This is a genomic window from Rhodobacteraceae bacterium M382, assembly GCA_025141015.1.
GTDB lineage: Bacteria > Pseudomonadota > Alphaproteobacteria > Rhodobacterales > Rhodobacteraceae > Aliisedimentitalea > Aliisedimentitalea scapharcae.
Map to the genome: position 1 here is coordinate 1,440,811 of CP081098.1, position 57,200 is coordinate 1,498,010.

Here is a 57,200-nt window from a genome sequence, read left to right on the forward strand (position 1 = left end):
GTTTGCCCTTGTCGTTGGGACTGCGGGTAATCGCAGCCAGCCCGGGTTCGGCCCCCGCCAAAATGCGATGCACCACTGGATGATCGTCTGGAATCTCAAGCGATGCCGGAGGCGGCGGTGCCCCAAAGAGCCCGTCCTCTTCGACCGGTGGTGTGGCCAGCAGGAATTTGGCTATTCGCCAGGCCAGGGTCGCCTTGCCCACGCCCTGTGGCCCGGTCAGCATCCACCCGTGGTGCAGGCGCCCTGCGTTATAGGCATCCAGAAAAGCAGTTTCGGCGGGCTCCTGGCCAAACAGGCGCGCGGTTTCGCGCGGATGCGGTGCGCCGGGTGCCTGATCCGGGGCGGGGTGATCGTCGTTCATGCGCCATGACCATTGTGGATCAAAGCGTCCGCGACCGCTGCGGTGACGTCGGCCGAAACGTCCTGGATACCGCGATCCCCGTCAATCACCCGAAAACGGTCGGCAAATTCCTGGGCCAATGACAGAAAGCCCGCGCGCATCTTGTGCTGTAGTTCGACGCCAAAATCTTCGAACCGTTCTTCGGTGCCCTGACGCCCTTTGGCGCGGTTCAGCCCGGTCGAGGGCTCCATGTCGATCAAAAGGGTCAGATCAGGTTCCCGTCCGATCATCAGAACATGCAACTGATCCACCACGCGACGCAGGTTGCCGCGCGACAGGCCCTGGTACATGCGGGTGCTATCTGCAAACCGATCGCAGATTACCACCTTGCCGGCCGCCAACGCAGGTTCGATTGTGCGTTCCAGATGGTCGCGCCGCGCCGCTGTGAACAGCAGAATCTCGGTTTCAGCCGACCAACGGTCAGGATCGCCTTCGAGCACCAGACGACGGATCTCTTCGGCACCCGGAGATCCGCCGGGTTCACGCGTGAGAATGACATCCTGTCCTTGCGCACGCAAAGCGTCGGCCAGCAGGCGCGCCTGAGTGGATTTTCCTGACCCGTCAATGCCCTCAAAGGTCAGGAACAGCCCGGGACGCGGGCTCACAATGTTCCCTCTGGACCTTGGAGAAAGCGCGACACCAAAAGCTCGGCGGCGGTTTTGACCCGGACAAAGAAACCACCCGCAGGAACATCCTGTGCTGCAACCAATGGCAATCGGATTTCGGGCAGGGCCGCAGGCTTTACGACCAGTTCAGCAAGCTGCTGGCCCGCTGTAATGGGCGCGTTCACCGGGCCGGTATAGACTACTTCGGCTTCAACCTGTTTGCCCGACAACGCCGGCATCAGCACCGTCAGGTCTTTGGCAGGTACCAGCGCTACCGTTGAATCTCGACCCATCCAGACTTCGGCTTGCGCGACGGCCTGGCCTTCTTTGGCGACGGTCTTGGGGGCAAATTGGCGAAACGACCAATTAACGATGGCTTCCGCCTCCTCTGCCCGGGCGGAATTGCTGCCCAGACCCGAGATCACGAAAATCACCCGGCGGTCGCCCTGTTTGGCAGATCCGACCAAACCATAGCCTGCCTCTTCGGTGTGGCCGGTCTTGAGCCCGTCCGCGCCGATGCCCAGCCGCAAAAGCGGATTGCGATTGCGGATGTTGGAGGGCGCGCGCCCGTCAAACTTGAACTCGGTTTCCGCAAACAGCGTGTAATACTCAGGGAAATCCTCGATCAGCCGCTCGGCCAGAATGGCCAAATCTTCGACTGACATGCGGTGCCCGACTGCGGGCCAGCCGTTGGAATTGGCAAAGGTCGAATTCATCATGCCCAGCTGTTGCGCACGCTGTGTCATGTAACGGGCAAACCCGGCCTCGGTGCCATCCGGGCTCAGCGCCTCGGCGATGACCGCGCAGGCATCGTTGCCTGACAGCACGATGATCCCTCGTAACAGATCCTCTACCCGGACCCGATCCTGGGTGTTGAGGAACATGGTCGAACCCTTATAGCTCATTGCGTGGCTCGATACGGGCAGGCGTTCATCCAGGGTCAGGCGTCCGTCCCGGATTGCCTCAAAGGCGACATACAGCGTCATCAGTTTGGACATCGACGCGGGGGGCAGAGGCTCCTGCGCGTTCTTGTTCAGTAGAACGGTATCCGTGCTCTGATCCAGAACAAAAGCGGCGCGGGCCTTGGTGTCAAAGGCGTCAGCAGGCAGGGGGCCGAAACCAGCCAGAAACCCTGCCAGGGCCAGTGAGCAAAGAGTGGTGCGAAACGTATAGGTCACTTGGGGTCAGGTCCCGTCAGTTGGTCACGGCATAGGCATCAGAGAAACCGGTCTTTTGAATTCTTTTCAACAGGCTGGAGCGTTCAGATTTGGTTTGGGCGGGGCCCACCAGAACACGCCAGAATTTCTTGCCGTTGGAGGATTGTTCATAAACCGTGGGGGTCATGCCCGCATCGCGCATGATTTTTGCGGTGCGGTTGGCGTTTGTTTCAACGCTGAAGATCCCGATCTGGATATAAGGTTTGTCGAGCTTGGACGGCGTCGCAGCAGGTTTCGGCGCGGCTGTGGCAGCTGGCGCAGATTGTGGCGCGGGCGAGATCAACGAGGAAGCTTCGATAGCGGCGGCGGCACCTGCAATCGGGTCCAATGCCTGTTCGGTGATCTGGTTTTCGGTATCGGACTGGATCGTACCGGCAGAGACGGCGGGTGTGTCGCTGTCTTCGTCGAGGTCGCTGAGCAAGGGCGCGGCTTCGCTGACAGGTGGCTCTTCATCCACTGTTTCACGGCGCAAGGCCGTCACGTTCAACTCGACAGGTGCGCCGGCCAGCATTCCCAAAGCGGCCGCAGCATCTGATGACGCCTGGACCCGAGGGCCGGGAATTTCGCGTTCGCGCCGGAATAGGGCACCAATCACGAACTTGCCGTTTGCATTGTTGCGGATGATCACCCGTTCCGGGTCCTTGGCGTCAGGGTGTGCCACCCATACCCCACCCAATGAAGGACGTCCGTCCCATAGACCGGCTTCGGTAACCTGAAAGACTTCGGGGGCTTCGACATCGCGTTCAACCAGCTTGGTGCTGGTTTGCGGCTCCGTGCTGGCGGCTGTTTCGCCGTCCGCAGGTTTCAAAAAAGACAGGTCCGGACCGCTTTCGCAGGCGGTCAAAACACCCAAAGCCAATCCTATCGCCACCACGCGTATGCCGCGTCGTGTTCCGTTTGAAATGTGAACCATCGCCTGTCCCCTGCCTGTCGGGATGTCCCGGTTGCCTGCCCGCGCCGGTTGACCGGCCTCTCTGCGTGACGCTGGTGCACAAACACGCGTCGATTGCACCATAGCGCGAGGGGGGGCACATGGAAAGACTGTCCCGCAGCACTCGGCAAGAATTCCCCTTGGCGCGAATGGGGGGCATTCCGCACGCAGGGCCCGGTTGTCCTGTGGCGCAGTCGCAGCACGTATGCCGAGGCCCGATTGCAGCCTAATCCAACGATGGGATTGCCCGGGGCCTGATCAGACTGGGCTAGGTACCCCGCGCGCTGCTATCCACCTAGCCAACCGGGCGCAGGTTCGCCAAAGGGAACCAAAGATGCGGCGCACATCGGAGCACCCGACTTGTGCCTCGCTGTTCAAAACTATTTCCAATGGCCTGTCATTTTTTTACTTGCCTGTACCGGCGTCCCGTCCTAAACCCGCAGCGCACCGGGGAGGTGGCAGAGTGGTCGAATGCGGCGGTCTTGAAAACCGTTGAACGTGAGAGCGTTCCCAGGGTTCGAATCCCTGTCTCCCCGCCACAAAATCAATGACTTATACGGGTTTTTGATTGCCCCTCCCGAAGTGCCAAAAGACAGTTCCCCAAAAAGTTTCTCACGATCACATTCTGTTCTTGATCTGGTCCCGTAGAGATTGGGCCGCCTGGGTTCGTCGATTTTGACAGGCACCTTTCGAATAGTGTTGATCCATCGACAGGCTGTTGTGCCCGGCAATTGCTGATCAAATCAGATGAATTTCAGGCCATTGGGTTTGGGATTTGGCAGGGCTTTGCGCAGCTTGTCTATGGAAGCGGATCCAAGGGTGGGTATTTATCTTGCCTTGTGTGACCCGGATTCCGTCGTCTTCGATATGGCCCCATTCCATTTTTGCAAGGTCTGATGCCCTTTGGCCGATGGCCAGGGCGCGGTCTGTTGATAATGCACGGCGTCGGTTCCTTCCTGGGCAGCAGAAGGTCGACAAGGATTGGGCTGGTGCTGTCAGGAATACACCTGGCTGCGAAAAAGTTGGACAGGCAGCGCCTTGAATGTCTAAGCGAAACGGCGGGGTGCAATTCGGGGTCCGATGGCTGGCGGTTCGCTCGTCTTCCAAGAGTCTATGGATACTCGCCGTAGGAGGGTTGGACTATGATCGGCTCTGAACCTTTTGGGGGCATTGGACGCGGGACCGGAACCAGGGGCGTGGAGCCCCGAACCGTCCGGGACCACAAGCCCACCTGGGGGAAATCTCGGGAGAAAGAGTTTGGAAACGTGTTCAGAACCACCCACTGCTGCAGGCCGTGGCATCTGGCCGCTTGACTGTGACGGGTTGGGCGGCCATGAAGCTGGCCGAAGGACAAAACCCTGTGCAGGCTAGTCCAAATAAGGATTGAAGGACCAGACATGGCGCGATCGCAACCGGCTCCGAACGCGACGGAAGAACGCGAAACATCCCGACAGGTCGGCGTACTGGCGGCCTTGTGGCCGTTTATGCGCCCCTATCGGTTCCTGATGTTTGCTGCGGTCTGTGCCTTGACCCTGACGGCGACCTTGTCGTTGACCCTGCCATTGGCCGTGCGTCGCGTGGTTGATAATTTCCGTGTCGCGGAAACCGAAATTCTGGATCAGTATTTTCTGGCGGCGCTTGCCATTGCGGGGCTTCTGGCTGTGGGCACGGGTTTGCGCTATGCCTTGGTCACACGCCTGGGAGAACGGGTTGTGGCCGACATCCGCATGGCCGTCTTTGACCGCGTCATCGGGATGAGCCCCGAATTCTTCGAAAAGATCATGACCGGAGAGGTTCTGAGCCGGATCACCACGGACACGACGCTGATCCAGTCGGTTCTGGGGTCGTCTGTTTCGATTGCGCTGCGCAATCTGCTGTTGTTTGCGGGCGGCATGGTGTTGATGCTGTTGACCTCGGCCAAGCTGACCGGGTTGGTCTTGTTGATCGTGCCGGCCGTGATTGTGCCGATCCTGTTTCTGGGGCGGCGTCTGCGCAAGATCAGCCGCGAGAACCAGGATTGGATCGCTGCGTCGTCGGGCAATGCGGGCGAGTCGCTGGGAGCGGTTCAGACGGTTCAGGCCTTTACCCAGGAACGGTCCATGCGGTCCAAGTTTGCCGAACTGACCGAAACATCGTTCGATGTGTCGCAAAAGCGGATCCTGACCCGGGCCTATCTGACCGTCATCGTGATCTTTCTGGTGTTCACCGGAATTGTAGGTGTGCTGTGGATGGGGGCCATTGATGTGCGCGCGGGGATCATGACCGAAGGTACATTGATCCAGTTCGTGATCTATTCGGTGCTGGTGGCCGGGTCTGTTGCTGCACTGAGCGAAATCTGGAGTGAGTTGCAGCGCGCGGCCGGGGCGACAGAGCGGTTGATCGAATTGTTGAATGCGCGTGACAATGTGCGGGACCCTGAAACGCCGGGGCAGCTGTCTACTCCGGTTCGGGGTGAAATCCTATTTGACGATGTGTCCTTTCGGTATCCGGCACGCCCTGACACTTCGGCTTTGGAGAACGTTACGCTGAAAATCGAACCCGGTGAAACGGTTGCCTTTGTTGGTCCTTCGGGGGCGGGCAAGACCACTGTGATCCAGATGATCCAGCGGTTTTATGATCCCAATGCCGGTCAGATTCTGCTGGACGGTCAGGTCCTGAGCGATCTGCAGCGCGACGAATTTCGCAAGTTCCTTGCCATGGTGCCTCAGGATCCGGTGATTTTTGCCGCCTCGGCCCGCGAAAACATCCGCTTTGGCCGCCCGGACGCGACCGACACCGAAATCGAAGCCGCCGCCCATGCCGCCGCCGCGCATGAATTCATCACCGCACTGCCCGAAGGCTATGACAGTTTCCTGGGCGAACGTGGCGTGATGTTGTCGGGGGGGCAAAAACAGCGCATCGCCATTGCCCGCGCTATTCTGCGGGATGCTCCGGTGTTGTTGCTGGACGAAGCAACATCGGCGCTGGACGCTGAAAGCGAACGTCTGGTGCAGGCCGCTGTGGATGAGCTGAGCCAGGGACGGACCACGGTGATCGTGGCGCACCGGCTGGCAACCGTGAAAAAGGCGGATCGGATCGTTGTGATGGATCAGGGCCGGATCGTCGCCACAGGAAGCCATGACCAACTGGTGGCAGATGGGGGCCTATACGCACGGTTGGCCCGGTTGCAATTCACCGATGGTGTCGCTGCGGAGTGAGCTTTGTGCTCTTCTCGACGGGGACCTCCCGCCTCGACGGGGGGCTCCCGCCCGTTTTCAGGGCAATAAATTGCCCATCAAACCGTTGGGCGTGGCAGGGCGCGGATCGCGCGCCCTGCCACGTCAGACCCGCAGGCCCAGTGAAATTCCCAAATGGCGCAACGTCAGAACCCGTGCGGACTGGGGCTTACGTTTGGACGCCGCTTGCACCGGCGCGCATTTCCTCCCATTTTGGTGTCTGAAAAGACTGGTCCGAACGGGACCGCAGGGGAGGGAACACCATGAGTTTTGCCGGGATGGAAGATCGCACGGCCATCGAAACGGAAATGAGCTGGGAAGATCGACCGCTACCGGCGACCTTGTACCAGATGCTCAGCGATACGGCGGGCAAGTTCCCCAATCACGATGCAGTCAGCTATCAGATCTTCTCCGGTCCGAAGGACAAGGCAGAGACCCTCAGCTGGTCCGAGCTGTTGGCCCAGACGTGCCAGGCGGCCAATCTGTTTCGATCTCTGGGCGTGGGTGAAAAAGACGTGGTGGCCTATGTGCTGCCCAATTGCAACGAAACCACATTGGCGCTGTTGGGAGGGGCCATTGCAGGGATCGTCAATCCGATCAATCCATTGTTGGAGCCCGAACAGATCGCGTCGATCCTGCGCGAGACAAAGGCCAAGGTGGTGGTCACGCTGAGGCCGTTTCCAAAAACTGACGTGGCCCAAAAGGTGGCCGAAGCCGTGCGCCACGCACCCGGTGTCAACACCGTGCTGGAAGTCGATCTGAACCGTTACCTGACGCCGCCCAAGTCCTGGATAGTGCCGCTGATCCGGCCCAAGCTGGAGAACAAGGCCCAGATCGCCCACGCCGATTACAAGAGCTTTGTCAAAGAGATGCGCACCCAACCGCGCACATTGAATTTTGCCGATAGCGATGGCGACCGGGTTGCCTGCTATTTTCATACCGGCGGCACAACCGGCATGCCCAAGGTTGCACAGCACAAGTATTCCGGCCTGATCTATAATGGCTGGTTGGGGCATCGTCTGCTGTTCACCGAAGACGACAACATCATGTGCCCGCTGCCGCTGTTTCATGTCTTTGCTTGCCATGTGATCCTGATGGCGGCGATCGCATCGGGGGCGCATGTGGTGTTTCCAACTCCACAGGGATACCGAGGCGATGGTGTTTTTGACAACTTCTGGAAGCTGATAGAACGCTGGAAAATCTCGTTTATCATTACGGTTCCAACAGCCATATCGGCCAAAATGCAGCGCCCGATTGATGCGGATGTTTCGACGGTCAAAACCGCGTTTTCGGGGTCGGCTCCTTTGCCTTTGGAATTGTTTCGCCGGTTCGAAGAAGCCACTGGCGTCACAATTGTCGAAGGTTATGGGCTGACCGAAGCGACCTGTCTGGTGTCGTGCAATCCCACGGATGGCGAAAAGAAAGTCGGGTCAATCGGTATTCCGTTTCCCTATACCGATGTCCGGATCACCAAAGGGACCCCCGACGGGTTGATCGAATGTGGTGTCGACGAGATCGGTGAAATCTGTATCTCGAACCCCGGTGTGTTCGCCGGCAATACCTATACCGAAGTCGAAAAGAACGTTGACCTGTATTATCAGGGAACCCATCTGCGGACCGGCGATCTGGGGCGGATAGACGGAGATGGCTACCTGTGGATCACTGGGCGGGCCAAGGATCTCATCATTCGGGGCGGTCACAACATCGACCCCGCCGAAATTGAAGAAGCCCTGTTGGGGCATGAGGCCGTGGCCTTTGCCGGGGCAATCGGACAACCGGATGCGCATGCTGGCGAATTGCCCTGTGCCTTTGTCGAACTGGTTGACGGGGCGTCTGTCACCGAAGAGGAGTTGATGGAATACTGTCGCGTTCATGTTCACGAACGTGCCGCCATTCCCAAGCATATGACCATTCTGGATGAATTGCCCAAGACGGCGGTGGGCAAGGTGTTCAAACCCGACCTGCGCAAACACGCAATCACCAGGGTCTATAACGCGGCGCTGGACAAGGCAGACGTCGCTGCCCGCGTTGTGTCGGTGACGGACGACAAGAAACGCGGCCTGGTAGCGCAGTTGGAAGCCAATGGTGCCGATGAGACCGCGATTGGCAAGGTGCTGGGCGGCTTTGTCCGTCCATGGGAATTTGCCAAGGGCTGACAGGTGTTCGACTGGGCCCGCCGATCCAGTCCAAAAACAGATCAGGCTCGGCCCTTGGGGGGGCGGGTCTGTGCCGTTTTTGGGGGCATCACCATTGGGACGAAACCGGATCGCAGTGCTGCCCGTTTGCCCGATAAAAGGCCCTAATTCGGGCTGCGTCAGTTTGCTGACGGATACGTGCGCCCGATGGGAAACACCGGGACATGCGACATTATCAGTGCATTCGTCCAATATGGCATCAGAGTGCGCCCATTCTTTTGCTATCTGGGTACGATCGGGATTTCACAATATCGGACCCTTGATTGCGGCAACCAGAAATTTGGGGACTTGCTTTGATTGGGGCCTTGCTCGTCTGAGCCGCTGACAAATTACCACCCATCGAATAACGCCCCTTTGTTCGGCTTCTGGGGGCAGCTGCCTGAGGGATCTTTCCCGGGCGAAGCTCTAGCCACCAAAGAGCCGCCCCCTCAGGCGCGACCCTGGGGTTGCATTGGTCTTCTTGCGCATCTTGCGATGACGATTGTTAGGGCCTAGCGGCACCAAAATGATGCAAGGGAGCCGGTATGACCCCGCCAATCCGTCATGCTGTGACGGGTCAGTCCAGAGCGCCGTCACTGTTCTGATCGGCACCTTGGAAATCTTTAAGTACCTGGATGTCGAATTCCCCCTTGGACAGGCTGCCATTGTTGTTCGTGTCGGCCGTGTCAAAAATGTCCTGACTCACAAAGCTATCGATTTCGCTGTATTCGAGCCGACCATTTTGCGTGGTGTCCATTCCGGTAAACAGCGTATCCATGCGATTTGAATACTCTTCAAGGGTCACCAGGCCATCACCGTCGCCATCAAGTAGTTGCAGGGCCTCTCCGGGCATTGTTTGGGCTGATGTCAGCGATGAAAGAGATGTAACGATGACTGTTGACTGCAGGATCAAAGAGATGATTTTCATCTTCAGCACCCCATGCTTCGTGCGGTTGTTGCTCCGCCGGTAAATACCCCTGCGGCCGTGGCAATTGTCTGCCCTGTGCCGCCACCGAACCTGTTACCAATGGCACCACCGATTGCGGCCCCTGCCAGGGTTCCACCGACGCAGGCCACTTCATGTTGCGCCGGAGTGCTGACGGTGCAAGCGGCCGAAGTGGCCATCAATCCGACTAAAGTTATGGTTTTGAGGTAAAAATCCAATTTGCTCTCCCTTGTCCAAAAATTTCTTGGAGTGGCATGTCCTGTGTGACAGCCATGAAACCAAGGTAGCAACCCAAAGCCATGCCGCAACCAAAACGTGACGGAGGGGGGGATTCCCACGCACGCAGCGTTCAGAATTGCATCGTGCATTCCGGAGCCGTTTCAGGCTGAAAACTGTTTCACAGAAGATCATTTGCACATTAGTCTGTGGCGAAGGAACAGGGGGCACCGACCGGTTCGGAACACAAAAGGGCTGTGGCATGGACTACAACGAATTGATCGACGAAGAGACCTGGGCCTATATCCGGCGCACCAATGCGGCCTATCCCGAAGACGCAGTTGAAACCAGCGTTGCGGATCAGCGCGCAGTCTACACTGCGCTGTGCCAGACCTTTCGCCAACCGCATCCGGATGGCGTCGAGACCGAAGATCGCAATGCCGACGGAGTTCCCGTGCGGGTTTACTGGGCTGGGAATCCGACACGCACGATCCTGTTCCTGCATGGGGGCGGGTTCGTCGTTGGCAATCTGGATACGCATGATGATGTCTGCGCGGAACTATGTGCACAAACCGGATATCGTGTCGTCGCAGTTGACTATCGGCTCTCCCCCGAATGGGCCCACCCCGCGGCCTTTGACGACTGTTGGTGCGCGACGCAATGGGCGGGGCGCATCTGGGGTGATCCGATGGTCTTGGTGGGGGACAGCGCCGGAGGGACGCTGGCGGCCAGTGTCGCCCATCACGCACGCGGGCGGCTGGGGCAGATTTTGGGGCAGGTGTTGATCTATCCGGCCCTGGGTGGGGACATGGCCCAGGGGTCCTATCTGAAACATGCCAATGCACCGCTGCTGTCGCGTGATGACATGGTCTATTACATGCAAGTGCGCCACAAAGGACCGGTTCCCGTCGATGATCCGACGTCCGAACCACTGCAAGACAGCGATTTCTCTGGCCTGCCACCTACGGTGATCTTTACGGCTGACTGCGACCCGTTGCGCGATGATGGGCGGGCGTATCGTGACCGTATTTCCGCAGCAGACGGACAGGTGGCCTGGATCAACGAGGTTGGTCTGGTACACGGGTATCTGCGCGCGCGGCACAGCGTGGCCCGTGCCCGTGACAGTTTCGAACGGATTTCAATCGCGATCGAGGCGTTGGGTCAGGAGATCTGGCCCTATGATGACTGATCCGTTTTGATCGGCCTTTTCCCTTGGAAAAGACCGAGGCCTCCGGCGGAGGTATTTCTACCAGAAAGAAGCAGGGGCGCGCCGCAGTTTGCCAACGGCGCGCGGTAGGTTATGTCAGAAAAGGCGTGCCTTTCATTGTCTCGGCAATAGGGGCCCCCATGCGATCAAGGATGGTTGGAGCAAGCTGGCGCTGGTCGATTACGTAATCTTCTGCCGGGCCCTGGGCATCGCCGAAGTAATAGAGTGCCGTGTCCTGTTGCAACGCACCGCGTCCGCCGTGGTGGCCGCGTTCGTCCTGGCCGTGGTCGGCGGTCACGATGACCTCATACCCCAGTTGGCGCCAGCGCGTGATGAAAGGGGCCAACATTTCATCCATAACAAAACAGGCGTGATCCATCTCCTGGCAGTCATGGAAATAGCGGTGTCCCATGCTGTCCAATGTGCAGGTGTGCAGGATGCCATAATCGAGCCCGAAACGCAGACACAGGTTGGTCAGAGTGCCAAACAGATCCACGTCCGACGGGGTCATCTGGTTGTCCTTGCCATAGCCGGTCATGGTGTGGAACCGGCCATGGTTGATGGTGAGGTTATCGGGTTCGTCAAATTCGATATCCCGGACATAGTCAAAGGGATGCCGGTTGAAGAATTGGGACCAGAAGCTGTGAGTCACGGCACCGGTGGTGCCGCCCGCTTCGCGGACCTGGGAGAATACGTCCTTGTGGCTCAGCTTGAACACATTTCCATTTCCGGTGCAGCCATGTTCGGCAGGGGCGACGCCGGTGTGGATCGAGGCATAGCAGCTGGCTGAAATGGACGGCAGTACCGCACGCAGTTTCCATACCCGTGCATCGCCGCTGTCCACCCAGCCTTCGAGATTGCCAAACAGGCGGCGGAAATTGCGATAGGGCACGCCGTCCAGGATAATCAGGAGAAGTTTCTTGTCCATTGTGCGCTCCTTTTGTGCTGCGCCGTTGGAAATTTGGTCGAGCCTAGAATGCCGAGAGGACCAGGCCCGTCTGTTCGCGTCCATGATGGTAAAATCCCGACGTCTTCCAAGAGAGAAAACGTCGGGATTTCAATTCTTCATACCGCTGTTACACTTGGCGTCAGTTGCCTGCGCTTTCCATTTTGCGGTGGGCGATGACCTCTTCGAGCCAACCCAGTTTCATCTCGGGAACCGAGCTGAGCAGAAGGTCGGTGTAATCGTCAAATGGTGGTGTCAGCACCTCGGTTTTACCGCCATAGCGCTGGACCTTGCCCTGGTACATCACCGCGATGTTATCCGAAATGGCCCGCACTGTGGCCAGATCGTGGGTGATGAACAAATAGGCGACGTCTTCGATCTTTTGCAGGTCCAACAGCAATTTCAGAATGCCGTCCGCCACCAGTGGGTCAAGCGCCGATGTCACCTCGTCACAGATGATCATCTTGGGCTTTGCCGCCAGCGAACGGGCGATACAGACGCGCTGTTTCTGGCCTCCGGACAGTTCCGCCGGGAAGCGGTCCATAAAGCCTTCGCCCAATTCGATCTCGTCCAGCAGTTCAACGATCCGTTTCTTTTTCTCGGCACCGCGCATGCCGAAATAGAATTCCAGCGGCCGTCCGATGATGGTGCCCACGGTCTGTCGCGGGTTCATCGCCACATCGGCCATCTGATAGATCATTTGCAGTTCACGCAGGTCCTCGCGGCTGCGCCCCGACAGAGCAGGAGACAGAGTGCGCCCGGCGAATTCGATGTCCCCGTCACGTGGGGGCAAAAGTCCGGTGATAACCCGCGCGAGCGTTGATTTTCCCGAACCGGATTCGCCCACGACGGCGAGGGTTTGACCCGGATAGAGATCAACATTCACATTGTGCAGAACGTCGAAATTGGTGCCTTTGTAGCGCGCTGTGATGTTGCGCACGCTCAGCACCGGATCCGGTGTTGGTGCCTTTTCTTCATGGTCGATCGAACGTACCGACACCAAAGCCTGCGTGTACTCTTCCTGCGGGGCATTGATGATCTGATTCACATCGCCATATTCCACGGTGTCGCCCAACCGCAGCACCATGATATCGTCGCTCACCTGTGCCACAACCGCCAGATCATGGGTGATATAGAGCGCAGCAACCCCGGTGTCCGCGATGGCTTCCTTGATCGCCTTGAGAACGTCGATCTGTGTGGTGACATCCAGCGCCGTGGTGGGTTCATCAAACACCACCAGATCCGGTTCCGGACACAGCGCCAATGCAGTCATGCACCGCTGCAGCTGACCACCTGACACCTGGTGCGGATAGCGTTCGCCAATATTGTCCGGGTCTGGCAGACCCAGTTTGGCAAACAGCGACCGGGCGCGGTCTTCAGCTTCGGACCTGGTGAATTTTTTGTGGTGAATTGCGGCCTCGGTCACCTGCTCCATGATCTTTTTTGCAGGATTGAACGATGCGGCCGCAGACTGGGACACATAGGTCACCTCGGATCCACGCAATTGGCGCAGACCCTTGATGCCACCGCGCAGGATGTCGCGGCCATTGACCCAGACTTCACCCCCAGTGAGCTCAACCCCACCGCGACCATAGCCCATTGCGGCCAGGCCGATGGTGGATTTGCCGGCCCCGGATTCCCCGATCAACCCCAGCACCTTGCCCTTTTCCAGATCAAAAGACACGCCATGAACGATCTCGATCTTTTTCGGGTTTTCACCCGGAGGATAGACGGTGGCACCGATCTTGAGGTTACGGACCTTGAGAAGTTTATCATCGCTCATCAGCCGCGTCCCCCTTTGAGGCTTGTGGTGCGGTTCAACACCCAGTCAGCCACCAGGTTGACCGAAATGGCCAGCGTGGCAATGGCAACGGCGGGCCACAGGGCGGCGCCAATACCATAGACGATGCCGTCCTTGTTTTCCTTCACGATGCCGCCCCAGTCAGCCAGCGGCGGTTGCACGCCCAGGCCCAGGAACGACAGTGTCGAGATGAACAGAACCATAAAGATGAACCGCAGTCCGAATTCGGCCACCAGTGGTGACAACGCATTGGGCAGGATTTCGCGGAACACGATCCAGCGATAACCTTCTCCGCGCAGCTTGGCGGCTTCGACATAGTCCATCACATTGATATCCACGGCGACCGATCGCGACAGGCGGAAGGGACGGGTGGAGTCCAGCAGACCCATGACGATGATCAGGACGGGGACTGTCACCGGCACAATGGCCAGAACAACCAGCGCCAGGATCAGCGAGGGGATCGACATGAACAGGTCAACAGTCCGGCTGAGAAGCTGGTCGGCCCATCCGCCCAGAACCGCTGCCAGCAGGCCCAACGAAGCCCCTGTAGCAAAGCTGAGGATCGTCGCGCAGGCGGCAATAAAGATGGTGGTTCGGCCACCATAGATCATGCGGGTCAGCAGATCACGACCGATGTTGTCCGTGCCCAGCAGGTGCTCGGCACTGGCGGGTTCCCAGACATCGCCGACAACTTCGGCCATGCCATAGGGGGCGATGAGGGGCGCAAAGATGGCCACAAAGAAATACAAGCCGGTAAAGAACAGCCCGATCATCGCCGAGAGAGGGAGATTTTTCATCATTTGGGATGCCTCAGTCTTGGGTTGGCAAGGATCGAAATGATGTCAGCCATCATGTTCAGTCCGATAAAGACCGCAGCAAATATGACGCCACAGGCCAGAACCACCGGTACATCGCGTTTGGTCACGGCATCCACCAGGAACTGTCCCATGCCGGGATAGACGAACACAACTTCGACCACCACAACACCCACAACCAGATAGGCCAGGTTCAGCATGACCACATTGACGATCGGAGAGATCGCGTTGGGGAATGCATGGCGGTAAATGACCATAAAGTTGGACAGCCCCTTGAGTTCGGCCGTTTCGATGTATGCAGATTGCATGAGGTTCAGGATCGCGGCCCGAGTCATCCGCATCATCTGCGCCAGGACGACCAGAGTCAGAACCAGAGCAGGCAAGGCAATGGCATACAGTTTTTCACCCAGCGACATGGTGTCATTCACCATGGCCAGTGATGAAAACCAGCCGAGTTTCACAGACACAAAGTAGACAAGCACATATCCGATCAGGAATTCGGGAACGGACACCGTCAGCAGGGTCACGGCCGAAATCAGCTTGTCGGGCCAACGGTTGCGGTAGCGCACCGCCAGCAGGCCCAGAAAGATTGCCAACGGAACAGAAAAGACAGCAGACCAGAAGGCAAGGAATAGCGTGTTACCCAGACGTTTCCCGACGCTTTCGGCAATGTCGAGTTTGTTCGTCATGGAGATACCCAGGTCGCCCTGGACGATGCCGGCCAGCCAATCGACATAGCGGGTCAGGGCCGGGCGGTTGAGGCCCATTTCTTCACGTAGGTTTGCAAGAGATTCAGCAGTTGCGGATTGGCCCAGGACGGCTTGCGCGGCGTCTCCGGGCAGGGCTTCGGTCAGGCCGAAAATCAAGGCCGAAGCGCCAACAAGAAGCAGGAGTCCCAGCGCTATGCGCTGGGAAACCAGTTTAATGACAGGATGCATTATGCGGGGTCCCTATCAGGCGAACCACATTTTGCGTGTGACCTGACCGTTCATCAGTTCACCGTTCGGATCGACTTCCCAGCCGGACAGCTTGGCGCTGACACCGTCAACAAAGTCATTGAACATGGGACAGATCAGGCCGCCGTTGTCGCGCAGCATCATACCCATCTTGGAATAGGTTTCCTTGCGCTTGGCATTGTCCAATTCGGCACGTGCCGAGAACAGCAGGTCGTCGAAGTCCTTGACCTTGAACCGGGTGTCGTTCCAGTCGGCAGTCGACAGATACGCGGTCGCGTACATCTGATCCTGAACCGGACGGCCACCCCAATACGAGGCGCAGAACGGCTGAGCATTCCAGACTTCGGACCAGTAGCCATCGTTGGGCTCACGCTTGATCTCCAGCGGGATCCCAGCCTGGTTGGCGGTCTGCTGGAACAACTGGGCCGCATCCACGGCACCGGGGAAGGCACCATCGGCTGTGCGCAGGATGATCGGAGACCCATCATGACCGGACGCTTTGTAATGCTCAGCTGCTTTGGCCAGATCGAACTGACGCTGCGGGATGTTTTCATCAAACAGCGGATAGGCCGCGTTGATTGGCATGTCGTTCCCGACAGAGCCATAGCCACGCAGGATCTTTTCCACCATTTCGTCGCGGTTGATTGCGTGCTTCAGTGCCAGTCGCAGTTCATTGTGGTCAAACGGCGCGGTGTCGACGTGCATGATGAACACATAGTGACCGCGGCCCGGAGTCGATTCAACCGACAGACCCGGCGCACGTGCCATCAGGCCGGCCACTTTGGGTTCGATCCGGTTGATCAGGTGAACCTGACCGGATTGCAGAGCTGCGGTTCGTGCAGTTGCGTCATTGATTGCCAGGATCTCGACAGAGTCGAAATGTGCGTCATCACCCCAGTAGTTGGCGAACTTCTTGTACATGTGACGTACGCCGGGTTCGTTGACTTCCGTGGCGTAGGGGCCGGTGCCGATGCCCGCACCGGGGTTGTCCATGCCACCATCGGGCTGAACGATCAGGTGATAATCCGCCATCAGATAAGGAAGGTCGGCATTGGGTGTTTTCAGCGTGACCGAGAAGGTGTCGCCATCGGCTTTCATCGATTCGATCCCTTTCATGATGCCCAGGGCACCTGATTTGGAATCTTCGTTCGAATGACGTTCCATGGTCTTCAGGACATCTTCGGATGTCATGGTCTTGCCGTTGTGGAATTCCACGCCCTGACGCAGCTTGAAGTGCCAGGTTTTGGCGTCCGCTGAGGCTTCGACGCTGGTGGCCAGGCGCGGTTCGATTGTGCCGTCGGGGGCCACTTCGACCAGAGTGTCACCAAACTGGCGCCCGTTGTGATAGGGAACCTGGCTGGCATAGGTTGCCGGGTCCAGCGAGTTTGTGGATTCACCACCGACCGACCCGATTTTCAGATCACCGCCTTGTTTGGGGCTCGATGCGCGTGCCGCATCGGCAAACAGGGTGCTGGCCATCGCGGCGCTGACGCCCAGTGCGGCGGCTTTGCCCATGAATTCGCGGCGGGTCATTTTGCCTGCCGTCACACGACCGGCCATGAATTCCATTTGATTGTTCATTGATGTCTCCCAGTTGATTATCTGCGCTCGGCGCATTTTTCTTGATTGGCGAGTCAAGATTTGCGCATTTCTTGCGACCGGGCAAGTGTTAAAAGCGACCTTCCCGAGTCGCGCCAATCACATTTGGTCGCGTGGGACGCTCTCGGTAAAGTCGCGTTCCCGCACAAGTGCGTCGTTTTCATAAGCTTCAAGGCGGGCTCGGAGGTGAAAATGTGTCAAATCCGACAACATTTCACAGCTCATTTCGGTGCGAAATTTTGTTTCGCCGCGCTCTAATTCATCTGTCCAATGGCATTTGCCACGGGCTGATAGTGGATCGTCGGGGTGAATCGTCCAGGCTTCTCGGGCGATGGACCCATTGATCAGCCCATGATCGCTGTCTTCGACCTTGCCAAAGTCATCTTCGATGATCAGAGAGATTTCTCCAGTGGCCAAATCGGTCTCGATCCGGCGTGTATTGGCGGCTTCGCGCAGGGTTTTGACTTGCCATTCCGGTGCGGCCACGGGATCTGCGAATTTCCATTCGTCGGCGGCACCAGTGGCACGGGTCGGCAGCGTCAGTTGGCCCTGAAACAGGGTGAGTTCTGCTGTTTCCGGCGACGGCCAGATCAGAGGCCAATAGGCCGAAGACACCGCCAGGCGCAGCTGGTGCCCGGCGGGAACCTGATAGGCGATATGATCCAGATCCAGCGTCACCTCATATCGGGTTTCCGGCTCCATCGGTTCAGGATTGGCATGGCTGTCTCGATGGCTGAGGTTGAGCACGCCATAGGTGATCCGGGTCGAAGCCCCATCCGGGTGCACATGGTTCAACCGAACTGCGATTTGCGCCTGAGGTCGGTCTGCGCTCAGCGTCAGTTTGATGCGCGGAGCCCCCACGATATCCAGCGGCGCCTTCAATGGTGCACCGTCGAAACAGGCCGAAAATGCGTCATCCGGGCGCTGGTCGCCCGGCAGTTCCGGGCCCAGCCAGATGGCGCAGTATTCACCGGATTGCAGGCCGCAGTGATGCGGAGACTTGACCTTGGTGGTGATCGGGCCTGCCTGCTGGGCCAATCCGTCCTTGCTCAGATGCAGGACCTGCGCCGGTAGATGCGAAGTCGCGCCATCGGTCTCGGTGATCCAGCGGCCTGGTCGATCCAGATACCAGGTTGCCGGGCGCACGCCGTCCATCACATAGGCGCGGTAATCCGGGTCTTGGTCGACACCGGTGTCCACGCCCTTCAGCCAGTGGTCCCACCAACGCAACGCCTCCTGCAAGAAACCGATGCGGGGTTCCGGCACTGCAAAATGCGGGTATTTGTGAACCCAGGGACCAATGATCCCCTTGACCGGGGCAGTCAGGTTTTCGACCAACGCAGGAACTGTGTTCTTGTAGGCGTCGCCCCACCCCCCGATGGCCAGGGTGGCGGCCTTGATCGCGCTATAGTCTTCGCAAACTGACCCATGTTGCCAATAGGCGTCGCGGCGTTGATGTTTCAGCCAGGTTGCGGGCAGAAACGGTTCATTGTCGAGCCGGTCCAGCCAGAGTTCACGCCAATCGTCGGTGCGCAGGGACGGGTCGGGCGCGCGGGACGAATAGGACCACATGGTCGCCCCCCAACCCAGGTTTTCGTTCAGCAGACAGCCGCCTTTGTAGTGAATGTCATCGGCATAGCGATCCGTGGTGGAGCAGAGAGTGATAATGGCCTTGAGCGGATCGGGTTGCAGGGCGGCGACCTGCAACGCGTTGAACCCGCCCCAACTGATCCCCATCATGCCCACCGTGCCACTGCACCAGGGTTGTTCGGCCAGCCAGTTGATGACTTCGACGGCATCGTCCAGTTCCTGCTGGGTATACTCATCTTCCATCACGCCGTGGCTGTCGCCATTGCCACGCATATCGACGCGGATGCAGGCATACCCATGTTCCGCCAGATAAGGATGGGTCAACGCATCACGCGCCGTGGTTCCGTCGCGTTTGCGATAGGGCAGGTATTCCAGAATTGCCGGGACCGGATCGGTTGCGGCATCCACCGGTCGCCAGACCCGGGCCGACAGCCGGCAACCGTCGCTGAGGGTGATCGCCATATCGGGCAGTTCTTCGATGTCGCGGAGGGGGGGAGTGTTTGGTATCATGGCGCGACTGTCGGTCTGGCACCCCACATATGTCAAGCCGCCGTGAGGTCGTTTTCAGACCATCTGACGCGGAATGCGCTGTCACCGGTCATCGGTGTCCATCCAAATCGTCACCGGCCCGTCATTGAGGAGGCGCACCTGCATGTCGCCACCAAATTTGCCTCGTGCGACAGCTACGCCCTGAGCCGCCAGTTGATCAGCAAAATACGTATACAACTTCTCGCCCTCGGCTGGCGGAGCAGCCGTCGAAAATCCCGGACGGTTTCCGCGTCTGGTATCCGCCGCGAGCGTGAACTGGCTGACCACCAGAGCGCTTGCGCCGATATCGCGGACAGACAGATTCATCTTGTCCGCGTCATCCTTGAATATCCGCAGCTTGGCGATTTTGGCGGCCAGGTGATCGGCCTGTTCGGTGCTGTCGCCCTGCACGGCGCAGATCAACACCAACAGGCCGGGGCCGATTTCACCAATGCGATTGCCCTCGACGGTCACAGAGGCTTCGCTGACTCTTTGGATCAAAGCGCGCATGGGTTGGGTCCTGTTGAAATGGATAAGAGAGAGTTCAGGAGCGCCAGTCGACAAATTCGTCCAGCGCCGCCCGGTCGGTGCGAAACCCGTTCGCGGGATGGTCTGTATCCGCGTAACCAAATGAGATCGCGCACAGAATCGTGCGGTCTGTGGGGATATCCAGAATGTCGTGCAACACCGGTGCATGTGACGCAACAGCCGCCTGAGGGATCGAAGCCAGCCCCGCCGCTGTGGCTGCGAGCGTAAACGCCGCCACATACCCCCCACAATCCATCGCTCCATACGAGCCCAGTTCGACCGGGCTGGACAGGATCGCGACATGGGGCGCGCCAAAAAAGTTGAAATTCTCCATCATTTGTTGGGCCGATGCCGCGCGGTCGCCTTTGGGAACGCCGACGGCCTCATACAGTGCCCAACCACAAGCCCGCCGCCGGTCCTGGTATTCGTTCTGGTAGCGCGTAGGAAAAGCCAGATCCGGTTTATGATGGCCGGCCTGTGCCCGGTCTACGAGCACGCTGCGCAATTGGTCGGTCTGGGAGCCGCTGACAATCGTGACCTTCCAAGGCTGGGCATTGCACCACGAGGGTACTTTCTGTGCCGCCTGCAACAGCTGTTCAATGGTGGCGCGGGGCACCGGTGCAGGGCGAAAAGCACGACAGGAATGGCGGGTGGACAAAAGGCTGTCCAGATCGGTCAGGTTACAGGTCATGCAGGCTCGTCTTTGGTTAATGCGTTCGGACAGACAGTGCCGGGGCACCGCCAAGGTTGCAAGGGGCGGATTTTGCGCCTGATCAAGGCGTGAAGGACGCGAAAATGCTATCCTTCCAAAGTAACGAAAGGAGGATATGAAATGGTAGAAAAAACCGAACCCGGTGGCTTTTGGCCATCGCTATATGATCCGCTTCGCGCCTTTGGGACACGGGTGTCCGAATGGTTGAACCCGGCGACAGAAGCGTCTGGCAATGCACAGGCCTATGACATTTCGATCGAATTGCCAGGAGTGTCCGAGCAGGACATTGAACTGACGTTTGACAAAGGGGCGTTGACCATTCGGGGCGAAAAGAAAACTCAGACAGAGAAAACCGGGGATACTTGGTATTTCAGCGAGCGCCAGTATGGTGCTTTTCGTCGCACCTTCCGCTTGCCCGAAGACGCAGATGGCCCCAGCGCCCATGCACGGATGCAAGAGGGGGTCCTACACGTGAAGATCCCTAGAAAAGCGCCGGAACAGGAAGACAAGGCCCAACGGATCGAGATTACCCGCGGCTGATCAGGACGGGTGGCCGTTGCGAGCGTGCGCAAGCGCACGCTCGCAACGGCGGCGGCAAAATTCTTAAATAAGAACTTTGACCGGAAAGCCCTGCTTTCCGGCACGCGCCCTAACGGGCCTATTGGTTCTGGGCCATGATGTAGCCGATAGCTCCCGCTATCACAGCCCCCACCACAACGGCCATTGCGATTTTCCAACCGGACCAGGGGCGTTCGCCCTGGACCTGCCCGGATTGGCCATTGACCACGAACCGATATGTCTTGCCACGGTATTTGTACGCCGCCAGCCAGACCGGCAACAGGATATGTTTGAATGTCACTTCGGACAGATCGGTATCGATCATCGAGATCTGTTGGCGATCCCCACCTATGTCGAACCTTACATCGCGTTCAATAACCCGGTCCATCTTGATCCGCGCCTCGCCCATGCCGTCTTTGAGTTCAACTCCATAGGCTTCGGCCCGAAACCCCGCCAGGAACTGTGGTTGGTAAGGCTCCAGAGCCGACAAATCCCACGGTTCCAACGCATCGGTATAGCGTTTGGGCAGACTGCGGGACGCCAGCACCAACACATCGTCAAAGAACCGGCCAACCCTGCCTGATACCGGGGTCCACCGAACCTTGGCCACCTGTCTTTGCTGTTGCTTGCCATCCACGACCACGGTCTCGGTCACATAATAGACCGTGCCCCGTTGTCCCGAATACCGGGATTGTGTCTGCGCATCAAAGGTCCAATAGGGCACATAGATACCCTGCATCTTGCGTCCCTTGCGGGCGTATTCCTTGAGGCCGCCAGGGGCAAACCACAACCGACCCAGCCAATCGGTCATTGCCTTGCGGGCCTCACGCTCGCTGTAGGCAAACGGCAAGACACCCTTGGGTTTGATATGGCGGTTGGGGCCGGTGTCGGTCACCACCGGCGTGGCACAGAACGGGCATTCGGCCGCGTGGGTCCGGGGATCGAACTCAACCTGAGCCGCACAATTCGGACAGCTCGAAACGCGGGTTTCCTCGATCTCCACATCAGGCAAACGTCGGGCCAACGCTTCTTCGAAATCCAGCTCGCGAAGGGGGGCTCCACGCCAGGGTCCACCGGCGATCTGTTCACTGTGCCCACAATGATCACAGGTCAACTGGCCCTTGCCGGGTTCGAACCGGTAATCCGCCCCACATTGATCACATGGAAACCGGTGTGTGTCCGATGGGGTGCCTGGCGCAGCGCCCTGCGGGTGGCTGGGAGGAGGGGGGGGCGTTGCGCTCATGGCAAAAGGACCTTTGTCATCAGAGATATTTATGCAGGGCTTTGGGCACCATTATGCGCAGCGCGTTGTCCCTGACCAGAAAATGCCGCCAGAGATGGAAAACGATATGTGCCACGATCAGAACCAACAGGGCGTCAAAGGCAATCTCATGGATGTCTTCGGCCAGCTTGTGCAACCCGCGGGGCGCGATCCCGGGGTTGATCTGGACGACACCAAACGCCCTGATGGCGAATGGCGCAGCAAGCCCGGCCAACGCGCCTGTCAGAACCACGACAGGCAGACCGATCTGAAGCGCCCTGTGGCTTAGCTGGTGCACCGGGCGCGCCCACCCTGGCAGTTTTGGACCTGGCCGCCCGGCCAGCCCCTTGCGCCAATATACGAACAGCCAGGTGGCCGTCACGATTGCCAGCAACACCCCCATTCCAGCGTGCGTTGACAGGGCCAACCCGGGGTCACTGCGGTTGTCTTCGGGCTCGATCAAAAGAAAATACATGAGCAACAGGGCGCTAAGCCAGTGCAACCATTTTAGCAATGTTCGGTGGGTGATCATCGTTACGGGGTCCAAGGGGGATCATGTTGTTGGTGACAAAAGGATCGGCAGTTCAACGCCAGGTCATCTTTGAAGGTTATTTCCGACATTCGACGTCATGCGACAGGAGGAGCTGCAGAGCAAAATTCAAACGTCGAACGGGTCATCCGACCTCGCAGTGCTGATCGCAAAGGGACACAATCAGCAGCCGCTCGGTCGGTGGCCCGCAATTACCCAGCCGCGGGAGGGGGCGGCGGAGGAGGGGGCGGCAGGATGGTAAAGAGCTGTGCCAGCTCAGCGACATCTTCTGCCCGCTTCCAGCCGTCCTGACCGGCCGTCCACACCAGACTGTCCCGGGTCATTGCTCCATCTGCCGCCATGCGCCCCAGCCTGGCCTTGGAAAAGGGGCCATGTGTCTGACCGTTTTCGGCAATGTGCCACACATGTTCGACCGGTGGGGGGGGAGGGGCCACAGGCGCTGTGGCCTGTGCAGCAGCGGGCGCGCGCGCGCCCCACGGGCCCGACGGTTGACCCGCTGCCATGTGTCCCTGCATTTGCTGGGCCATCGCCATACCCATGCCCATGCCCATACCTGCGCCCATACCGCTATTGGGGGTCTGGGCAGCGGCGGTCATGGCTTCAGCGGCTGAGAATTGGGTATAGCGCCCCAGATCGCCGACAATGCCCATCTGTGTTCGTTTGTCCATTGCGGCTTCAACCGCAGGTGGCAATGAGATGTTTTCGATATAAAGTTCGGGGATGGCCAGCCCGTATTCGGCGACTGTCCCGGAAATCTCTGCGGCGATCAGTTTGCCCAGATCGGCGGTATTGGCGGCCATGTCCAGGACGGGGATCCCTGATCCGGCGATCACCCGGCTGAACTCCTGCACAATGATATTGCGGATCTGAAAGCTGATCTCATCCATGGTGAATTCGCCGTCGGTGCCGACGATCTCGGTCAGGAACCGCGCCGGATCGCTCACCCGGATCGAATACGTGCCAAAGGCGCGCAACCGCACCGGGCCGAATTCCGGATCCCGCGCCATGATCGGGTTTTTGGTGCCCCATTTCAGGTCGTTGAACCGGGTGGTGTTGACGAAATAGATTTCGGATTTGAAGGGGCTTTTGAACCCGTGATCCCAATGCTGCAGCGTTGTCATTACTGGCATGTTGTTGGTCTCTAGCATGTAGAGCCCAGGCGTGAACACATCTGCGAGCTGTCCTTCGTGCACAAACACTGCGGATTGACCTTCGCGCACGGTCAGCTTGGCACCGTATTTGATTTCGTGGCCTTCGCGTTCGAACCGCCACACCATGGTGTCACGGGTGTCGTCTGTCCAATGGATGACGTCGATGAATTCTCCGGTCAGAAAGTCGAAAATACCCATATTGGTTCCTCTCACTTGCGGCGGGCAGCCCTTACAGCGGCGCGCCCAGAATTTCGCGGGAAATGACGCGCACGACCGGGCGGGCCTCGTCGGCAGTCATGCCCGGTTTCAGCCTTGGATCATACAGGATCTGCAGCAGTTTTTCATCGTGGCTGGTCAACAATGCGAATTCATCGTCGTCGTTGAAAATTGACGGACGCAGGGTCGGACTGTCGTTGGGCAGGCCCAGCCCTTGGGCAATCTCTTCGTGGATGCAGCTGAGCCGGAACAGATCCGGGTGTTCGGCCCGGATCAAAGCGACCGCCCGCGCATAGGTGTGCGGATTGTTTCGGTCCGCCACGGCGACAACAAAACAATAAAAGGATCGCGGCAAATTCTGGAACAGAGCCAGCTCTTCTATGGAAATGCCCGGCACCAATTGGCGCAACCGATCCTGGATCTGGGCGCTGTCATCCGTGCCTGCAATAAAGACGTGAAAATTGGGACGGGAGCCGCTGGTGGTGATCGGGTGTTTGGTCACCTGCGCCAGCCGATTGGTATAGGCGTCGATGGTCGCGGTATCCTGTGCCCGCATCTCTGGCGGCACCGAGGCACCGAATTCCACTCCGATGCGCACCGGGGCGCTCCACCGGCTGAGCGCTCCGGCATTGGTGTTGGGCCGGGCCCCAAGCGCTGTTCCGCGGGCGTATTCGTCATAAAACGCAACGGTTTCAAAGTGCTGAACCAGGTCATCGGCGTCATAGGGGGTGTCCGGCCCCCCGCCGTCCCTGCGCAACAATCCACGGGTCAACAGGTCACTTTGCAGAGCAGAATAGTAGCGAGCCAACTCCTGGCTTTGCGCCGAGACGGGTTTGGGTTGCGCCAGTTCGGGTGGACGGCTCGGTGGTGTCAGGGATGTGCGCAACGCGTCGTCACAGCCAGGCAACGCCAGAGCCATGAGCGCTGCTGGGATTGCAGCCAGAGAGCGACGCCACATGCCCGTCATATCAGTGCGGCACCGCCGTGCCAGCCGTGTCGCCAGTGCCGTCACGACGCGCCTTGGCAGCGGAGAGCGTGTCGCGCAGGTCGGCTTCCATCTTCTTCAGATCCTCTTCGGCTGCGGCGCGTTTGGCCTTGCCCTCATCCGCGATCTGAAGGCTTTCCTGAATGGTGCCGATCAGGTCGGCATTGGCTTGTTTCACCGCTTCGATGTCGAACACACCGCGTTCCATCTCCTGGCGGATCATCTTGTTGCTGTCGCGCAGGTTGGCCGCATTCGAAGTCAGCAGTTCATTGGTCAGATCATTGGCGTCACGCACGGCGGCAGCAGCTTCGGCGCTGCGTTGAATGGTCACGGCCTGTGCCAGCTGAGTTTCCCAGAGAGGCACGGTGTTGACCAGCGTAGAGTTGATCTTGGTCACCAGCGACTTGTCATTTTCCTGTACCAACCGGATCGAAGGCAGCGACTGCATGGTCACCTGTCGGGTCAGTTTTAGGTCATGAACCCGGCGCTCCAGATCATCGCGCGCGGCGCGCAGATCGCGCAGTTCCTGCGCCTTCATCACCTGATCATTTTCCGGGGCGGCCTGCACCTCGGCTTCCTTGGCAGGAATCGCGGTGGCGTCCAGTTCCTTGACCTTCGCTTCACCGGCGGCGATGTACAGCGCCAGTTCGTCATAGAAATTCAGGGTTTTTTCATACAGAAGGTCGAGCGACTTGATGTCCTTGAGCAGGGTGTGCTCGTGGCCCAAAAGACTGTCGGTGATTTTGTCGATCTGCCCCTGGATTGTTTCGAACCGTGCGGTGAACTGTGCAAAAGGGGCTGCCTTGCCCAGCAGTTTTTCCCACCAGCTCTGCTTGCGCCGCACATCCAGTTCGCTGACTGAAAAACCGCGAATGGTGGTAACGATACTGCGCAAGCTGTCGCCGGCAGGGCCCACGTCCTTGTTGCGCACATCCGTCAGCATCGCCTGGCTGATCTGTTGAAGTTCCGCTTGGGCGGCGGAGCCGAACGAGATGATCGAATTGGTGTCTTCCATGTCCAGTTCGTCCATGCGGGACCGGATCGCGTCGCTGGTCGGGGCGTCGGCCTGTTCCAGGGGGGCGATCTCGGCTTTGGGTTCGGGCAGAACTACGGCGGTGACTTCGTCGACCAGACCAATGGTCTGGGCCGCTTTTTGTTGGATCGTCTCGGACATGTACTCGTTCCTTTCTTGTCTCGGATTACCCGAAAGAAGCAATTTATCGGCGGTTCAATTGAATTCCTTCGCGCTGCAACCGGTCGCGCAGCACGTCGATTTCAATGGTCAGGTCGCTGCGATCTTCGAGCAGCATCTTGCGATTTCGAGCGGCAAAATTCTGTTCCAGATCATCCAACAGCGTTTCATAATCCGTGCGCGCCTGCGCGTCGCCAGACCGGACATAGATGTCGGCGAATTTGACTGTCGCGTCGCGGGCCCCCATCAAATAGACGGTCAGGTATTTGCGCGCCGCCGTCAGATCACGGGGGTCCTCTTCGACGGTGCGAAACAAATCGCGGGCAACGGTCTGGAATTGCTCGACCCGTGTCTCCAGCCTTCGGTCCCCGGCACGTCGGATCGCGTCGGACATGGCACCAAGATAGGTTTCGGCTTCGTCCACGGCACGGGCCACGCGGTTTTGCTGGAATTGGTCAATGCCCTCGACGCCCTTGTCGCTCAGCGGGTCCAGGCCAAAGGCGGTGAGGTGCAGAGCCACTGCGGCCCCGCCATAGATCAATGGCGCAACCAAGGTCGGATCCGATTTGTAGGCGGCCAAGGCTGTCCCCACTCCGGTCAGCACCGAAGAGAAGATCTTGCGCGGGATTGCGGGGCGTTTGGCAACCCGGCGGGCGTTGAATGCCACCTCGGCGCGCAGTCCTTCGCGCAGCAACCATGCGCCCAGCACCCATGCTCCGGCAGCGCCCAGCCCAATCGCAAGCCCGGTGGCACCATCATTCAAGGACGTGAAAACCAGCGGGATCGCCGGAATGAACATCAGATTGGCGCGCACTCCGACAGGATCGACCTGTGCCCCGGCATATCCGGTGCGGGAGATGTCCTGATCCGGCTCTGAGTGCGAGTCGTCGGGGCTGTATTGCCCGCCATAGCGTTTGGCCATGGGTTACCCTCCCATGATCCAGCCGGTGGAGACGCCAAACATCAACACCAGAAGCGCAGCAAATGCGATGCGCTGGATTGCCTTGCCGGACATGGCTGCTCCCTGATTTCCTTCACTATACCTGAATTTAGGCGAAGGTTCGCCGTCATACTAGGGGGAACAGAGCCGCATTTGGATCAGCGGCGCGGGTTCTTGCCGGTGGGGCGTGGGGAACCGGATGGGCGGCCTTTGCCGGATCCGGGTCTGTTGCTGCCCGGTTTGCCTGCTGAGCCACGTGTCCCGGCCGGGCCATCGGTCGATTTGCGCCGTGCCTTGCCGGTGGGCGCCATACCAGTGGCCGCCTCGCGTGCTGCGCCTTTGGCGGCCTTGGCCGCACCTTTTGCACCGCCTTTTGGGCGCGGGGATGACGCAGTTTCGGGTTGTGGGCGTCCGGGCTTGCCAGCCAGGGACGGGCGTCGTCGCGTCGGGCGTTTGGACGTGGGGGCGACCTCTTCGGGAATTTCCAGCCCCAACTGATCGCGGATCAATTTGCGGCGCAGCTCTTCGACGTCGCCGGGTTTCAGATCGCCCAACTGGAAGGGGCCATAGGAAATCCGCAGCAGACGGTTTACCGAAAATCCGATGTCTTCCATGGCCCGGCGGATTTCGCGGTTTTTGCCTTCGCGCAGCCCGATTGTTACCCAGGCGTTGGCCCCTTGTTGACGATCCAGCGAAACGGTCATGGGTTGAAACCGTTCGCCGTCCACCACCAACCCTTGGCGCAGAGGGGCAAAGTCCTGATCCTGTGGGCGACCATTGATCCGCACACGATACCTGCGCAACCATCCGGTCGATGGCAGCTCCAGCTGTCGTTTGACGCCGCCGTCATTGGTCAACAGCAACAACCCCTCGGAATTGAGGTCCAGCCGTCCAACGGTCATCACCCGGGGCAATGTGTCGGGCAATTCGTCAAAGATGGTCGTACGTCCCTTTTCGTCGCTGTTGGTGGTCACCAGCCCCGATGGTTTGTAATAAAGCCACAGCCGCGGTGGCTCCGGTACCTTCATTGGCGCGCCATCCACGGTGATCTTGTCCTGATCTGTGACGTTCAGGGCGGGGCTGTCGATCTTCTTGCCGTTGACGGCGATCCGCCCGGCTTCGATCATCCGTTCCGCTTCGCGCCGGGAGGCGACACCGGCGCGGGCCAGCACTTTGGCGATCCGGTCGCCATTCTGAGAGGGAGTCTGGGTCATGAAGCGCTCCTACAGGGTTTCGCGGGCTTGCGAAAGCACCCATTCCTGGGGCAGTGAGGGATATGGCATTCACATCATACATGGAATTGGCACTGAACGAAGCGCGCGCTGCCGCGGACCGCGGCGAAGTGCCGGTGGGCGCGGTGCTGATTGATCCGCAGGGTCAGGTCGCAGCCCAAGCCGGCAATCGCACGCGGGAGCGGAACGATCCGACGGCGCACGCCGAAATCCTGGTGATCCGCGACGCCTGTGCCCGGCTGGGGACAGAACGGCTCATCGGATTTGATCTCTATGTGACGCTGGAGCCCTGCGCCATGTGCGCCGCGGCCATAGCCGCAGCACGTATTGGCAGGGTCTATTTTGGGGCCTCGGACCCCAAATCCGGTGGTGTGCTGCATGGAGCCCGTGTGTTTGACCATCCTCAGGCGCATCATGTTCCCGAGATCTACGACGGGATCGGAGAAGCAAGCGCAGCCGATCTGCTCAAAACTTTCTTTGCGGCCCGCCGGCATCCCTGACCAGCCTGCAACGACCTGCGCCCGCCGCGCGCCGCGCGCGCGGCGCGGCCCAACGGAAGGACCTGCCCCGCAGGGGCGGGGACGACGGGCGGGAGCGCATCGGCGCCGTTCTGGCGCGCGTGGCGCATCGGTGCGCTGGCAGCCGGGTCTGGAGACTACAGTTCGATCGCCGTCATGACGTCGGGCTCGATCACATCTACGCCCGGGAGTCCCTGTTTCAGAACGTCTGCCGATTGCTCCAGAATGGGGAACGTCTTGTAGTGGCAGGGGATCACGGTCTTGAAGTCGAAATACCGCCTGGCCGCATAGGCGGTTCCGGCCATATCCATGGTGAAATGTCCTCCGGCCGACAGGATGCCGATGTCAGGTTTGTAATAATCCCCCATCCACTCCATATCGGCCATGATGTCCGTGTCACCGGATACGTAGACGGTTTTGCCTTCAGCCCGGATCATGAACCCAACCTCGGTGCCCCCCGTGCGAAGCCCTTCAGGCGTGTTGAAGGTCGAACTGTGCGAGGCAGGCACCATGGACACCTTGACCCCATTCAGATCCACAGTACCGCCCTTGTTGAAACCGATGGTGTCGATGCCTTCGGATTCGCTCCAATGTCCCATCAGGTCGTATTGACCCACCACGGGGACGGCCAGCGTCTTGGCCAAATCCAGGACATCGACCACATGGTCGAAATGTGTATGGGTCAACAAGATATGCGTAGCGCCGGATACGGCGGCCTCATGCTGGTCTTCGCCCAGCACCGGATTGCCGGTCAACCAGGGGTCTATCAACAGAACCTGCCCTTCGGTTTCCAAGCGAAAACTGCCGTGGCCCAACCAGATGATTTTCATGAATCGCCTCCGTAGATTGTAAATTTGCTTTCGGTTCGAAGATGTCGCAGCGCCCCAAGACCCTTTAATCCAGCGGGGTTGACCTCCCGAGATGCTGCCGCAAGGCTCCCTCTGTTTCAAGCATCCGATTGAAACACTGGCGAACTCCGTTGCGTATCCCGGTCCCGGGTATAGACGATAGCTGTCAGGTCGCATGTGACGGTTTCAGGCGCTTGGACTCCACCTGAACCCTTGCGACCGGACGTCCAGAGGGGTAAATGCCTGCCTGACGCAGATGAGGGTTCCCATGTCGATTGACCAAAGCACAGCCGCCAAGGTGGCCAAACTGGCCCGGATCCGGGTCGAGGAAGACGCATTGCCGGCGCTTGCGTCGGAATTCAACAATATCCTCGGCTTTATTGAACAGCTGAACGAAGTGGATGTCGAAGGTGTCGAGCCGATGACTTCTGTCACTCCGCAACAGCTGAAACGCCGCCAGGATGTGGTCAGTGATGGCAATCAGCAGGACAAGGTCCTGTCCAATGCGCCCGACGCGCGCGAAGGTTTCTTTGCAGTTCCCAAGGTGGTTGAATAATGACTGAGCTGAACAAATTGGGCCTGGCCGAAGCCCGCGACCTGCTGCGCAAGGGTGAAACCACCAGCGTCGAGCTGACACAATCCTGCCTGACCGCGATCGACGCCGCAGATGCGCTGAATGCGTTTGTGCACAAGACACCGGAAATCGCTCTGGACCGGGCCAAGGCCGCGGACGCGCGTCTGGCGCAGGGCGATGCGCCCGCCATGTGTGGTCTGCCGATTGGCATCAAGGACCTGTTCTGCACCAAAGGCGTCGCCTCTCAGGCCGCCTCTGGAATTCTCGAGGGCTTCAGGCCGGAATATGAATCCACTGTTTCGCAGCAGCTGCAGGATGCAGGTGCCGTGATGCTGGGCAAGCTGAACATGGACGAATTCGCCATGGGGTCGTCCAATGAAACCTCTGTCTATGGCAATGCTGTCAGCCCCTGGCGGCGTGACAATGATGACGCCCAACTGACCCCGGGCGGCTCCTCCGGAGGCTCGGCGTCTGCTGTGGCTGCCGATCTGTGTCTGGCCGCTACAGGGACAGACACCGGCGGGTCGATTCGCCAGCCTGCGGCGTTCACCGGCATCACCGGCATCAAACCAACCTACGGGCGGTGCTCGCGCTGGGGGATTGTCGCCTTTGCCTCGTCTCTGGATCAGGCCGGCCCGATGACCAAGAACGTGCGCGACGCGGCCATCATGCTCGAAGCGATGTGCGGCTACGACGCCAAGGATTCAACCAGCGCCGACCTGGCGGTGCCAAATTTCGAAGCGATGCTGACCGGCGACATCAAGGGCAAGAAAATTGGCATTCCGCGCGAATACCGCATGGATGGCATGCCCGCCGAAATCGAAAAATTGTGGGCAGATGGTGCCGCGATGCTGAAAGCTGCCGGTGCCGAGATCGTTGATATTTCGTTGCCGCACACCAAATACGCGTTGCCTGCCTACTATGTGATTGCCCCTGCCGAAGCGTCGTCGAACCTCGCGCGCTATGATGGGGTCCGTTACGGTCACCGCGCCACGCTCGAGGCCGGGGACGGTATCACAGAGATGTACGAAAAGACCCGCGCCGAAGGGTTCGGGGACGAAGTGCAGCGTCGGGTGATGATCGGCACCTATGTTTTGTCGGCCGGTTTCTATGACGCCTATTACAACCGCGCCCGCCGCGTCCGCACCTTGATCAAAAAGGACTTCGAAGATGTGTTTGCCGCAGGTGTCGATGCGATCCTGACCCCGGCAACGCCGTCGGCTGCCTTTGGTCTGGGGGAAATGACCGATGCGGATCCGGTGCAGATGTATCTAAACGATGTCTTTACCGTGACCGTGAACCTGGCGGGCCTGCCCGGTGTCTCCGTGCCTGCAGGGCTGGACACACAGGGTCTGCCGCTGGGCCTGCAGCTGATCGGCAAACCCTGGGAAGAGGGCGATCTGCTGAACACCGCCTATGCGTTGGAAACCGCGGCAGGATTTGTGGCCAAACCGGGTCAATGGTGGTAAGACGGGCGTCAAGCAAAAGCAAAAACCGGCAGGAAAGCAGCCATGCGTGTTATTTTTTCCGTCCTTGCCTTGGGCGTTCTGGCGGCATGTACCCCGGCAATTCCCGATAGCGGGGCCGGGTCGGGGTTCGATAGCTTCGGATCTAACGAACCCTCTACGCCTGAGGCTGGAGAGACCATCAATGGCGACCTTTTGGTGCCCCCGGCGGTCGTATCCTCCGAAGTGCCGATTGCACCGCCGCCTCAATCATCGACAACTGCACTGGCACCGGTCGCAACCGTTGCCAGCAGCATTCCGGCAAGCGACCAACCGGCGCCTGCGGTCATCCCATTGTCGGGCACTGACAACGCAGATGATATTGCGCGTGAAACGGCGGCCGCTTTGCAGGCCGCCAACGCCAATTCCGGTGTTGCGCCGCTACAGGCCAGCCCGTCTAACCCTGCACCTCAGATTGTGTCCAATGCGGGAATTTCGGACGAAAACGACTTTGCCGCCGTGTCCAGCCGTCAGACCATTCAAAGCGATGCAGACCGCATCGCCCAGAACCGCTCTCAGTACACGATTGTGCAACCGACCGCATTGCCCAGCCGGACCAACACCGGACAGCCCAACATTGTAAAATATGCGCTGGCGACATCGAATCCCAAAGGCACACGGGTCTATACCCGTGCGGGCATCAACATGGCGGCGCGCAACCACCGCAACTGCGCAGGTTATGCATCGCCAGATCAGGCGCAGATGGACTTTCTGGCCAAAGGCGGCCCACAGCGGGATCGCATGGCATTGGACCCGGATGGAGACGGCTACGCCTGTTCCTGGGATCCAGCACCGTTCAGAACCGTCGCCACCAATTGATCATGCCTGCTGGCACCGTGGATACAGCAGACGCAATCTGGCATCCGTCACCGAATTTCGGGCCGCGCCGCGACGGGTTGCGGCCCGTTTTTGTTGTGATCCACTATACAGCCATGAGCGACGCGCAGGCGGCGCTTGACCGTCTGTGTGACCCGACGGCCGAAGTCTCCGCGCATTACCTGATCGGGGGCGATGGGACGCTGTGGCAGATGGTACGCGAACAGGATCGGGCCTGGCATGCCGGGGCGGGGGAGTGGTGCGGGCTGGACGATATCAACTCTCGCTCGATCGGGATCGAGTTGGACAATCGCGCAGACCATCCGTTCTCTCACCCCCAGATGGTGCAGCTCGAATCAGTGTTGGCGCAAATCCTGAACCGCTGGCAGATCCCGCCGCAGGGTGTGATTGGTCATTCAGACATGGCACCAGGGCGCAAGCAGGACCCTGGACCGCGCTTTGATTGGGCGCGTCTCGCCCGTCAGGGGCGCGCAGCACCCGGCCTGCCGCCCGTCATGGCCCCTGATCTCTCCCCTGATCTCTCCCCGGACCCAACCCCGGATCAGTTCCGCGCCGCCGCTCGGCAGGTCGGGTTCACCGCCCCTGTGGATGACGACACGCTGCTTGGGGCCGTGCGCCTGCGGTACCGCCCTTGGGCCCGTGGCCGCCTGTGCGCGGCAGATATGTCCGTGCTGACCTGATCCGGCTTCATCTGGCCCAAAATATCCTGGGGTGAATTGGCCGCAGGCCAAGAGGGGCAAAGCCCCGCAAACTTCCGGTAGGATCAGCAAACGCTTGACGAGCAGGAGCCAGGCGCGTAGGCGATCCGGGCGCAGAGGGCTGGATGGCCGCGTGGGTGGCAACATCCGCGAGGAAAGTCCGGACTCCACAAGGCAACGGTGCCGGGTAACGCCCGGGCGGGGAAACCCGACGGAAAGCGCCACAGAAATGAAACCGCCCCGAACCTGTTTCGGGGTAAGGGTGAAACGGTGGGGTAAGAGCCCACCGCGCCCCTGGCAACAGGGGTGGCACGGCAAGCCCCACCTGGAGCAATGCCAAATAGGACCCCCGCGCGGGCCGGTCGGCGTCAGCCGATACCGCCGCTAGGCCGCCTTGGCCGAGAGGGATCGGGTTGGCAGCTAGAGGCGTCTGGCAACAGGCGCACCAGAGGAATGGTCATCAAAGGGGGCAACCCCGGAACAAAATCCGGCTTATAGGCTCTCTGCGCGTCTTTCCGGTTCATAGGCCATCACGGGATCGGTCATCCCTTTGAGATCAAAGGGGCCGACCCGATTCAGAGACGGGGTCACGCCCTGAGCCGTGATTTCACACATCAGGATCTGACCGTCCCGCGCCTGATTGCACAGTCGTGCCGCCAGGTTCGGTGCAGTTCCGATTGCTGCATAATCCAGCCGCCCTTCAAATCCGATCTGGCCCAATGTGGCCTGACCCGTGGCAATGCCGATCCCCAGCCCCAGCCGACCGGCGTCGCTTTGAAAGGGGCGCAGGGCAGGGTGAAAGGCGGCCTGCATTTCACAGGCCAGCGCCAAGGCCTTTTCCCCCGGCTCCTCGCAGGGGGCCGGGGCATTGAACAGGACCATCAATCCATCCCCCAAAAACCGTTCCAGCGTGCCGCCGCTGTGTTCAATGAGTGGACCGACCGTGGCGTGAAAGGCATTCAGAGCGGCAATGACCCGCTCTGGGTCGACCGCATTGGCATAGGCGGTAAACCCGCGCAGATCGGCAAACAGAACCGTAACCAGACCGCGCCGACTGCTCAGAAGATCCGCGCCGTCCTCGGCGCTCAGGATCAGTTCTGTCACTTGTTTGGGCAAGAACCGGCGCAGGCGGTTGCTGCGCGAAATCTCTTCGACCTGGCGCGCCACTCTATGTTCGAGATCACGGTTCCAATTGGCCAGTTGGTCACGCTGCGCATGGACTTTGTCATAGAGTTTACCCAATTTGTCACTCATGGTGTTGGCATCCTCAGCCAGCGTGCCGAATTCGTCCTGGTTGGGCACCTGAACCCGTGCATCGAAATTGCCGGAGGCAACCGAGCTGAGCGTGCGCCCGATGCGCTCCACCGGCCAGATGATTGTCGAGGAAATGACATACCCGGCAAACAGCGACAACAGAACCGCACTCACGCTGGCAATCAGGACAATCCGGCGCGCGCGTTCATAAGCCAACCGAGTCTCTGTGGCTTGGTTCTTCATTTCTTCACTGATCTCGGTGGAGCGGGTATAGGCGCTGCGCTGGATCTTTTGAAACACAGGCAAAACCTGCGTGTTCATAAGGGTTCGGACCCGGTCAAATTCGCCGGCTTTCCTGGCTTGTAGAATTTCAAAGGCGACCAGGCGCAGGGACGAAATCTGTGCATGAAACTCGGCCACCCGGGCACCTTCGACGCTCTGCGCACCACCTAGAGTGTGAACTGCACGTGCGATAATCCGAAAGAGATCGTTCATTTCGTTGATCAGTTGGCCGGCTGGGGCAGAGGATCGAACCGGATTTGCCACTGCGCTTGAAACCCCAAAACCCAATGCGTCATTGGTTGAAAGGTAAATGCGATCATAGATTTCTATGCGCTGCTGGCTTTCGATCAATGCCTCGGTGCGTGCGTTGGATTGGCGCAACGTCGCAAGACCCAGAAATGCGATGACAGTCATCAGGCCAGTCATCCCAAGAAAGGCGATCAATAGCTTGACCCGGATCGAGATGCCAAGCCGGGCAACGGCGCGCACCACAGGAGTCGGGCGTGCCCGGGGGTGAAATGCATCGTCCTTTGATGGTTTTTGCATAGGGTATTCCCCGCGGCGGTGCCTGGGGCACTATGCGGCAAGTGGACGGAAAAATCAAAAACCGGCCGACGCCTATGGATCTGCGCCCTGGCATTTTGGCGTCATTTCGGCAGGACAGGAGCGAAGAACGCTGGCTGTTGAGACAAAAACAACGTTTAAGGCCGTCTGGGCACGTTTCCACACCTAAACCTGCGGGAATCCTATTGACTCGGGGGGCAACCCCGTTAAAAGCCGATGCTCATACGAATTCAACCGAAACGGCCCTGCCTTTTCGGACGCAGGAGAAAACCCATGGCGAAGCCGACGACAATCAAGATCCGCCTGAACTCGACCGCGGGCACGGGCCACTTTTATGTGACCAAGAAAAATGCTCGTACCATGACCGAGAAAATGACCGCACGTAAGTACGATCCGGTTGTGCGCAAGCATGTCGAGTACAAAGAAGGCAAAATCAAGTAAGCCTTCCCTGACCGAACGGTCGTGGTGAATTTGAAAAGGGCGTCGTGATTGCCGCGAGGCCCTTTTTGTATTGCGGGACAGGTTTTTCCTTTCTGTTATGTGACCCAGAAAATGTCACCAGCCTGCGCGGTTTCTGACGCATTTGTCCGCCAGTGGTTTGCATGATGTCATTTGTGCTGACGAGGGTGTCATGAAAACCAAACTTTACATCTTGGCGCTGGCCAGTGTTGGCCTGGCGGCTTGCAGTCAGCCGCAAGGAGCCGGATTCTCGGGGATCGGTTTCGAAGGCGGTGCAGTTGCCGGTGCTGCCCCAGTGAGCGAGACGCGGCTATCGACGTCCCAGGTGCGTCCCCTGCCATTTCATCAGGCGACCTCAGGTTCGGGGACTCTGAGCGACATGGCCGAGATTGCCATCCGAACCGGAGGAACCGTGCCGGGCCGGTCGACGTTGGTGCAAGTTTCCGGGCAACCTTTGGCGATGAGCCTGGTTCAAGTCGACCAGACTCCTTTTGCTGTTTTGCGTGTGCCATCTGGCCAAAGCACAGCCAGGATGGACAAACGGACGCAAACGGCCTTTGCCGAGCAGCTGGGCGGTTTGACAGGCTGCAAGCCAGCGAGCGGGGTCTATGGGCTGGGCAACCCCAAACGCGACCTGAGCGGCTTGGCAGCGGCGCTGGACTGCAGCTGAGTCATCGCGACATCTCCGGTCGTATAACAAAATGGAGCGCCTGCGGCGCGCAGGGTCCATTTTTGCGTTTCCACGCAGGAAGCGAGGCGTTGCCTCGCGCTGTGGCGAAAGCCATTGGGTCGATGCAAATAGCCGTGCCAAGGAAATCTGTCCCAAAGCCTGACGAGAAGATTGCCCCCTTGGCTCCGCGTGGATTCGGTGGTCCGTCTCGGTCTTAAACTCGAACAGACTTTCGGGAGTTGTGGGTCCGGAACGGTTGCCCCGCCAGGCTGAGAGCCTGGATCCCACGGTCAGTGAAGCCGTCTGCATATGTCTGGTGAGGGATGTTTCTCTGGGCACCTTTCCAGCATCGGTTCTGAACCAAGCGCATATCTACAAGACGGTTGTGGCGCGCGTGCCGGGCAAGGGCACATCGAAGGCACCAACCCTCAAAGGTCTGTGCGCCTTGCAGCTAGCTGATGATGGTTGCCAGCTGTTCTGGAGAGGGGCTGTAGCCATCGCCTGGACTGCTGACTCTGGGGCGTAGGTCGGCACGTGAAGGTAGGGCTTTGTATGGGCCGCCTATCAGGCTGGATGCGCATGTCACCCGATCCATGAGGAGAATTCTCGGGCCTTGGCCTGACATCCAGGACCGGATCTGAAACTGAAAACGAGCAGCTTTTGAGACTGCAAACTTCCTTTGAGCCGTGTTCCGTTCCAATTTTCCGAGATCATCAGCCAGTTCTAAGAAACCGAGATTTACGATTTCTGATTGGAAAATATCGAACCCATCTTATTGGGGTCGCGTTCTGCAGAGGGGGCTGAGACGTGAAAAAGCCTGCCAAGACATGGTCTTGGCAGGCTCGAACGGTCCTGAATGGACGTGAGAGAGGTTTACTCTCGGTTTCCTAGGAGTGACAGCAGCATCATGAACATGTTGATAAAGTCCAGATACAGGCTCAGCGCGCCCATGATGGCCGCCTTGCCCAGCCATTCCTGATCGCCGGATTCGGCCATCTGGATGTAGGTTACCTTGATCTTCTGCGTGTCATACGCTGTCAGACCCGCAAAGATCAGAACGCCGATCACGGAGATGGCAAACGCCATGGCAGAAGACGCCAGGAAGATGTTTACGACCGAGGCCACGATCAACCCGATCAGGCCCATGATCAGGAAGGTGCCCATGCCGGACAGGTCCTTCTTGGTCGTGTAGCCATAGAGCGACAAGCCCGCAAACGCGATTGAGGTGATCAAAAAGACCTGAACAATCGATTCCCCGGTGAACACCAGGAAAATTGAGCTGATCGACAGACCCATCACCGTGGCAAAGACATAGAACAGCAGCTGTGCACCCGCAGCCGACATGCGGTTGATCGCCGCGCTGAACCCAAAGACAAAGGCCAGCGGCGCAAACATGATCACCCATTTCAAAGGCGAGGCGTAAAGCGCATATCCAATCGACGTCAGGTATTTGTCCTGGCTCAGCTGTGCAGATGCCCCGGTCGGATCATTGGTGACCGCGAGCCCGGCAATGGCCCAGGCCGCCAAAAAGGTGATGAAAGTCCCGACAGACATTGTGCCGTAGACCTTGTTCATATGAGCGCGCAGACCCTCGTCGATCTGGGCGGCGCGTGCGCCAACTCCAGCGCGGATCGTGTCGAATTCAGCCATTCCCTTTGGTCTCCATTCATAGCCAATTCGCCGCCAAAACGTATCGGCGGCCTTTGTTTTGAATATTGGTGCAAAGGGGACTGTTATCAAGTGCTTCCTGCGTCAAATCCGCAGGAAAAGCGGAACAGGCAGGGCAATTGCAGCCCAGCCTGTCCGGAAGAACCAATTTGAATATGCCGGCTTAGCGGCACCAGTGATCCGGTGCATCCCATGCCAGGCGGCTTGATTCGGCCTCGGCCTGGGCTTTTGTGATGCCAATATCGTCCAATGCAGCGGCATCCAGCTTTTTCAGGGCGCGCCGCTGACGGGCAACGGCCAGGGCGGTGATCAGCGTGACGCTCCAGGAGCGATTGCGCGGGGTACAGTGGCTGTGGTCTGCGATATAGGTCATCATCTAGGTCCTTTCCTGATATTGTGATGCTTTCGCGTCCTTCATCAATTTCCTTGATATATATGGAGAGGTATGATTGATTTTGAAAACGAATGTTTTTGATCTCTTTCATCAAGGATTGTGATGATGCGAAATTTGGATATCACGACACTGCGTTCTTTTGTGGCGGTTGCCGACAACGGTGGGGTGACCCGCGCGGCCGGGTTTCTGCATCTCACCCAGTCGGCGGTTTCAATGCAGCTCAAACGGCTCGAAGAGCTGTTGGGTCTGGAATTGCTGGATCGATCGGGGCGGCGCATTGCGCTGACGGCATCTGGGGAACAGCTGTTGGTCTATGCACGCAAGATGGTTGCCCTGAATGACGAGGTGATCGGGCGGCTGACAAACCAGGCGTTCGAAGGGGAGATCGTGCTGGGCGTGCCCCACGATATCGTTTATCCCGCGATTCCGCGGGTGCTGCAGCAATTCAATATCGCGTACCCACGGGTCAAGGTGCAGTTGATTTCGTCCTTTACCGTGGCGCTCAAGGAGCAGTTTTCGAAAGGCGAATGTGACCTGGTGCTGACCACCGAAAGCTCAGAAACAGCAGAAAGCGAAACTCTGGCCAGTCGTCCGTTGTGCTGGATCGGAGCGCCCGACGGAACAGCCTGGCGGCAGCGGCCGCTGCGTTTGGCGTTTGGGCGGGCGTGTACCTTCCGGCCCAAGGTGATCACGGCGCTGGATCAGGCGGGAATCCCGTGGGAAATGGCGGTCGAGACGGATTCCGACCGAACCATCGAGGCGACCGTCAGCGCAGATCTGGCCGTCAACACGATGATAGACGGTGCCGAGCCACCGCATCTGACCCAAATTGATCATAGTGGTGGGTTGCCTGATCTGCCGACGCAAAAGATCAACCTGTATGGGGCCGATACCACTGGCAGCCAGATTGTCAGTGAGCTGGCTGAATTCGTGCGCCGCGCCTTTCGCGAGGTCAGCACGCCGATCAGCGTCAAGAACAGGAATGCGGCCTGAAAGGGCGCATTTACAGCGCCTTGGGCTTTGCCCGGGGCGCTGCCCGGCCCAACGGGTTTCGCTGCATCTGTGATGCCGAGAAACCGGGCGGGAGCCCCCGTTCTTGTCATGGGATCAGGGCGTAATCACGACTTTGCCGGTTGATTTGCGCTGGCGCAGCAATTCCATTCCTTCGTCGACCTGGGCCAGAGGCAAGGTATGGCTGATGTGGGGTGACAGTTTTCCTTCCAGATACCAATCGAACAGCGTCTTGAAACTGTCGCGTACGACGTCCGGGCGGAACTTGAGATACCCGCCGATATAGAACCCGATCACATCCAGATTTTTGACCAGCAGGTGATTGGCCGGGATTTGGGGCACCTCGCCACTGGCAAAGCCAATAGGCAGAAGGCGGGCTTCGGGGTTGCAGGCCCGAAATGCGGCCGTCCATGCAGCCCCCCCAACGGCGTCATAGACGACATCGGCTCCGCCCAGTTCCTTGACGCGGATACGCAGGTCCTCGCTGTCATCGATCAGGTGATCCGCCCCGGCAGCCTGGGCTACCGCCAATTTGTCGGCACCGCGGGCATGGGCAATCACGGTTGCCCCCATCAGCTTGCCGATCTCGACCGCCGTCAGCCCCACGCCTCCGGCTGCACCGGTGACCAGCAGGGTCTCTCCCGGCTGCAATCTGGCGCGGTATCCCAGGGCCATGTGGCTGGTGCCATAGGCAATTTGAAGGGCAGCCGCCTGTTCGAATGGAATGCCATCGGGCAACGGCAATGCCCGGTCTGCGTCGAACACGCCCTGTTCGGCGAGCCCCCCCTGACCTGAATAGACTGCGATTCGTTCGCCGACTGCGAATCCCGTGACATCGGGCCCAACAGCCTTGACCACGCCTGCAATTTCCATTCCGAGGGTGAACGGAGCCTCTGGTGTGTCCTGATAGGTGCCTTTTTGCATGAGCAGATCGGCGAAATTAAGCCCACAAGCCTTGATGTCGACCAGGATCTGACCCGCCCCGGGACGGGGGGCTTTGATCTGGATCAACCGGGCCGGGGAGCCGGCAGTGGAAATATGATAGGCAAGCATATAAAACCCCTATTTTCCCGATAGTAAGCCGTGGTTTTTGATCTGGTGTCAAACGCATTTCCTGTCGCCAACCCGCTATTTAGGGGGAGGGTGCGGCACGTTGGAAAACATGGGGAAACAGCGAAATTTGCGTGTGAAATATACGGAAACGTGAGGTCCAGCAATCGGCTATGGAGAGTGATCCGGGTTGAATTCAACCGAAAAGGGCGTAAACTCTCGCGATAGAGGTGCGGTTTGGGACGCAATCATAGTTGAGGAAACGGTAAGGATACCTCGGTAAGATCACAGAGGTATCCTGGGGCTATGTGAGTGCCTGACGGTAACCAGTGTTGTACAAGGAGAAACGCATGACCCATCCCGTAGACGTGCACGTGGGCAAGCGCGTAAGACATCGTCGTTGGCTGATCGGCATGACCCAGCAGCAGCTGGCGGAACAGGTTGGCATTAAATTCCAGCAGATTCAGAAGTATGAAACCGGTGCGAACCGGGTCAGCGCATCCCGACTGTGGGATATCGCCGAAGCCCTGGATGTGCCGGTCAGTTTCTTCTTTGAAGGATTGGACGAGACGGAAAAGGCCGAGGGCAAGAAGTCCATGGTGCCTGACGACCTGATGGGTCACAAGGAAGCTCTGGATCTGGTGCGCTCCTATTATGCGATCCCGGAAAACCAGCGTCGCCGCCTGTTTGAATTGGCGCGTGTTCTGAGCGACGTCGCCTGAAAACGGGTAGATCAGGACAAAAGGGCAATTCGCTCTTGAAATGAACGCGGCACAGTGGCACCCGGTTGGGTATGTCACATGCCGCGTTTTCCGATCTTGAAATTGCCCACAAACTGGCCGATGCCGCCCGTGCGGCGATCCTGCCGTATTTCCGCCGTGCTGATCTGGGCACGGAGAACAAGGATCAGGGCGGGTTCGACCCGGTGACCATTGCTGACCGCGAAGCGGAACAGGCCATGCGGGCCGTATTGGCCGAGCATCGCCCAACGGATGGAGTCTGGGGCGAAGAATTTGGACGACATGACGGCAGCTCTGGCCGCATGTGGGTTCTGGACCCGATCGACGGCACCCGTGGATTTATCAGCGGCACCCCGACTTGGGGGGTCTTGATTGCGTTGTCAGACGGTGATGGCCCATTTTTGGGTGTGATTGACCAACCTTATACTGGTGAGCGATTCGTCGGCGGTTCGGGGGGGGCGGTGATGACAGGTCCGATGGGGGAAACTGCGTTGGGGACCCGATCCACCTCTGATCTGAATGAGGCCATCGTCTTTACCACCTTTCCCGAAGTCGGATCCGCTGATGATCGGTCGGGTTTTGAAGCTGTGGCCGGGCAGTGTCGCTTGGCGCGCTACGGAATGGATTGTTACGCTTATGCGCTGCTTGCGGCTGGTCAGATTGATCTGGTCATCGAAGCGGGATTGAACCCCTATGACATTCAGGGACCCATCGCCGTGATCCAGGCGGCAGGCGGGATCGTCACGGATTGGCAAGGCGGCCCGGCTCACAACGGTGGGCGCGCTTTGGCTGCAGCCAATGCACAGCTGCATGCCCAGGCGCTGGCCATCCTGACCCAATTCTGATCGGATCCGCCGACTCGCAATGCTCCCGCCCGTGTCCAACGCATCACAGATGCGCCGGACCCCGTTGGGCGTGGCGTTGCACGGACAAGCCCGCACAACGCCGGCTGCGATTGTGCCAGTCGCGCATCTGCCCCAGGAACCGGGGCTTGAGTCGGGGCGACGGACACGATATCTTTGCGGCCATATCAGCGCCGAGTCCTTTGCCCGTCTTCTGTCGGCGCGTCCAAAACACTTCTTCACCGAAGCGGGCCAAATGAAGGAGTGTATGTCTGATGACCGAAATTCTGATCCGCAATGCCCACACCATCGTGACAATGGACGATGCCCGGCGCGAGCTTTCGGGGATGGATCTGTTGATGCGCGATGGGGTGATCGCCTCAATTGGGGAAAATTTGGCGCTCACCCGGGCGGACACAGGCGACATCATTGATGCGGCCAGCTGCGTCGTGACACCGGGGTTGGTCAACACCCACCATCACCTGTATCAGACGCTGACCCGTGCTGTACCCGGCGCACAGGACGCCCTGCTGTTTGGCTGGTTGCAACGGCTCTACCCGATCTGGGCAAGGTTTGGCCCCGAAGAGATGTTCATTTCGGCTCAGGTGGGATTGGCGGAGCTCGCGCTTTCGGGGTGTTCGCTCAGTTCAGATCATCTGTATCTCTACCCCAATGGTGCCCGGCTCGAAGATACGATTTCTGCGGCGCGCGAAATCGGGCTGCGGTTTCATCCGACACGCGGCGCGATGAGCATCGGTGAAAGCGCGGGTGGGTTGCCTCCGGATAGCCTGGTTGAACGTGAAGCGGATATTCTGACGGACATGATCCGGGTCGTCGACGCCTTTCACGATCCTGACCCAGGATCCATGTGCCGGGTGGGCCTGGCACCCTGCAGCCCCTTTTCTGTCAGCCGCGACCTGATGCGGGATGCGGCCCTTCTGGCCCGCGACAAGGGCGTGATGCTGCACACCCATTTGGCCGAAAATGACGAGGACATCGCCTATTCCGAGGCAAATTTCGGATGCCGCCCAGGACAATACGCCGAAGAGCTGGGCTGGACCGGTGAGGACGTCTGGCACGCCCATTGTGTGAAACTGGATGAGGCGGAAATCGACCTCTTTGCCAGAACCCGTACCGGTGTCGCCCATTGCCCGTGTTCGAATTGTCGTCTTGGCAGCGGCATTGCGCCGGTTCGCCGGATGCGGGACGCGGGTGTCAAGGTGGGTTTGGGGGTCGATGGCTCGGCCAGCAATGACAGCGGCAACATTATGGCCGAGGCGCGCCAGTCGATGTTGCTGCAACGCGTGTCCCAAGGCGCAGACGCCATGAGCGCCCGGGAGGCTTTGGAAATCGCAACCCGCGGCGGCGCGGATGTGCTGGGGCGCCCGGATTGCGGCCGCCTTGCGGTCGGGAAACGTGCCGATATCGCGCTCTGGGACATCTCGGGTATCGACAGCGCCGGCAGTTGGGATCCAGCGGCTTTGCTGCTGGCGGGGCCGACGCGGGTCAAACATCTGCTGGTCGAAGGGCGCCAGGTCGTGCAGGACGGCCAGATAGCAACCTTGGATCTGCCCAAAGTGATAGAACGTCAAACCCAGCTGGTCCATCGTCTGATGGCGTGATCGCATTTGCTTCTTTCTGGTCCCAAATACCTTGGGGGGCAAGGGGGCAACGCCCCCAAAACTCCCTGACAACCTGGGCCAGAACAGGTTTCAAACAGACCGTTTTCCGCCAATCCAGACTTCGGCAACGGCCCGATCATCCCCCATCATGATGGTGGGGAACAGGGCTTCCCACAGGTCGGCAGCGCGTTGCGATCTTTGCGCGATTGCGGGGGTCGAGCTCAGATCCAAGACCACTATATCGGCCTCCATGCCGGGGGCGATATTGCCGATCCTGTCGTCCATCCGCAGCGCCGTGGCGGACCCTTGGGTCGCCAGCCAGATCAACTGTGACGCGTGCAATGGGGTGCCGCGCAATTGGCCGATCTCATAGGCGGCCGCCATCGTGCGCAGCATCGAAAAACTGGATCCGCCGCCGGTGTCGGTGGCCAGACCGATCCGCTGGCCCTGGGCCATCAAACCGGCCATATCGAACAGACCAGACCCGATAAAGGTATTGGATGTGGGGCAATGCACCAAGGCGGCCCCATGCTCTCGCAGTCGGTCCCGTTCGCGCTCTTCCAGGTGAATGGCGTGCCCATACAAGCCCCGCCCGCCCAGCAGACCGAATTTTTCATATGTATCCAGATAGTCACGGGCATCCGGGTAGAGTGATAGCACCCACTCAATTTCGTCGGTTTGTTCGCTCAGATGGGTTTGCATCAGAACCTCGGGATGCTCGGCCCATAACGCGCCCAGGGCTTCCATCTGCTCCGGGGTAGAGGTGGGCGAGAACCGGGGTGTGATCGCATATTCCAACCGATCTACGCCGTGCCATTTTTCCAGCAACCGTTTGCTGTCGTCATAGGCGCTATGTGCGCTGTCGCACAGGCCATCTGGGGCATTGCGATCCATACAGGTCTTGCCGGTGACGATCCGTTGACCCCGCGCCTGGGCCGCAGTGAACAGCGCATCGACGCTTTCGGGATGAATGGTGGCAAAGCTGCAAACGCTGGTCGTGCCATGTGACGTGGTCAAATCCAGATAGCGGTTGGCAATTTCATCCGCATAGACAGGGTCGCCAAATCGCATTTCCTCTGGGAACGTATAGCTGTTCAACCAGTCGATCAGACGCTTGCCCCAACTCGCAATCATCGCGGTCTGCGGAAAATGCACATGGGCGTCCACAAACCCGGCGCAAATCAGATGATCTCCATAGTCCACGATCTGCGCCTGAGGATTCGCAGCCTGCAATTCGTCCTCAGACCCCAACGCAACCACCTTGCCCTTGCCAATAGCCACGGCTTCGCAGGTTTGGCTGGCGGCGGTTGGATCCTCTTCAAACGGGGAGCTGTGAAAGGACAGGACGTGCCCTTTGAGTATGAAATCTGCTTGCATTGCGCGTGTCCGTGGTTGCCAAATGACGTCCAGCACGATAGCCGCCGCAACAGTTGCGGTAAATTCCACCATTGTCATTGTTTTTCGGTAGCTGCTTCTTTTAGGTTGCAGCCAATCGACGGTCAGCCAGGGGGTACAGGTATGGAAGATATGGACATCGACCTGGCCCGGGAAGACGACTCCGAAGCTTATATGCTGGATCGCAAGAACGTGTCGGCGATCCTATATGCGGTCGAAATCGAAGACCGCCAAAAGCTGACCGAACTGATGGAACCGCTGCATGCGGCGGACATCGCTGACCTTCTGGAACAGATCAACGCCTATGACCGGGCACGCCTGATCCGATTGTATGATCGCGAATTCGACGGCGACATCCTGTCGGAACTGGACGAATCGATCCGCGAGGAAGTGATCGCCATCCTACGCCCTGATGTTTTGGCGGATGCGGTGCGCGACCTGGACAGCGATGATGTCGTCGACTTGCTGGAGGATCTCGAAGAGCCCCAGCAGGAAGCAATCCTGGACGCGCTGGAAGATGCCGACCGGGCGGTGGTCGAGCAATCCCTGAGCTATCCGGAAAATTCCGCCGGTCGACTGATGCAGCGCGAAGTGGTGATGGCCCCCGAGCATTGGAATGTCGGTCAGGCCATCGATTTCATGCGCACACATGACGATCTGCCAGAGCAATTCTATCACATGGTGTTGGTCAATCCGCGGATGCACCCGGTCGGCAACGTGACACTGGGCAAGATCATGGGCGCGCATCGCGCCACCCCGTTGCAGACGTTGGTCGAAGAGAGCTTTCAGGTCATCCCGGTCAATCAGGACGAAGAGGATGTGGCCTATGCCTTTAATCAGTATCACCTGATTTCCGCGCCTGTGGTGGATGAAGAGGGCCGCATCGTCGGGGTTATCACCATCGACGATGCCATGGTGGTGCTGGACGAAGAGCACGAAGAGGACATTCTGCGACTGGCTGGTGTGGGCGAAGGATCCCTGTCGGACCGGGTATTTGAAACCACGATGCAGCGGTTTCCATGGTTGGCGGTGAACCTGGTCACGGCGGTCTTGGCGTCACTGGTCATTTCGATGTTCGAAGAGACGATTGCACGCTTTGTGGCTCTTGCCGTATTGATGCCGATTGTCGCGTCCATGGGTGGCAATGCCGGGACGCAAAGTTTGACCGTCGCGGTGCGGGCCCTCGCGACCAAGGATTTGACCAGATCCAACGTATGGCGTGTGATCCGACGCGAGGCGCTGGTGGGGCTGATCAACGGGCTGGTCTTTGCTGTCGTCATGGGGCTGGTCGGTTTGGCGTGGTTCGGGTCCCCCCTGTTGGGCGGTGTCATAGCGGTCGCAATGGTGATCAATCTGGTCGTGGCCGGGCTGGCCGGGACCATCGTTCCAGTGCTTTTGGAGAAAGCAGGAGTTGATCCGGCATTGGCCTCGGGGTCCTTTGTGACGACGGTGACGGATGTGGTCGGGTTTTTTGCATTTCTGGGTTTGGCGGCCGTCATGCTGCTGTAGCAGTGGCCAGGAGAAGGTGGTGAACAATATGGATCTGGTCGAAATCAAGGCGGTGGCCCGCAAGGATGCGTTTGCGAGACGTAAAGCGGCCCATGGTACGCAGATCCCTGGTGCCGCGGGACATCTTGCCGAGGTACTGGCCGGGTACCGTGGTGTGCCGCTGGCCGGGTATATGCCGATCAGAACCGAGATAGATCCCCTGCCAGTCATGGCCGAAGCGGCGGCCTATGGGCCGGTCGGCGTGCCCGTGATCCAGGGGGCTGGTTTGCCGCTCAAGTTCAGCCGCTGGCAGCCCAACGGTGCATTGCGTGAAGGTCCGTTTGGTGCGCAGGTGCCAGAGGTGGACGACTATTTCGAACCGGAAATCCTGGTGGTGCCGTTGGTCGCCTTTGACGCCAAAGGTGGGCGGCTGGGGTATGGTGGCGGGTTCTATGACCGAACATTGGAACTGCTGCGCGGCAAACGGGCGACGCTGGCCATCGGGTTTGCCTTTGATGCGCAGGAGGCCGAGGATTTGCCACTGGAGCCCACAGATCAGCCGCTGGACATGTTGATCACCGAACGCAGGATCTTGAGCTTTCGCACGTGATGCGCCCCCCGCGGCTGTTCAGCCGCGCGTGCGAGCCGTTTTGAAGCGGCTGGGGAATGGTGGTGATCAGAACCCCAGTTTTTCCAGCCGCCAGGCAACCTTGCGGTGAATGATCGGTGGCAGCAGATCCTGCAGCAATTCCCGCCGCGCAACCATGCGGTCGGGTTTGTCGACTGTGTCGGGGCGGGGTTTGAATAGGGTGGTGTGGGATTTGCGCGTGCTGTCCCAGGTCGCGGTGTAATAGTAAAGCGCGATTGACATGCGCGGTTCGCCATCCGGGTGGTTCACGGGTTCCGGGTTGCCATGCCAGCTGTTCGAGCTGGTCGAAAACATGCACATTCTGTTGAACAGGGGGGCATAGCTCGCGACTTGCGCGCTCATGTCATCGTTCCAGACTTCAAAGGACCCACCATATTCAGCCTTCCAATCCTTGTTCAGATAGATCAGCAGGTTGACACGGCGTTCCAGGTTCAGCCCGGCGTGATGATTAAAGTCCGCATGAATATCAAGATGGCCGCCATTGGCCACCACATGCACCCCACCACCGGCGAAGTAGGGGTCGGGAATCAGACCTTTGATCCCGGTCAGCTCTTCGACAAATCCCAGAACAGGGCGAGAATTTAACGCATAAAACAACTGCCGCGTATAAGGTGGGAGCCGTTCCGGCGTGTAGGAGGTCTTCAGTTTTTCCTGGGGCCGGTCAAAGCTGGTTTCCGACTCTGGCAACTGTTTGAGCTCTTCCTTGACCCGTTCGAGGATCTCGGGGTTCAGGAAATTGTCATATCCGCCATAGTGAAAGGGTTCGCGGGATTGATACGCCGGGGCCAGCGCCTTGGCTGCCTCGCGCGCGTTGCGCGTTGAAATCAAAAGGGTGTCCGGATCCAGGGCAAGGACAGGTTGGGTCATGAGTGATCTCCTGTGGGGTCTCCAGGGGGCGGTCCACATGTGAAATGATCTGTCCGAAAACCGGACATTGCAATGCTTTTGCACATGGTGCGCCGCGTTTGGGGCCGTTTTGCGGCATGGGTCGCACATTTGCGGGGAAGGTCGGGGCATCTGGGGCGGCCTTGGGGTCTTTCATCGGGGCCGTGCTGTTTTTACGGTTTCCACCTGCTGTAAAAATGCCGTAGGACGGGGACATGAGATGTCTTTTTCTGGGTGATGTGATGGGCCGCGCAGGACGCCGGGCCATTACCGAGAACCTGCCACGTCTGCGTGACGAATGGCGGTTGGATTTTGTCGTGGTCAATGGCGAAAACGCCAGCAACGGCATGGGTTTGAGCGGGGAACATGCGCGCCTGCTTTTGCAGGCCGGTGCCGATTGCGTCACGCTGGGCGATCATGCCTTTGATCAAAAGGACATGTTGCAATTCATCGAAAGCGAACCACGCATCATCCGACCCTTGAATTTTGCCAAAGGCGCGCCGGGCAAAGGATATCGGCTGTTCACGGCACCGGGCGGACGCAAGGTCCTGGTGTTGCAGGTATTGGGTCAGGTGTTCATGAAACGCGCTTTTGACGATCCGTTTTCAGCGGTCGAAAAAGTGCTCAAGGCGCATCCTCGGGGTGGGTTGGCCCAGGCGATCATTGTCGATGTGCATTGCGAAGCCACGTCCGAAAAGATGGCGATGGGGCATTTTTGCAATGGCAAGGCGTCATTGGTGGTTGGTACCCATACACATGTGCCAACCGCTGACGCGCAGATCCTGGGCGGAGGCACCGCCTATTTGACCGATGCCGGGATGTGCGGCGACTATGATTCCGTTATCGGCATGGAGAAAATGGAGCCCATGCGCCGGTTCATCACCGGGATGCCGAAATCACGGTTTACCCCGGCCAATGGCGCGGCAACCCTGTCGGGGATCTTTGTCGAAACCGATGATCGCACGGGCGAGGCCAAGACCGTGCAGATGGTCCGCCAGGGCGGATTGCTGGAACAGGCCAGTCCATGACAAAACGCCGTCAGCTTGTCTGGTACAGCCTCGTTTTGGGAATGCTGGGGGCAGGCTGGGGGATCACGCAGCCATTGACCAAGATCACGGTCAGCACCGGGTATCAACCTTGGGGGTTGATCCTGTGGCAATTGATTATTGGTGCGGTGTTCATGGCGGTGATTTCACTGTTGCGGGGCAAGGGGTTGCCACTGACCCGCGGCACATTGCGGATTTCGCTGGTGATGGCCGTGATCGGAACGCTGGTGCCCAATACCGCGTCTTATACGGCGATCGTGCATTTGCCATCGGGGATTATGTCGATCCTTTTGTCGCTGATCCCGATGATGGCTTTTCCCATTGCGCTGGGCCTGCGGCTGGAGCCGTTTCGCATCACCCGGTTGGCGGGGCTTTCCCTGGGGTTGGTCGGGGTGTTGTTCCTGGTGATCCCCGAAGCCAGCCTGCCGGATCGCGCCATGTTGATCTGGATCCCGGTCGCGTTGATTGCTCCGGTTTGCTACGCGTTCGAGGGCAACTATGTGGCCAAATGGGGCACCGGCGGACTGGACCCGATTCAGGTTCTGTTTGGCGCATCGCTGATTGGGTCGGTTCTGGTGCTGCCGATGGCCATCGGATCGGGCCAATTCATTTCACCGTTTCGCTCCTATGGTGCGGCAGAATTTGCGTTGGTGGCCTCGTCCATCGTCCATGTGGTGGTCTATGCATCCTATGTGTGGTTGGTGGGCAAGGCGGGGCCGGTGTTCTCCATGCAGGTCAGCTATTTGGTTACCGGGTTTGGCGTGTTCTGGGCCATGGTCCTGTTGGGGGAAAGCTATTCCTCCTATGTCTGGGTCGCCATGGGGCTGATGCTGGCCGGAGTGTTTCTGGTACAGCCGCGCACATCAACTGAACTTGCACCGTCGAACAAAGGCGGTCAGGATAAAACTCAAGAATTTCAGCAGGCGGGTCTATGAATCTGATAGCTTTTTCTGAAACTGGCGGTGCTCTTACCACGCTCGCCGTTGTGGTCATCATGTTCATCCTCTTCATGCGCGAAGCCTATCCGGCCGAAGTTGTCGCGATCGGGGGTGCGGCGACCATGTTGGTTCTGGGCTTGTTGCCCTATGAAGAAGCGCTGCATGTCCTGTCCAACCCGGCACCCTGGACGATTGCCGCAATGTTCATCGTCATGGGGGCCCTTGTGCGCACCGGTGCGTTGGAGTGGTTCACGCAACTGGCTGAAAAACAGGCGGATTCCCGACCAGCCGTGGCCATTGGCGCATTGATGATCTTTGTTGTCGTTGCCTCGGCCTTTGTGAACAATACGCCAGTTGTGGTGGTCATGATCCCGGTATTTGTCCAGCTGTCGCGCAAATTGGGCATTTCGGCCAGCAAGATGCTGATCCCGCTCAGCTATGCGGCGATTCTGGGCGGAACGTTGACCTTGATCGGGACCTCGACCAACCTGTTGGTGGATGGGGTTGCCCGGGCGCGGGGATTAGAACCGTTCACCATTTTCGAAATCACGCCATTGGCGATCATTCTGGTGATATGGGGCGCGATCTATTTGCGGTTCGTGGCCCCGCGTCTATTGCCTGAACGCGCCAGCATGGCGTCAATGCTTTCGGATCAGCAGACTTCGAAAAAGTTCTTTACTGAGGCGGTGATACCTCCGGAGAGCAATTTGATCGGGCGCGAAGTGACCAGCGTACAGTTGTTCAAACGTCCCGGTGTTCGACTGATCGATGTGATCCGGGGCGATTTGTCTCTGCGCCGCGATCTCAAGGGTGTTGAACTGCAGGTCGGAGATAGGGTGGTTTTGCGCACCCGGATGACCGAATTGCTGAGCCTGCAATCCAACAAGGAACTCAAACGGGTTGATCAGGTATCGGCGGTGGAAACCTCGACTGTCGAGGTTCTGATTACGCCGGGCTGCAAGATGGTCGGGCGCACACTGGGCGAATTGCGTCTGCGTCGTCGATATGGTGTCTATGTTCTGGCCATGCACCGCAGCAATCAGAACATCGGTCAGCAACTGGATCAGTTGGTGGTGCGCGTGGGCGATACATTGCTGCTCGAAGGGGCTCCGGAAGATATCCAGCGACTGGCCCAGGACATGCAGATGGTCGATGTGACCAAACCAACGGCGCGCGCCTATCGCCGCAGCCACGCGCCGATCGCGCTCGCCTCGATTGCGGGGATTGTCGCCCTGGCTGCATTGGGTGTGGCACCGATACTGTTGTTGGCAGTGTTGGCCATGGCCACGGTCTTCCTGACCCGGTGTATCGACTCGGACGAAGCGTTCTCATTTATTGATGGGCGGCTGTTGGCCCTGATTTTTGCCATGCTGGCGGTGGCAACAGCATTGGAAACTTCGGGCGCAATCGACCTGATTGTGCATAAATTCGCCCCCTATCTGAGCGGCCTGCCGCCTTTCCTGATCGTCTGGGGGCTGTATCTGCTCACCTCGCTTTTGTCGGAGCTGATCAACCACGCGGTGGCGGTGGTTCTGACCCCGGTTGCCATTGGTCTGGCAGTGTCGCTGGGGGTGGACCCGCGCCCGTTGGTGGTGGCGGTCATGATCGCAGCCAGCGCAACCTTTGCCACGCCGATCAGCTATCAGACCAATATGATGGTCTATGGGCCGGGCGGTTACAAATTCACGGATTTCATGCGCGTCGGTATCCCGTTGAACCTGTCGGTTGGTCTTCTGGCGTCGGCATTGATTCCGGTGTTCTGGCCACTTTGATCTGAAAAGGACGCATTGCCATGACCAAACGCGATCTTCAGTGGGCCCTGATCATCGCGGGTGTCGTGTTGGTTTTTGGCTGGGCCATTGGATATGGTGTCGGGATGATGACACAGCCCCGGCATGTGGTGACGTCTCAGGCAGAGCAGGGTGAACCCGATTGGGCCAACCCTGATGTTCCCCGAACGGGCGGTGGCAAATACCCCGGCTATCAAGAGTTATACGTCAACGATTACGCCGACTTGCTGGATGCCGCAGCCGAAACGCGGGTGCGGCAAAAGTTGATTGATCTCTACCGTCATACCGATGTGGAGATGACGGTTCTGACGATCCCCGGAATGAGCGATTTTGGTCACGCCGGAGCAATCGAACCCTTTGCCACCGGGCTGTTCAACACCTGGGGCATTGGCGATGCGACGCGCAATGACGGGGTGCTGATCCTGGTATCACGCTTTGATCGCCGGATGCGGATCGAAATCGGCAGCGGGTATAGCGACAGCTGGAACGCTACGATGCAGCGGGTGATTGACACCGCGTTCCTGCCTCAGTTCAGGCAGGATGCCTATCAGCAGGGAATAGAAGATGGCGTGGATGCCACGATCTTTGCCATCACGGGTGCCCTGCCAGGACAACAGGACGTTTCGACCGTTCAGCGCGGCTGGAATTGGATCGGGTATAAATTGCGTCAGTTCGGAGAATGGGTCTGGGCGTTGCTGGCTGTGCCAGCGGGCGCAGCATTCTGTGGCATTCGCCGTTATTTGCGCAACCGTCCGCGTCCCTGTCGGGAATGTGGCACGATCATGGGGCGGCTGGATGAACAGGCGGATGATCAATTTCTGGATGATGGGCAGCAGACCGAAGAATTCCTGAAATCAGTTGATTACGACGTCTGGAGCTGTGGCCAATGTGGGCACATGGACATCGAACATTACCGCAGCTGGTTCTCGGGCTATGGTGATTGTCCACGCTGCTCGTACCGGACGATGGCAACCCAGACCACGGTGCTGGTGTCGGCCACCACCTCCAGCACGGGACGCAAGCGGATCGACTATGATTGCAACCACTGTGAGTACCACAATCAGGTGTTCCGAACGATCCCGCGCAAAACCAAATCCTCCAGTTCGGGCAGCAGCTCCTTTGGCGGTGGCAGCTCATCCGGGGGCGGTGCCAGCGGCAGTTGGTAAGTGGCGTCAAGCGATATGTCGTGACTGCCCGGCGCGACGCCCGGAAAACAGGCATCCGCCCAAAAACGTCCCTTCCAACGCGTTGTACCCGTGATAGCCACCACCGCCGAACCCGGCGGCCTCGCCCACGGCAAACAACCCCGGCACCGGGGTCCCATCAGCGCCAACCATCCGGCTGTCCAGGTCGGTTTGCAACCCGCCCAGCGTTTTGCGTGTCAGGATATGCAGCTTGACTGCGATCAATGGACCATTGTCGCGATCCAGAATGCGGTGGGGTTTGGCCGTGCGGATCAGCTTGTCTCCGCGATAGTTACGGGCGGCATTGATGGCGATGATCTGCGCATCCTTGGCAAAGGGGTTGTCAACCTGGGCGTCCCGAGCCTCGATCTGGGACCGCAACCGTGCCTCGTCGACGGGCACTTCGGCGATACGGTTCATGCCTTTGACCAAGTCGCTCAGGGTTGTGGACACGACAAAATCGACTCCGTGTTTCTTGAACGCTTCCACAGGCCCGGGAGCGCTGCCGCGTGACAACAGTCGCGCCTTGAGCACTTGAAACCAGCTGCCCGAAGTCAGATCCGGGTTCTGTTCCGACCCGGACAGGGCAAATTCCTTTTCGATGATCTTCTGGCTCAGCACGAACCAGCTGTAATCTTGACCGGTCTTCAGAATCTCGCGCAGCGTACCCAATGTATCGAAACCTGGCAGACAGGGTGCGGTGAGCCGATTGCCTGATGCGTCAAACCATATGGAAGACGGCCCAGGCAGAATCCGGATGCCATGATTGGGCCAAATCGGGTCCCAGTTCTGTACCCCTTCGGTGTAATGCCACATGCGGTCGGGGTTGATCACATGGCCACCGGCGGTTTCGGATATTGCGATCATGCGGCCGTCGACGTGAAACGGTACGCCTGACACCATGGTTTTGGGCGCGGGTCCCAGACGGTCAGCGGGCCAGGCCTTGCGCACCAGTTCCAGATTGCCGCCAATCCCACCCGAGGCGACGATGATGGATGGCGCGTAACATTCGAATTCACCGATCTCATGCCGGCTGGTCTTTTGGCCCCGGGGGCTGGCATCTTCAGCCAGGATTTCGCCGGAGACGCCTTTGGCCGCGCCGTTTTGCATGATGATGTAGCTGACCTGATGGCGGTCCCGAAAATGAATGCGCCCGGTGGCCATATGATTGCGCACACGGGCTGCAAAAGGGGCAACAACCCCCGGTCCGGTGCCCCAGGTGACATGAAACCGTGGGACAGAATTCCCATGTCCTTCGGCCGTGTCTCCACCGCGTTCGGCCCAGCCCACAACCGGGAACCAGCGCAGCCCAACGTCATGCAGCCAGCTGCGCATTTCACCAGCCGCAAAGTCCAGATACGCATCGGCCCATGCGCGCGGCCAGGCATCCTCGGGGCGGTCGAACTGTGCGCTGCCCAGCCAGTCGCGCCGCGCCAGATCGGGACAGTCGCGAATGCCCATGCGACGTTGTTCCGGGGTATCGATCATGAACAACCCGCCCAGGCTCCAATGGGCCTGACCTCCCATGAAATGTGCCGGTTCCTGATCCAGCAAAATGACGGTTTTGCCGAGGTCACCCAATTCGACCGCGGCGGCCAATCCGGCCAATCCCGCGCCAACTATGATGACATCGGCGCTGTTGATTTGACCGTTTTGATGGGGCACGCGCTGCTCCTTTGGCATATCTGCCGGATCAGCCTAGCCGTGTCGCGGCCACTCAGGCAACCTGTGCGGGCGGTTCGTGCCGTGTGGTCACCCGGCGGCATCACCCATAACGCTGGGCAAATCGGCGCAGGATTTCGCCCGGCACCGTCACCTCGGCGGCGTGGCATTGGGTGATCAGTTCATCCGCCTGTTCGGGCGGGAAATAGCCGTGACCAGAATAGATTCGGATGCGCTGTTCAAAATCGGCGGCATCGGCTTCGGGGTGGAACTGGGTGGCATAGACGTTTTCGCCAAACCGCACCATCTGGAACGGGCAGGGGGCCGAGGCCACCAGATGCACACAGCCCGGTGGCAGCGCCTGCACCGCTTCCTTGTGGCCGACAAAGGCTTCGAACGCGACGGGTAACCCCGTCGTGAGCGGATCGTTTTGCGCGTCCTTGGTCAGGGTGCAATCGGATGGGCCGACCGGTTCGCCGTATTGTGCCTTGGACACGTCGCCACCCAGATGCGCGGCCAGAATGCCCAGACCGTAACAGCAGCCCATGAATGGGTGATCCAATGCGGTGATCTGCGGCATCAGCCCCAGCACGGTCTCTTCGATCCGCGCATCCATCGGGGATTTTTTCTCGGGATCGTCGCTGACACAGCCCGGGCCGCCGCCGACAATCACACCGGCGTAATCGCGCACATCCAGCCCAGCGGGCAACTCCTCGCAATCCAATCGCACCCGGTGACAGCGTTCAGCCGTCAGGCCGGATCGGTTCAGGATAGAGGCAAACTCCGCATCGGCGGCGTCGGTTTCGGGGCGCAATTGCAGGATCAGAAATGGCTTCATGGCCGTTGGTTTAGGCCAACCGGGTATTCATGCACAAGGGTGCGCACGGCCCCCGCGACATTTCACCGGCGCAACAGATAGATATCCATGATCCAGCCGTGATCGGCGCGCGCCTGTGCGCGGGTGTCGATGATCGTCTGACAGACCTCGGACAAGGGGCCAGACAGGGTGATCTCTTCGGGCATTCCGGCAAAACCTGACCACCAGATCTGAACGCCGTCCTGATCAAGGGTCTGGAAGGAACAGGCCCCGTCCAGCATCACCACAACGGTATCCGCCCCCTCAGGCCAGCCGTGATCGCGCAATTGACGGCCTGTGGTGATCACAACAGGTCCATTGATTTCGTTCAGCGGGATCGCGTGCCCGGCGGTCAGCGCCTGGATCGACGTGATACCAGGGATGACCGATATGGTGAACGCGGCCCGGGTCAGCAACCGGTCGGCGATCCGCATGGTGCTGTCATAGAGCGACGGGTCGCCCCAGACCAGAAACCCCACCTTGCCACCGGTATCCGGCAGGTTGGCGGTGATGTTCTGCCACCAGATTTCGGCAATGGCATCATGCCAATCATCGACCCGCCGGCGATAATCGGTGGTGGCCTCGTCCCGGATGGGCAGGTCGAATTCGATGATCTGCGGACCAGCGCCCCGGATCGCCCGGTCACAGATCTGACGCCGCAACCCAGCCAGATCATCCTTGCCCGCGCCCTTGTTGGGGATCAGGATCAGATCCTGCGCGTTCAGCGCGTCCACCGCCTGCAACGTCAGATGCTGGGGGTTGCCGGTGCCGATTCCGATCAGGGTGAGTTCGATCATCTGTCAGAGCCCTTGCCAAAACAATCATGTGCCAAAAACAAACACGGCCCCGTAATGGGGCCGCGTCCGTGTGTGTGCAAGCTGAATTACGCCGCGTTATAGAGGCGCGGCGTCACCAGACCGGATCCATTCAGGCCACGCATGGTCTTGGCCGCGGCCAGCACGGCCAGATCGGCGACGGGTTCAATCAAAACGACCAACATATAGGCCCCACCAAAGGTCAGCACGGATGTCACGGTTTCAGCGCCAAAGCCCTGACCGTAAAAGGCCCAGAAACCAACCCAGGCCACAACGCCGCCCTGATAGGCGGTGCTCAGCGCCAGCGCCTGCGTGTATTTCAGATCAACATAGGCGGTACCGGGCGCGATCATGCGGTTTGCCACGGCTTTCAGCGCGAACAGCGGCACCAACAGGGTGGTGACGTTGATGAAATACTGGGGCAGGTCGGTAGGCGCAAAGAACATGCCCTGCAACAGCAGCGCCATCGCCAGACCCACCGCAGC

52 protein-coding genes, 1 tRNA gene, 1 other RNA gene and 2 pseudogenes (2 of these 56 only partly in view) are annotated in these 57,200 nt (G+C 59.1%); 23 read left to right on the plus strand and 33 right to left on the minus strand.

Features of this window, described 5'->3' with window-relative positions:
* The 4 genes in view from K3727_06590 to K3727_06605 are tightly spaced (at most 16 nt apart) and all read right to left on the minus strand, a layout consistent with a single transcriptional unit that may run on beyond the window.
* On the minus strand, positions 1-361 hold the start of the coding sequence (locus K3727_06590) for a DNA polymerase III subunit delta' (GenBank protein UWQ92453.1). It extends 758 nt beyond the left edge of the window; only the first 361 of its 1,119 coding nucleotides appear in the window; it begins with the start codon at positions 359-361; the stop codon falls past the left edge of the window.
* The gene (gene tmk, locus K3727_06595; GenBank protein UWQ93295.1) at positions 358-987 is read right to left on the minus strand and encodes a dTMP kinase; all 630 of its coding nucleotides are present in this window, start codon (positions 985-987) and stop codon (positions 358-360) included. Before tmk ends, K3727_06590 begins: the two co-directional genes overlap by 4 nt.
* 14 nt (positions 988-1,001) lie before the next feature.
* Positions 1,002-2,183 (minus strand): D-alanyl-D-alanine carboxypeptidase, encoded by a 1,182-nt coding sequence (locus tag K3727_06600; protein UWQ92454.1) that lies wholly within the window; start codon positions 2,181-2,183, stop codon positions 1,002-1,004.
* Between the two features lie 16 nt (positions 2,184-2,199).
* On the minus strand, positions 2,200-3,135 hold the full coding sequence (locus K3727_06605) for an SPOR domain-containing protein (protein UWQ92455.1): 936 nt from the start codon (positions 3,133-3,135) through the stop codon (positions 2,200-2,202).
* A gap of 467 nt (positions 3,136-3,602) precedes the next feature.
* Here K3727_06605 and K3727_06610 point away from each other — a divergent pair.
* From K3727_06610 to K3727_06620, 3 genes are all read left to right on the plus strand, one after another.
* A tRNA-Ser gene (locus K3727_06610) sits at positions 3,603-3,692 on the plus strand.
* 858 nt (positions 3,693-4,550) lie between these two features.
* A complete protein-coding gene (locus K3727_06615) occupies positions 4,551-6,350 on the plus strand; it encodes an ATP-binding cassette domain-containing protein (protein UWQ92456.1) in 1,800 nt (599 codons plus the stop codon).
* 281 nt (positions 6,351-6,631) lie between these two features.
* The gene (locus tag K3727_06620) at positions 6,632-8,524 is read left to right on the plus strand and encodes an acyl-CoA synthetase (GenBank protein ID UWQ92457.1); all 1,893 of its coding nucleotides are present in this window, start codon (positions 6,632-6,634) and stop codon (positions 8,522-8,524) included.
* 595 nt (positions 8,525-9,119) lie between these two features.
* Here K3727_06620 and K3727_06625 read toward each other — a convergent pair.
* Together K3727_06625 and K3727_06630 are read right to left on the minus strand one after the other, a co-directional pair.
* Positions 9,120-9,470: an EF-hand domain-containing protein gene (locus K3727_06625; GenBank protein UWQ92458.1), complete on the minus strand. Its 351-nt coding sequence runs from the start codon at positions 9,468-9,470 to the stop codon at positions 9,120-9,122.
* Positions 9,471-9,472: 2 nt separating this feature from the next.
* Complete coding sequence (locus tag K3727_06630) at positions 9,473-9,706, minus strand: hypothetical protein (GenBank protein ID UWQ93489.1); 234 nt, start codon at positions 9,704-9,706, stop codon at positions 9,473-9,475.
* Positions 9,707-9,966: 260 nt separating this feature from the next.
* Between K3727_06630 and K3727_06635 the strand changes: the two genes are divergently transcribed.
* Entirely contained in the window at positions 9,967-10,893 is a 927-nt protein-coding gene (locus tag K3727_06635) for an alpha/beta hydrolase (GenBank protein ID UWQ92459.1), read from the plus strand.
* Between the two features lie 109 nt (positions 10,894-11,002).
* On the opposite strand, the gene K3727_06640 is transcribed toward K3727_06635, so the two are convergent.
* The 8 genes from K3727_06640 to K3727_06675 form a co-directional block, all read right to left on the minus strand.
* Positions 11,003-11,839, minus strand: coding sequence for an alkaline phosphatase family protein (locus K3727_06640; protein ID UWQ92460.1), 837 nt, complete (start codon positions 11,837-11,839; stop codon positions 11,003-11,005).
* A 160-nt stretch (positions 11,840-11,999) separates the two neighbouring features.
* Entirely contained in the window at positions 12,000-13,640 is a 1,641-nt protein-coding gene (locus K3727_06645; protein UWQ92461.1) for an ABC transporter ATP-binding protein, read from the minus strand.
* Positions 13,640-14,455, minus strand: a complete 816-nt coding sequence (locus K3727_06650) for an ABC transporter permease (protein UWQ93296.1) — start codon at positions 14,453-14,455, stop codon at positions 13,640-13,642. The genes K3727_06645 and K3727_06650 overlap by 1 nt, the downstream gene beginning before the upstream one ends.
* Positions 14,455-15,411 (minus strand): ABC transporter permease, encoded by a 957-nt coding sequence (locus tag K3727_06655; GenBank protein UWQ92462.1) that lies wholly within the window; start codon positions 15,409-15,411, stop codon positions 14,455-14,457. Before K3727_06655 ends, K3727_06650 begins: the two co-directional genes overlap by 1 nt.
* A 15-nt stretch (positions 15,412-15,426) precedes the next feature.
* Positions 15,427-17,010, minus strand: a complete 1,584-nt coding sequence (locus K3727_06660; GenBank protein UWQ92463.1) for an ABC transporter substrate-binding protein — start codon at positions 17,008-17,010, stop codon at positions 15,427-15,429.
* A 117-nt stretch (positions 17,011-17,127) separates the two neighbouring features.
* Complete coding sequence (locus K3727_06665) at positions 17,128-19,080, minus strand: CocE/NonD family hydrolase (GenBank protein ID UWQ93297.1); 1,953 nt, start codon at positions 19,078-19,080, stop codon at positions 17,128-17,130.
* Positions 19,081-19,209: 129 nt separating this feature from the next.
* On the minus strand, positions 19,210-19,656 hold the full coding sequence (gene dtd, locus K3727_06670) for a D-tyrosyl-tRNA(Tyr) deacylase (GenBank protein UWQ92464.1): 447 nt from the start codon (positions 19,654-19,656) through the stop codon (positions 19,210-19,212).
* A gap of 34 nt (positions 19,657-19,690) precedes the next feature.
* Entirely contained in the window at positions 19,691-20,365 is a 675-nt protein-coding gene (locus K3727_06675) for a nitroreductase (GenBank protein ID UWQ92465.1), read from the minus strand.
* A gap of 141 nt (positions 20,366-20,506) precedes the next feature.
* On the opposite strand from K3727_06675, the gene K3727_06680 reads away from it, so the two are divergent.
* The gene (locus tag K3727_06680) at positions 20,507-20,926 is read left to right on the plus strand and encodes an Hsp20/alpha crystallin family protein (GenBank protein ID UWQ92466.1); all 420 of its coding nucleotides are present in this window, start codon (positions 20,507-20,509) and stop codon (positions 20,924-20,926) included.
* 118 nt (positions 20,927-21,044) lie between these two features.
* Here K3727_06680 and K3727_06685 read toward each other — a convergent pair whose 3' ends face one another.
* From K3727_06685 to K3727_06715, 7 genes are all read right to left on the minus strand, one after another.
* Complete coding sequence (locus K3727_06685; GenBank protein UWQ92467.1) at positions 21,045-22,187, minus strand: TFIIB-type zinc finger domain-containing protein; 1,143 nt, start codon at positions 22,185-22,187, stop codon at positions 21,045-21,047.
* A 19-nt stretch (positions 22,188-22,206) separates the two neighbouring features.
* Positions 22,207-22,734 (minus strand): cytochrome b/b6 domain-containing protein, encoded by a 528-nt coding sequence (locus K3727_06690; GenBank protein UWQ93298.1) that lies wholly within the window; start codon positions 22,732-22,734, stop codon positions 22,207-22,209.
* A 212-nt stretch (positions 22,735-22,946) separates the two neighbouring features.
* Positions 22,947-24,104, minus strand: a complete 1,158-nt coding sequence (locus K3727_06695; protein ID UWQ92468.1) for an SPFH domain-containing protein — start codon at positions 24,102-24,104, stop codon at positions 22,947-22,949.
* Positions 24,105-24,135: 31 nt separating this feature from the next.
* Positions 24,136-25,080, minus strand: a complete 945-nt coding sequence (locus tag K3727_06700; protein UWQ92469.1) for a DUF2927 domain-containing protein — start codon at positions 25,078-25,080, stop codon at positions 24,136-24,138.
* A gap of 10 nt (positions 25,081-25,090) precedes the next feature.
* Positions 25,091-26,281 (minus strand): toxic anion resistance protein, encoded by a 1,191-nt coding sequence (locus K3727_06705; protein UWQ92470.1) that lies wholly within the window; start codon positions 26,279-26,281, stop codon positions 25,091-25,093.
* 43 nt (positions 26,282-26,324) lie between these two features.
* Positions 26,325-27,221, minus strand: coding sequence for a 5-bromo-4-chloroindolyl phosphate hydrolysis family protein (locus tag K3727_06710; GenBank protein UWQ92471.1), 897 nt, complete (start codon positions 27,219-27,221; stop codon positions 26,325-26,327).
* Positions 27,222-27,397: 176 nt separating this feature from the next.
* Entirely contained in the window at positions 27,398-28,453 is a 1,056-nt protein-coding gene (locus K3727_06715) for an rRNA pseudouridine synthase (protein ID UWQ92472.1), read from the minus strand.
* 62 nt (positions 28,454-28,515) lie between these two features.
* Between K3727_06715 and K3727_06720 the strand changes: the two genes are divergently transcribed.
* On the plus strand, positions 28,516-28,971 hold the full coding sequence (locus tag K3727_06720; GenBank protein UWQ92473.1) for a nucleoside deaminase: 456 nt from the start codon (positions 28,516-28,518) through the stop codon (positions 28,969-28,971).
* 155 nt (positions 28,972-29,126) lie between these two features.
* Here the strand turns inward: K3727_06720 and K3727_06725 are convergent, their stop codons facing one another.
* On the minus strand, positions 29,127-29,819 hold the full coding sequence (locus tag K3727_06725; GenBank protein ID UWQ92474.1) for a metal-dependent hydrolase: 693 nt from the start codon (positions 29,817-29,819) through the stop codon (positions 29,127-29,129).
* A 286-nt stretch (positions 29,820-30,105) separates the two neighbouring features.
* Between K3727_06725 and gatC the strand changes: the two genes are divergently transcribed.
* From gatC to rnpB, 5 genes are all read left to right on the plus strand, one after another.
* Positions 30,106-30,393 carry an Asp-tRNA(Asn)/Glu-tRNA(Gln) amidotransferase subunit GatC gene (gene gatC, locus K3727_06730; protein ID UWQ92475.1) on the plus strand — a complete coding sequence of 96 codons (288 nt, stop codon included), beginning with the start codon at positions 30,106-30,108 and terminating at the stop codon, positions 30,391-30,393.
* Positions 30,393-31,880, plus strand: a complete 1,488-nt coding sequence (gatA, locus tag K3727_06735; GenBank protein ID UWQ92476.1) for an Asp-tRNA(Asn)/Glu-tRNA(Gln) amidotransferase subunit GatA — start codon at positions 30,393-30,395, stop codon at positions 31,878-31,880. The genes gatC and gatA overlap by 1 nt, the downstream gene beginning before the upstream one ends.
* 42 nt (positions 31,881-31,922) lie before the next feature.
* Positions 31,923-32,735: a hypothetical protein gene (locus K3727_06740; GenBank protein ID UWQ92477.1), complete on the plus strand. Its 813-nt coding sequence runs from the start codon at positions 31,923-31,925 to the stop codon at positions 32,733-32,735.
* 2 nt (positions 32,736-32,737) lie between these two features.
* Positions 32,738-33,433, plus strand: a complete 696-nt coding sequence (locus K3727_06745) for an N-acetylmuramoyl-L-alanine amidase (GenBank protein ID UWQ92478.1) — start codon at positions 32,738-32,740, stop codon at positions 33,431-33,433.
* 131 nt (positions 33,434-33,564) lie between these two features.
* An RNA gene (gene rnpB / locus K3727_06750) (RNase P RNA component class A) lies at positions 33,565-33,962 on the plus strand.
* A 77-nt stretch (positions 33,963-34,039) separates the two neighbouring features.
* On the opposite strand, the pseudogene K3727_06755 reads toward rnpB, so the two are convergent.
* A pseudogene (locus tag K3727_06755) lies at positions 34,040-34,705 on the minus strand (adenylate/guanylate cyclase domain-containing protein).
* A pseudogene (locus tag K3727_06760) lies at positions 34,691-35,533 on the minus strand (HAMP domain-containing protein). The pseudogenes K3727_06755 and K3727_06760 overlap by 15 nt, the downstream one beginning before the upstream one ends.
* A 291-nt stretch (positions 35,534-35,824) precedes the next feature.
* Between K3727_06760 and rpmG the strand changes: the two are divergent.
* Positions 35,825-35,992, plus strand: coding sequence for a 50S ribosomal protein L33 (gene rpmG, locus K3727_06765; protein UWQ92479.1), 168 nt, complete (start codon positions 35,825-35,827; stop codon positions 35,990-35,992).
* A gap of 190 nt (positions 35,993-36,182) precedes the next feature.
* Complete coding sequence (locus K3727_06770; protein ID UWQ92480.1) at positions 36,183-36,680, plus strand: hypothetical protein; 498 nt, start codon at positions 36,183-36,185, stop codon at positions 36,678-36,680.
* 873 nt (positions 36,681-37,553) lie between these two features.
* Here K3727_06770 and K3727_06775 read toward each other — a convergent pair.
* Together K3727_06775 and K3727_06780 are read right to left on the minus strand one after the other, a co-directional pair.
* Entirely contained in the window at positions 37,554-38,330 is a 777-nt protein-coding gene (locus tag K3727_06775; GenBank protein UWQ92481.1) for a Bax inhibitor-1/YccA family protein, read from the minus strand.
* 181 nt (positions 38,331-38,511) lie between these two features.
* Complete coding sequence (locus K3727_06780) at positions 38,512-38,721, minus strand: DUF1127 domain-containing protein (GenBank protein UWQ93299.1); 210 nt, start codon at positions 38,719-38,721, stop codon at positions 38,512-38,514.
* Positions 38,722-38,847: 126 nt separating this feature from the next.
* Between K3727_06780 and K3727_06785 the strand changes: the two genes are divergently transcribed.
* The gene (locus tag K3727_06785) at positions 38,848-39,735 is read left to right on the plus strand and encodes a LysR family transcriptional regulator (GenBank protein ID UWQ93300.1); all 888 of its coding nucleotides are present in this window, start codon (positions 38,848-38,850) and stop codon (positions 39,733-39,735) included.
* A 114-nt stretch (positions 39,736-39,849) separates the two neighbouring features.
* Here the strand turns inward: K3727_06785 and K3727_06790 are convergent, their stop codons facing one another.
* Positions 39,850-40,806 (minus strand): NADPH:quinone oxidoreductase family protein, encoded by a 957-nt coding sequence (locus K3727_06790; protein ID UWQ92482.1) that lies wholly within the window; start codon positions 40,804-40,806, stop codon positions 39,850-39,852.
* A gap of 347 nt (positions 40,807-41,153) precedes the next feature.
* On the opposite strand from K3727_06790, the gene K3727_06795 reads away from it, so the two are divergent.
* The 3 genes from K3727_06795 to K3727_06805 all read left to right on the plus strand — a co-directional run bounded on the left by K3727_06795 (position 41,154) and on the right by K3727_06805 (position 44,007).
* Complete coding sequence (locus K3727_06795; GenBank protein UWQ92483.1) at positions 41,154-41,525, plus strand: helix-turn-helix domain-containing protein; 372 nt, start codon at positions 41,154-41,156, stop codon at positions 41,523-41,525.
* Between the two features lie 71 nt (positions 41,526-41,596).
* On the plus strand, positions 41,597-42,388 hold the full coding sequence (gene hisN, locus K3727_06800) for a histidinol-phosphatase (protein UWQ92484.1): 792 nt from the start codon (positions 41,597-41,599) through the stop codon (positions 42,386-42,388).
* A 272-nt stretch (positions 42,389-42,660) separates the two neighbouring features.
* A complete protein-coding gene (locus tag K3727_06805) occupies positions 42,661-44,007 on the plus strand; it encodes an 8-oxoguanine deaminase (protein UWQ92485.1) in 1,347 nt (448 codons plus the stop codon).
* A gap of 90 nt (positions 44,008-44,097) precedes the next feature.
* Here K3727_06805 and guaD read toward each other — a convergent pair whose 3' ends face one another.
* Positions 44,098-45,384 (minus strand): guanine deaminase, encoded by a 1,287-nt coding sequence (gene guaD / locus K3727_06810; protein UWQ92486.1) that lies wholly within the window; start codon positions 45,382-45,384, stop codon positions 44,098-44,100.
* A 141-nt stretch (positions 45,385-45,525) separates the two neighbouring features.
* Here guaD and mgtE point away from each other — a divergent pair, with 141 nt between their 5' ends.
* Entirely contained in the window at positions 45,526-46,911 is a 1,386-nt protein-coding gene (gene mgtE, locus K3727_06815) for a magnesium transporter (GenBank protein UWQ92487.1), read from the plus strand.
* 28 nt (positions 46,912-46,939) lie between these two features.
* Positions 46,940-47,500 (plus strand): 5-formyltetrahydrofolate cyclo-ligase, encoded by a 561-nt coding sequence (locus K3727_06820; GenBank protein ID UWQ93301.1) that lies wholly within the window; start codon positions 46,940-46,942, stop codon positions 47,498-47,500.
* A gap of 66 nt (positions 47,501-47,566) precedes the next feature.
* On the opposite strand, the gene K3727_06825 is transcribed toward K3727_06820, so the two are convergent.
* On the minus strand, positions 47,567-48,406 hold the full coding sequence (locus tag K3727_06825) for a 2OG-Fe(II) oxygenase (GenBank protein UWQ92488.1): 840 nt from the start codon (positions 48,404-48,406) through the stop codon (positions 47,567-47,569).
* Between the two features lie 233 nt (positions 48,407-48,639).
* Here K3727_06825 and K3727_06830 point away from each other — a divergent pair, with 233 nt between their 5' ends.
* Genes K3727_06830 through K3727_06845 form a run of 4 tightly spaced genes read left to right on the plus strand, consistent with a single transcriptional unit; the run spans position 48,640 to position 53,364 of the window.
* Positions 48,640-49,452: a TIGR00282 family metallophosphoesterase gene (locus K3727_06830; protein ID UWQ92489.1), complete on the plus strand. Its 813-nt coding sequence runs from the start codon at positions 48,640-48,642 to the stop codon at positions 49,450-49,452.
* Positions 49,449-50,405: a DMT family transporter gene (locus tag K3727_06835; GenBank protein UWQ92490.1), complete on the plus strand. Its 957-nt coding sequence runs from the start codon at positions 49,449-49,451 to the stop codon at positions 50,403-50,405. The genes K3727_06830 and K3727_06835 overlap by 4 nt, the downstream gene beginning before the upstream one ends.
* Positions 50,402-52,180 carry an SLC13 family permease gene (locus K3727_06840; protein UWQ92491.1) on the plus strand — a complete coding sequence of 593 codons (1,779 nt, stop codon included), beginning with the start codon at positions 50,402-50,404 and terminating at the stop codon, positions 52,178-52,180. The genes K3727_06835 and K3727_06840 overlap by 4 nt, the downstream gene beginning before the upstream one ends.
* 20 nt (positions 52,181-52,200) lie before the next feature.
* Complete coding sequence (locus tag K3727_06845) at positions 52,201-53,364, plus strand: TPM domain-containing protein (protein ID UWQ92492.1); 1,164 nt, start codon at positions 52,201-52,203, stop codon at positions 53,362-53,364.
* 6 nt (positions 53,365-53,370) lie between these two features.
* Here K3727_06845 and K3727_06850 read toward each other — a convergent pair whose 3' ends face one another.
* The 4 genes from K3727_06850 to K3727_06865 form a co-directional block, all read right to left on the minus strand.
* The gene (locus K3727_06850; protein UWQ92493.1) at positions 53,371-55,065 is read right to left on the minus strand and encodes an FAD-binding dehydrogenase; all 1,695 of its coding nucleotides are present in this window, start codon (positions 55,063-55,065) and stop codon (positions 53,371-53,373) included.
* 82 nt (positions 55,066-55,147) lie between these two features.
* On the minus strand, positions 55,148-55,882 hold the full coding sequence (locus K3727_06855; GenBank protein ID UWQ92494.1) for a glutamine amidotransferase: 735 nt from the start codon (positions 55,880-55,882) through the stop codon (positions 55,148-55,150).
* A gap of 62 nt (positions 55,883-55,944) precedes the next feature.
* Positions 55,945-56,697, minus strand: coding sequence for a precorrin-6A synthase (deacetylating) (gene cobF / locus K3727_06860; protein UWQ92495.1), 753 nt, complete (start codon positions 56,695-56,697; stop codon positions 55,945-55,947).
* 86 nt (positions 56,698-56,783) lie between these two features.
* A protein-coding gene (locus tag K3727_06865; GenBank protein UWQ92496.1) for an energy-coupling factor ABC transporter permease crosses the window boundary here: on the minus strand, positions 56,784-57,200 show its 3' portion. Its footprint extends 261 nt past the window's final position; the window shows 417 of its 678 coding nt (coding positions 262-678); its start codon lies off the right edge, out of view — the gene reads right to left on this strand; its stop codon occupies positions 56,784-56,786.

Bases quoted from the DNA above. Each gene is read 5' to 3' on its own strand.
- K3727_06615 (UWQ92456.1), top strand. From the start codon at position 4,551: ATGGCGCGATCGCAACCGGCTCCGAACGCGACGGAAGAACGCGAAACA.
- K3727_06665 (UWQ93297.1), bottom strand. From the start codon at position 19,080: ATGGCGATCACCCTCAGCGACGGTTGCCGGCTGTCGGCCCGGGTCTGG.
- K3727_06825 (UWQ92488.1), bottom strand. From the start codon at position 48,406: ATGACCCAACCTGTCCTTGCCCTGGATCCGGACACCCTTTTGATTTCA.
- K3727_06715 (UWQ92472.1), bottom strand. From the start codon at position 28,453: ATGACCCAGACTCCCTCTCAGAATGGCGACCGGATCGCCAAAGTGCTG.
- dtd (UWQ92464.1), bottom strand. From the start codon at position 19,656: ATGCGCGCTTTGATCCAAAGAGTCAGCGAAGCCTCTGTGACCGTCGAG.
- K3727_06855 (UWQ92494.1), bottom strand. From the start codon at position 55,882: ATGAAGCCATTTCTGATCCTGCAATTGCGCCCCGAAACCGACGCCGCC.
- K3727_06620 (UWQ92457.1), top strand. From the start codon at position 6,632: ATGAGTTTTGCCGGGATGGAAGATCGCACGGCCATCGAAACGGAAATG.
- K3727_06605 (UWQ92455.1), bottom strand. From the start codon at position 3,135: ATGGTTCACATTTCAAACGGAACACGACGCGGCATACGCGTGGTGGCG.
- cobF (UWQ92495.1), bottom strand. From the start codon at position 56,697: ATGATCGAACTCACCCTGATCGGAATCGGCACCGGCAACCCCCAGCAT.
- K3727_06790 (UWQ92482.1), bottom strand. From the start codon at position 40,806: ATGCTTGCCTATCATATTTCCACTGCCGGCTCCCCGGCCCGGTTGATC.
- K3727_06725 (UWQ92474.1), bottom strand. From the start codon at position 29,819: ATGAAAATCATCTGGTTGGGCCACGGCAGTTTTCGCTTGGAAACCGAA.
- gatC (UWQ92475.1), top strand. From the start codon at position 30,106: ATGTCGATTGACCAAAGCACAGCCGCCAAGGTGGCCAAACTGGCCCGG.
- K3727_06845 (UWQ92492.1), top strand. From the start codon at position 52,201: ATGACCAAACGCGATCTTCAGTGGGCCCTGATCATCGCGGGTGTCGTG.
- K3727_06775 (UWQ92481.1), bottom strand. From the start codon at position 38,330: ATGGCTGAATTCGACACGATCCGCGCTGGAGTTGGCGCACGCGCCGCC.
- K3727_06720 (UWQ92473.1), top strand. From the start codon at position 28,516: ATGGCATTCACATCATACATGGAATTGGCACTGAACGAAGCGCGCGCT.
- K3727_06770 (UWQ92480.1), top strand. From the start codon at position 36,183: ATGAAAACCAAACTTTACATCTTGGCGCTGGCCAGTGTTGGCCTGGCG.
- rpmG (UWQ92479.1), top strand. From the start codon at position 35,825: ATGGCGAAGCCGACGACAATCAAGATCCGCCTGAACTCGACCGCGGGC.
- K3727_06840 (UWQ92491.1), top strand. From the start codon at position 50,402: ATGAATCTGATAGCTTTTTCTGAAACTGGCGGTGCTCTTACCACGCTC.
- hisN (UWQ92484.1), top strand. From the start codon at position 41,597: ATGTCACATGCCGCGTTTTCCGATCTTGAAATTGCCCACAAACTGGCC.
- K3727_06625 (UWQ92458.1), bottom strand. From the start codon at position 9,470: ATGAAAATCATCTCTTTGATCCTGCAGTCAACAGTCATCGTTACATCT.
- K3727_06740 (UWQ92477.1), top strand. From the start codon at position 31,923: ATGCGTGTTATTTTTTCCGTCCTTGCCTTGGGCGTTCTGGCGGCATGT.
- K3727_06805 (UWQ92485.1), top strand. From the start codon at position 42,661: ATGACCGAAATTCTGATCCGCAATGCCCACACCATCGTGACAATGGAC.
- K3727_06645 (UWQ92461.1), bottom strand. From the start codon at position 13,640: ATGAGCGATGATAAACTTCTCAAGGTCCGTAACCTCAAGATCGGTGCC.
- gatA (UWQ92476.1), top strand. From the start codon at position 30,393: ATGACTGAGCTGAACAAATTGGGCCTGGCCGAAGCCCGCGACCTGCTG.
- K3727_06850 (UWQ92493.1), bottom strand. From the start codon at position 55,065: ATGCCAAAGGAGCAGCGCGTGCCCCATCAAAACGGTCAAATCAACAGC.
- K3727_06675 (UWQ92465.1), bottom strand. From the start codon at position 20,365: ATGACCTGTAACCTGACCGATCTGGACAGCCTTTTGTCCACCCGCCAT.
- K3727_06695 (UWQ92468.1), bottom strand. From the start codon at position 24,104: ATGGGTATTTTCGACTTTCTGACCGGAGAATTCATCGACGTCATCCAT.
- K3727_06780 (UWQ93299.1), bottom strand. From the start codon at position 38,721: ATGACCTATATCGCAGACCACAGCCACTGTACCCCGCGCAATCGCTCC.
- K3727_06835 (UWQ92490.1), top strand. From the start codon at position 49,449: ATGACAAAACGCCGTCAGCTTGTCTGGTACAGCCTCGTTTTGGGAATG.
- K3727_06640 (UWQ92460.1), bottom strand. From the start codon at position 11,839: ATGGACAAGAAACTTCTCCTGATTATCCTGGACGGCGTGCCCTATCGC.
- guaD (UWQ92486.1), bottom strand. From the start codon at position 45,384: ATGCAAGCAGATTTCATACTCAAAGGGCACGTCCTGTCCTTTCACAGC.
- K3727_06795 (UWQ92483.1), top strand. From the start codon at position 41,154: ATGACCCATCCCGTAGACGTGCACGTGGGCAAGCGCGTAAGACATCGT.
- K3727_06830 (UWQ92489.1), top strand. From the start codon at position 48,640: ATGAGATGTCTTTTTCTGGGTGATGTGATGGGCCGCGCAGGACGCCGG.
- K3727_06700 (UWQ92469.1), bottom strand. From the start codon at position 25,080: ATGTGGCGTCGCTCTCTGGCTGCAATCCCAGCAGCGCTCATGGCTCTG.
- K3727_06785 (UWQ93300.1), top strand. From the start codon at position 38,848: ATGCGAAATTTGGATATCACGACACTGCGTTCTTTTGTGGCGGTTGCC.
- K3727_06745 (UWQ92478.1), top strand. From the start codon at position 32,738: ATGCCTGCTGGCACCGTGGATACAGCAGACGCAATCTGGCATCCGTCA.
- K3727_06650 (UWQ93296.1), bottom strand. From the start codon at position 14,455: ATGAAAAATCTCCCTCTCTCGGCGATGATCGGGCTGTTCTTTACCGGC.
- K3727_06705 (UWQ92470.1), bottom strand. From the start codon at position 26,281: ATGTCCGAGACGATCCAACAAAAAGCGGCCCAGACCATTGGTCTGGTC.
- K3727_06820 (UWQ93301.1), top strand. From the start codon at position 46,940: ATGGATCTGGTCGAAATCAAGGCGGTGGCCCGCAAGGATGCGTTTGCG.
- K3727_06710 (UWQ92471.1), bottom strand. From the start codon at position 27,221: ATGGCCAAACGCTATGGCGGGCAATACAGCCCCGACGACTCGCACTCA.
- K3727_06655 (UWQ92462.1), bottom strand. From the start codon at position 15,411: ATGCATCCTGTCATTAAACTGGTTTCCCAGCGCATAGCGCTGGGACTC.
- K3727_06660 (UWQ92463.1), bottom strand. From the start codon at position 17,010: ATGAACAATCAAATGGAATTCATGGCCGGTCGTGTGACGGCAGGCAAA.
- K3727_06680 (UWQ92466.1), top strand. From the start codon at position 20,507: ATGGTAGAAAAAACCGAACCCGGTGGCTTTTGGCCATCGCTATATGAT.
- mgtE (UWQ92487.1), top strand. From the start codon at position 45,526: ATGGAAGATATGGACATCGACCTGGCCCGGGAAGACGACTCCGAAGCT.
- K3727_06685 (UWQ92467.1), bottom strand. From the start codon at position 22,187: ATGAGCGCAACGCCCCCCCCTCCTCCCAGCCACCCGCAGGGCGCTGCG.
- K3727_06635 (UWQ92459.1), top strand. From the start codon at position 9,967: ATGGACTACAACGAATTGATCGACGAAGAGACCTGGGCCTATATCCGG.